Below are 57,671 nucleotides of genomic sequence, written 5' to 3' on the forward strand. Positions count from 1 at the left end.
CTTCAGCGCGCGGTCGTTGTTCAGCGGCAGCACGGTCTGCACCGAGCCCTTGCCGAAACTGGTGGTGCCCATGACCACGGCACGTTTCTGGTCCTGCAGGGCGCCGGCGACGATCTCCGAAGCCGAGGCACTGCCACCGTTGATCAGCACGACCATCGGTACCGCTTCGCTCTCGTCCTTGCCGGTGGCGGAGAAGCGCAACTCGGAGTTGGCAATGCGGCCCTTGGTGTAGACGATCAGGCCCTTGGTGATGAAATGGTCGACCACTTCAACCGCCGATTGCAGCACGCCGCCCGGGTTGTTGCGCAGGTCGAGGATGATGCCGTTGAGCTTCTTGCCGTTGTCCTTGCGCAGTTTGGCCAGAGCCTTGGAGACTTCTTCGCCGGTCTTGACCTGGAACTGGGTGATGCGGATGTAGCCGTAGCCCGATTCCAGCAGCTGCGCCTTGACGCTCTTGACCTGAATCACTGCACGGGCCAGTGTCACGTCGAACGGCGTGCCGCCATCGCGAACCAGGGTCAGGGTGATTTTCTGGCCGATCTTGCCGCGCATCTTGTCGACGGCTTCGGTCATGGTCTGGCCACGGGTTGGCTGGCCGTTGATCTTGACGATGAAGTCACCCGCCTGGATGCCCGCCTTCGACGCTGGCGTGTCATCAATCGGCGAGACAACCTTGATGAAGCCGTCTTCGGCGCCGACTTCGATGCCCAGGCCGCCGAACTCACCGCTGGTGCTTTCCTGCAGCTCGGTGAAATCTTCAGGGCCAAGGTACGCCGAGTGCGGATCAAGGTTGCTGAGCATGCCCTTGATCGCGTTTTCCAGCAGGGTCTTGTCGTCCACAGGCTCGACGTACGCGGCTTTGATCCGGTCCATGACCTCGGCGAAGGTGCGCAGCTCTTCCAGTGGCAACGGCGCCTTGGCGGTCGCGGCAGTGCCTGCCGGAGCGACGGTCGGGGCCGGTTGCGCGGCGAACGCCAGAGGCGCGCCGATCACCAGGGCGATCGTCAGGGCCAGCGAGGTAAGGCGGGACAAATGCAGCATGTCGAACGAACTCCTGAATTAGGTGGTGCGCTTATCCTTGCGCACGGCACCATTGCGCCGGATCACTCGGGTGACCCTGCTGACGAATTGCGAAATACAGCGCTGGCGTGTCCTGACCGCCACTGTTACCGACAGTGGAGATCGACTCGCCCGCCTTGACCACATCACCCGCCGACTTGAGCAGCGTCTGGTTGTGGCCGTAAAGACTCAGAAAACCGTTGCCGTGATCAAGAATCACCAGCAAACCGGCACCGCGCAGCCAATCGGCGAACACCACGCGCCCGCCGTGTACGGCGTGCACCTGGCTGCCGGCGGAGGCGCTGATCATCACGCCATCCCACTTGGTGCGGGCGTCGTCGCCACGGCTTTCACCGAAGCGTGCGAGTAATCGACCATCAACCGGCCACGGAAGTTTTCCCCGGGTTGCAGCAAATGGCCCGCCAAACGTTTCGCCGCTGCTCGATACCAGCGCGCCGGGGCTTGATCTGGCGGGTTTTCGTGGGGCGTCGCTGTTTTCAGCCTGCGCCTCACGCAAACGCTTTTTTTCCGCTTCCTGCTGGGCGATCAGCGCTTTCTGCCGCGCCTCTTCCGCCTCACGAGCCTGTCGGGCCAGGGTTTCTTCAATGGTTTTAAGGACTTTAGACAGGTCTGCCTGATCCTGCTCGCGGGCGGCGAGTTTCTGATCGCGGGCCTTGACGTCGTCATTGAGTCTGGCGAGAACCTGCTGGCGCTCCTTGCGGACTTTCTCGAGTGCTTCGCGCTGCGTGTCGAGGTCGCTTTTCTGCACCAGCAACTGCGCTTGCTGCAGACCGATGTCTTTTTCGACATTGGCCAGTTGGCGCAGGGTTTCGTTGAAGTTCTTCAACTGCTCCAGGCGTGCCTGGCTCAGGTAGTCGTAATAGGTGAGGGTGCGGGCGAATTTCTCGGGATTCTGCTGGTTGAGCAGCAGCTTGAGATATTCCTGGCGGCCGTTCTGGTAAGCCGCACGGGCCTGAATGGCGATCAGTCGCTGCTGTTCAGTGCGCGCGCTCTGAAGTTTTTTTTTCTCTGCATCGAGCCGCTGCAGCTCGGATTCGCTCTTCTGCAGTTCTTTCTGCAGCGCGTCGACCTGCTTCTGCAGCTTGCCCATCTCGGTTTCAGTGCCCTTGAGCTCTTTCTGCACGCCGGACTTTTCTTCCTGCAGCTTGCCCAGAAGCTTTTTCAGCTCGGCGATATCCTGACGCGTGGCCTCCAACTGCTGTTGGGTTTGCGCGCGCTCGTCGGCGAAGGCCGGCTGGAGCAGACAGGTCAGAGCAAGGGCGATCAGGACGCGAAGCATAGGGGCGGGCGGCACCAGGGTAAGGGACGGCCTAGTATGCCCGCCCGAGGCTGCAAAAAAAACGCCCAATTGGGGCTGTGTGATAACTGGCTGGAGATACAGCTGAAAATAATCTTCGAAACCAGCACAAACCACTGTGGGAGCTGGCTTGCCAGCGATGGCGGCTGCACATTCAACACAAATGCTGGCTGTCAGCTTGCTATCGCTGGCAAGCCAGCTCCCACAGGGTTTTTGCGGTGTTTTCCGGATTCGGCTCAGACCAGAATCGAAGTCCCGGTCATCTCCGCCGGTTTTTCCAGACCCAGCAACATCAGCATGGTCGGTGCCACGTCAGCCAGTACACCACCTTCGCGCACTTTCAGGTCACGCTTGCCGACATAAATGAACGGCACCGGCTCGGTGGTGTGCGCGGTATGCGCCTGACCGGTGGATTCATCAGCCATTTGCTCGACGTTGCCGTGGTCGGCGGTGATCAGCGCTTCGCCGCCGACTTTTTCCAGCGCTTCAACGATGCGACCGACGCAGGTGTCGAGGCACTCGACCGCTTTGACCGCTGCATCGAACACACCGCTGTGGCCGACCATGTCGCCGTTGGCGTAGTTGACCACGATCACGTCGTAGCGCTGGTTTTCGATGGCGTCGACGATACGGTCGGTGACTTCCGGCGCGCTCATTTCCGGCTGCAAGTCATAAGTAGCGACTTTCGGCGACGGGATCAGGATGCGCTCTTCGCCCGGGAACGGTTCTTCACGACCGCCGGAGAAGAAGAAGGTCACGTGAGCGTACTTCTCGGTTTCAGCGATGCGCAGCTGGGTCTTGCCGTTTTTTGCCAGGTAATCACCAAGAACGTTTTCCAGGCTGCCGGCGGCGAAGGCCGACGGTGCCGGAATGCTTGCGGCGTACTGGGTAAGCATGACGAAACCGGCCAGTTTCGGCTGACGGGCGCGCGCGAATTCCTTGAAATCGTCTTCGACGAACACACGGGTCAGCTCGCGTGCGCGGTCGGCACGGAAGTTCATGAACACCACGGCATCGCCGTCTTCGACTTTGACCGGCTCACCGATGGAAGTGGCTTTGACGAATTCGTCGCTTTCGCCACGGGCGTAGGCGGCTTCGAGACCTTCCTGAGCGGTGGCGGCGTTGAATTCGCCGTTGCCGTCGACGATCAGGTTGTAGGCCTGGGCGACGCGATCCCAACGGTTGTCACGGTCCATGGCGTAATAGCGGCCGATGATGCTGGCGATCCGGCCTTTGCCCAATGCCTGGAACGTCGCGTCGAGCAGTTCGATCGACGAGGCAGCGCTTTTCGGCGGCGTGTCGCGGCCATCGAGGAAGGCGTGCAGATAGATTTTTTCGGCGCCGCGCTTGAAGGCCAGCTCGGCCATGGCGATCAGGTGATCCTGATGGCTGTGCACGCCGCCATCGGACAGCAGGCCCATGAAGTGCACGGCTTTGCCGGCGGCCACGGCTTTATCCACAGCGGCGCAGATGGTCGGATTGTCGAAGAATTCGCCGTCGCGGATCGCTTTGGTCACACGGGTGAAGTCCTGATACACCACGCGCCCTGCGCCGAGGTTCATGTGGCCGACTTCGGAGTTGCCCATCTGGCCGTCCGGCAGACCGACGTCCATGCCGCTGCCCGAGATCAAGCCGTTCGGCACGGTGGCCCACAGACGATCCAGCACGGGTTTCTTCGCCGCGAACACGGCATTGGATTCGGGGCTGTCGCTGTGACCGAAGCCGTCGAGAATTATCAGGACCAAAGGTTTGGGCGTAGTCGTCATGGAATCCACTCGTGGCTGATAAAGAAGAGGGCGATGGAAAACGGAGTTGGAGTTTAAAGCGAAGTTCCGACCGCGTCACCGCCGGACGGGGTTTGGCCGACCATAGTGGCTGTGTATACTGGCCGACATTTTAACGCCCTGGAACCTCCTTCGATGGTTGCTCACCTGATTGAATTTGCCACTAACCACTACATTCTTGTCGGTATCTTCGTCGTACTTCTGGCTCTGTTGCTGGCGCACACGATGCAGGGCGGCGGCAAGAGCCTGAGCACCGGCGAGCTGACCGCACTGGTCAATAAAGACGCAGGCGTGGTGGTGGACATCCGTCCGGCCAAGGATTATGCCGCTGGCCACATCGTCGGCGCGGTGAACATCCCGCAAGACAAACTGGCCGCCCGCGTCGGGGAGCTGGAAAAACACAAGGCCAAGACCATCATTCTGGTCGACGCCCTCGGTCAAACCGCCGGCACCCACGCCCGCGAGCTGATGAAGTCCGGCTTCACCGCCGCCAAGCTGTCCGGCGGGATTTCCAGCTGGAAAGGCGACAACCTGCCGCTGGTGAAATGACATGAGCGAAGTCATCGTCTATTCCAGCGATTACTGCCCTTACTGCTCGCGCGCCAAGCATCTGCTCGCCAGCAAAGGCGTGGCCTTCGAAGAGATCAAGGTCGATGGCAAGCCGCAGCTGCGTGCCGAAATGACCAAAAAGGCCGGGCGCACGTCCGTGCCGCAAATCTGGATCGGCGCAAAGCACATCGGCGGTTGTGATGATTTATACGCCCTGGAGCGCGCCGGCAAACTCGACGCGCTGCTCAAGGGCTGAACGGCTGCACCCACGTACAGCACTCCCTAAAAGACCCAAGATCGATAAGGATCTGAGATGACTGACCAACAGAACACTGCAGCCAGCGAAGAAGAAACCGCACCGCAATTCTCCTTGCAGCGCATCTACGTACGCGACCTGTCCTTCGAAGCCCCGAAAAGCCCGGCGATCTTCCGCCAGCAGTGGGATCCGGCGGTCGGTCTGGATCTGAACACCCGCCAGAAAGCGCTGGAAGGCGATTTCTACGAAGTGGTGCTGACCCTTTCCGTCACCGTGAAAAACGGTGAAGAAGTGGCCTTCATCGCTGAAGTGCAACAGGCCGGTATCTTCCTGATCAAGAATCTGGACGCGGCTTCGATGAGCCACACCCTCGGTGCATTCTGCCCGAACATCCTGTTCCCGTACGCCCGCGAAACCCTGGACAGCCTGGTCACCCGCGGTTCGTTCCCGGCGCTGATGCTGGCCCCGGTGAACTTCGACGCCCTGTACGCGCAAGAGCTGCAGCGCATGCAGGAAAGCGGCGAGACCCCGACCGTTCAGTAAGACGGTTCAGTAATACCCATGTGGGAGCGAGCCTGCTCGCGAAAGCGGTCTGTCAGACACATCAATGTTGACTGACACTCCGTAATCGCGAGCAGGCTCGCTCCCACATTTGCTTGCGGCGTTACTTGAAGTCGTTCTGCCGCCACGCTTCGTACACGGCGACCGCCACGGTGTTGGACAGGTTCAGGCTGCGGCAGCCTTCGCGCATCGGCAGGCGCAGGCGCTGTTCGGCGGGCAGGGCGTCGAGCACGTCCGCCGGCAGGCCACGGCTTTCCGGGCCGAACAGAAACGCGTCGCCGGGCACGAACGCGGCATCATGGAACGGCCGCGAGCCCTTGGTGGTGAAGGCGAACACGCGCGGGTTACCCAGACTTTCCAGACAGCTGGCGAGGTCAGCGTGACGCTGCAACGTGGCATATTCGTGGTAGTCGAGACCGGCACGGCGCAGGCGCTTGTCGTCCATCTCGAAACCCAGTGGTTCGATCAAATGCAGGTGGCAGCCACTGTTGGCGCACAGCCTGATAACGTTGCCGGTGTTCGGCGGAATTTCTGGTTGAAAAAGGATGACGTGAAACATGCACGGCTCCGAAGGTAAAGATGAGCGGCATTCTACGCCGCCTGTGGACAACCGTTCGAAACTATTCCCGCGAGTCATCGGCTCGCTGGCGATTGTCGGCTTGATGATCGGCTTGATGATCGGCCGTCTGACCACGCCCGATCCAAGCGTGCTGGAGCGTGTCGAGGTCACCGATGGTGGCCTGGTGGTGTGGTTCAACAACGAGCCGAAACTGCACGGCGAGATCATCGATGGCACCGTCGCGCTGCTGTTTCAGGCCGAAGGTCGGGCGCAGAAGGGCCAGCTCAGGCTCAACGGCAAGGACGTCAACTGGCGCACGCGCAAAAGCGATGGAGGGTTATTGCTGACGGTGCTGGCAGCGCGCCCGTTGCAGGGCGACTGGGTTGGCAGCGAGGTCGATGATCGTTGGCGGCTGGAGATCCGCTTGAGCGAGCCCTAGGGGCAAGTCCTCATCACTGGGCGCGCTCCGACACTGTTTGAGGTCGTTTCCCACTGCGGCCGTCTCCCTTTCCCATCTCCGTCCGATGCTCGTCCACGCTATCGTTTGCCCCTTCAAACGGCAGGATGCCGAAACCCGTTGTCCCCTTGCTCGACAGCATGGGGCGTCTTTTTCAAGGATGAAAACATGCCAGTAAAACCCCCTCGCGGTGGCGGTACCCACGTGGACGTTCCGGGCAGCCCGCATCGGTCTGCGGACGCCGACACTTCGCTTTACGGCCACTCGGGTCGCACAGGCGTCGATGTGAATTTTGCTCAGCACCATTTGCTGCCGCGCGCCGAATCATCCAGTGACGCGACCCTGGATGCCATACCCCCTGCCGCGGCCGTTGTGGTGCGCGCACTCGCAGAAGGTATTCGCCCTCCCACCACCCAGCCTTCGCTGGACAATTACGTCACCAACGCCCGAGCGATACTTCCACAGGTCAACAGTGAGGGTTTGCGGGTGATCAGTCGGCGAACCTACGCAGACCTGGTCAACGGCGACCTGGTGCCTGTCGCAGTGGATCCTGCGACGGGTCTGTATCGAGCCCGGCGGCCAAGCGAGTTGCTCCCATCCGGCCCGGTGATGCTGCGCGATGTGGACAGCGGACTTTGGTATGCGCGTGAAGTCGCGGAACCAACTACCCTGGAGCAGATCCGCAAGTACCTGCCCGACACGACCGACGAGGACGCGGATGCCTTCATCGCCCGGTTCGATGACAAGGACGTGGCAGAGCTTGAGCTCAAGCATATTCAGCTTGGGCTGGCGCAATTGGACTCGACGCGTTTTGACCTGCCGATCAGTCGAGGTCGCATTTCATCGGACAAGGAGTTACATGAGGCGCGGAATATATGGGCGACGTTTCGCCAGTTGTACCGATGGCAAGGTCAGCCCGAACAGCGCGTCTACCGTGACGGGCGGCATGTGGGCTTCAAGCTGGAAATCGATCTGACGATATGGCCAGTTCAAAAACCGCTTTCCTTGAAATTCAGCTCAGTGATTTCTCTGACTTTAAGAGGCCGTGGCCGGCTGGACCCGGACGTGTTTTGCGAACAGTTTCCCAATCTTGAAAGTCTGACCATTACCAGTCAGGCAATCGAAGTGGAAGGGCGGTTTCAAGGATGGAACGTGATCGAACGGGCTTATTCGAAATTCAGGCTGGATTCGCGCTTTGCCGAGCAATTGAAAAGATTCCCGCGTTTGCAAAGGCTGCACCTGCAGGACTGTGAACTAACGTCTGACTTTTCCGTACGAGGCCTTGCCAGGCTAAACGAGCTATGGCTTTGCAACACCTTCGAGGCCCCGGTGAACAGCCTGGACATGCAGATGCGGCATCAGGAGCAAGTCACCTTTTTGCACGTGGCAGCTGATATCAGAGGGATGACTGAACTGCGGGTGCTGGATCTGAGCCGCACCGGAATACACCTGCTGCCTTCCGGACTTGATGCCATCGACGTGGCGTCGACGCTGGAAGTGTTGAGACTGGGGGGCAATCCGCTTTCGACCAGCCCCTCACTCGAACACATGACCGCACTGCAGGAGCTGGATCTTTCCAATACACGATTGCAAAGATTTCCCGAGGGCATTACCGACAGGATTCCCGCAAGAGAACTTAATCTTGCGGACAATCACATCAGGTCGATCCCCGAGTCCGTGGAGCTCAGAGCGGGCTTCAATCTCATCGGCAATCCGATAATGGACCCGGCCTCTTTACGGCGGTTGATACGAGCACGGGTAGAGACAGGCACCGATATCTGGCTTGGGCAGGAAAGCAGCGATGTAACTGCCGATCTCTGGCTACGCAATGTGCCACAGGAACAGATAGCGGAAAAACAAGCGCTGTGGGACAGGCTTAACGCCGCAATGCCACTGGCAGTGACCGGCATTCTTCGTCGACTGAGTCGAACGCCCGAGTTTCACGTTGAACGCACGCTTCTGCAGCGGCGCGTGTGGTGGTTTCTGGAAATGTATGACAGCGCCGAAGTCAACGAGCGGGCCAGGCTCGACGCCATTCTTTATACGGAAACGAGTCCCGGGAGAATGCTGGACAGGCTGGAGAATGAAATCCGCAACTATGACGGAGGGCGACAGAGTCAGCCGCTGCACCCTTTGCCCAAGCGTCCCAGGTTCGAGTAACTCGCAGGAGTACGCAGTGCCGATGCAAAAGCGGCAAGCCTCGGCCCGTCTGTAACAGCAATGCCACCCCCCCATCGTCTCTGGGATAAATGCCAGGGACGACTTTCAAGGATGAAAACATGCCAGTAAAACCACCCCGCAGTGGCAGCACCCGCGTGGACACGGATGTTCACCCGGCCATGACCCGAAGTCTGGACAAGGATTTCGCACTGGTGCGCACTCCCGATCTCAATGGCACCGCCCCCTGGGTTCGTGGCGATGATCCGAAGCTGCGGGGCAGCTTGCCGGGCGATGTTGTCGGCGCGGACAGGACCTTGCCGACGCCGATGGTCGAGGTTCGCCCTGCGCCGCACACCAATCCAAGTCCTCCCGTCATCGCCAGGTCGCTGGACAGTTACGCAATGCGATCACCGGCCGGACTGCCGGCAGCTGACGGTGACGGCTTCAGGCTGTACAAAAAACGTCAGTATGTGGATGTGTCTGGCGGCGGCATCGTTCTGGTAGGGGTGGATCCGGACAGCGGATTTTATCGCGCTCGACTCCCCAGCGAGTTGCTGCCCACCGGTCCATGGATGTTGCGGGATAGCCGCAGCGGCCTCTGGCATCCGCACAACGACTTCAACGCACGCACCGATCCTCTGACCGTTGCGGGTTTGCAGGGATTTCGCAGCGGGCTGGATCTCAGCGGCGTCGCCCCCGGCAGCGACGGCGTGGTACGTCACGCTGGCAAGCTCTACGTGGTCATTGATCAACAGGCGTATCAGGTTTTGCAGGATCTTGCTGCGTCTCGCCCGGAATACAAGGTCTGGCGTCTGGTTGATCCCAGTCATCCCGGCGCCACCGACAGCGCAAACATTTATCGCGCCAGCCTCGGCGGTGAGACGCTGGCCATTACCCGGAACGAGCGCAATACCTGGGTTTCCATCCTTCCTGGTTTACGCGGGGGCATGCAGCGCAATGAGGCTGCAGGTGCCAATCCGTTCAACTTTCATCGCCCCTGGCTCACTGACTCCGGCCCTTCACGGGGGCAAGCTGCGGTCGCAGACGCGACCACGCGGGCGCAGGTAAAACGCTATTTCGCCGACTCCACCGATCAGCATGCCGATGATTTCATTGCCCGATTTACTGAGGCAGGTGCGGCTGAGGTGGAGCTCAAACGGCTACAGCTTGAGTTTCCTCAACTCAACCGTGAGGTCACTGCGTGGGAGACTGCCTACAGGAGTGACAGCAGTGCCGAGCGCATTCGGCGACTGGCAATAGGTGCCAGCGTGCGTCGATTGTTCAAGTGGCAGGGCGACAGTTCGGAAAAAGTCTACCGGGATGGCCGGCTGATCGGCTTCAGGTTGAAACTGGATTTGGGCGCGCGGGGGAATTTCGCCCTTCCGGTTTTTTCGACTCGACTCGGATCTGTTGTGTCTCTTGGCCTGGAGGGACGCACCTCTAGGAATCTGGGAGATCTGTTGTCGATGTTCCCGCGCATGGACACCTTGCAAACACGCAGAATCGACGGCCAGAAATTGCTTGCCCAACTCGACAAGCTCCCACAGTTGAGAGTCCTGGAAATTCGTGAAAGCAGTCTGTTGCTGTCGTCGACAGGCCTCGACCACTTCGCCACATTGACCGGGCTGGAAGAGTTGAGCCTGATCAATTGTGGTATCTGGCCCGATCTTTCAGTGCGAGGGATGACCGGGTTACGGGTATTGCGCGCACGTTCCTGTGGCTTGCTCCGTCTGCCTTTCGGATTGGATGAGGTGGCCGTGGCGTCACGGTTGCAGGTGCTTGATCTGTACCACAATCCCGAACTGCGACATCCGCCTGATGTGACCCTGATGTCCGAATTGCGAGTATTGGATCTGTCCCATACCCGCATATCCGCGCCGCCACCCGGGCTTGGCATGCAGAGCGGTCCTTCGCAACTCCAGGTCTTGAATTTATCCAGCACCCCACTCGCCGCGGTGCCGTCGCTCAGCGCAATGTCGGCATTGCTGGAAGTTGACCTGAGCCATACCGCGATAAAAACTTTCCCGGACGGCGTGAACTCCGAGGTTCCCCGAGCACGTCTGGATCTGAGTTATACCCGGATCGAATCAATCCCCGAAGCTGTTGAACTCAGGGAGGGTTTCAACCTTACCGGCACGTTGATTTCCGATCCTGTCTACTTTCGGCGATTGATTGCTGCACGTCGGCAAACAGGTACGGACATCTGGTTGGGACGAGCTTCGAGCCATCTGGTCATGGACCACTGGATGCACAATGTTCCACAGGCGCAACGCGCCGCCCGGATTTCCCTCTGGGACTCGTTAATCGATCAGACGAATGTTGCCATGATGGGCAAAATCAGAGAGCTGGTCCGCACGCCTGAGTTTCAGGTTGAGCGGCCGCTTCTGCAGCGTCGGGTCTGGGCGTTTCTGGAACATTTCCAAAAGGCGAGTCTTGGTGAGCAAGACGCTTTGCGGGACATCGCGATAACGGAGTCCAGTCCCGGAAAAATGCTGGAAAGGCTCGAAGAGGAAATGACGAAGTTCGACTCAACCTGGCAGCACCAGCCCCCGCATCATTTGCCCAAGCGGCCGCGGCTTGCATAGGGGGGTGCAAACCGCAGGCGGCACGATGCCGGCATCATCACCCCTGCACAAAAGCGCAGGCTGATGACGTTCGGCCTGCCCTGCCATTCCCACATTTGCTAGCGTCATTTCCCACCGGAGCCGTCTGTTTTTCCGCTGCGCGTCAACGTTTACGCAGGCTATCGTTGGTCTTCCCAGCTAACCGGCAGGATGCCGCCCCCCCCGCCTGAGCATGAATGGCGGGGCGACTTTTCAAGGATGAAAAAACATGCCACTAAAACCACCTCGCGGGGGCAGCACCCACGTTGATACGGATGTCCACACGTTCCCGAAGCGAAGCTCGGACAAGGATTTCACAGCGGCGGATATGCCCGTCCGCGATGGCACGGTCCCCTGGGCTGGTGTCGATGATCTGAAGTCGCTTAGCACCAAACCTGGCGACGACGCAGGCCCGAATACGATCCTGCCGGCGCCGGTGGTCGAGGTTCGCCCGGCACCGGAGGTTGCTGCCATCTCTCCTGTGATACACCGGTCGCTGGAGACTTACCGGATAACATCAACCACCGAATTGCCTGACGCTGATGGCGAAGGCTTCAGGCTGTACAAAAATCGCCGTTATGTTGACGTCCCTGGCAGTGGCCTCGTTCTCGTCGCAGCTGATCCGGATACGGGATGGTATCGCGCTCGACATCCCGGCGAGTTGTATCCTTCCGGCCCATGGATGTTGCGCGATAGCGAAAGCGGCATCTGGCATCCGCACAGCGACTTCAGCACCCGCACCAACCCCCTGACCGCCCAAAGCCTGGATGGCTTTCATGCCGGGCTGGATGTCAGTGGCGCACAATCGGGCAGCGACGGCGTGATACGTCACGATGGCAAACTCTATGTGGTCATCCATGAGCAGGCGTATCAGGTGATGCAGGATCTGGATGCCTCCCGCCCGGAATACAGGGTTTGGCGCCTGGTCAAACCCAACGATCCCGTCGCTGCCGACAGCGTGAACATTTACCGCGCCAGCCTGGGCGGTGAAACCCTGGCGATCACCCGCAGCGAGCAGAACACCTGGGTTTGCATCCTCACAGGTTTGCGCGGTGGGATGGACGGCGCTGCTCAAGTACCTGCCAACCCGTTCAACTTTCACCGCCCCTGGCTCACCGGCGCAGGCCCCTCTGGGGGACAGCCGCCGGTTCTGGTTGCGACCACACGGACACTGGTCAGACGCTATTTTGCTGATGCGACGGATCAACATGCCGATGATTTCATTGCGCGTTATGGGGAAGCGGGTGTCGCAGAAGTCGAACTCAAGCGGCTTGAGCTGGAGTTTCCTCGATTGAACCGTGAGATCACTGCCTGGGAGACGGGTTACAAAGGCCAGGACATTGCCGAACGCAGGCGCCGGCTGGCAATAGGGGCCAACGTGCGTCGGTTGTTCAAATGGCAGGGAGAGCATTCGGAAAAAGTCTACCGCGACGGGCGGCTGGTCGGTTTCAAGCTGGAGCTCGACCTGGGAAGTCGGCGCAATCTGGCGCTACCGGGTTGTTCCGTTCCGCTCAGATCCGTCGTATCTCTAGGCCTGGAAGGAAGTCCTTCGAAAAGTCTGGGAAAATTGTTCTCGATGCTTTCCCACATTGAAACCCTCGAAATCCGCAGATTCAATGGCAAGTGTCATGAACTGTTGGCCGAAATCGATAAACTCCCGACGTTGAAAGTCCTGACGATGCAGGAAGCCAGACTATGGCTCCCGTCGGACGGCCTTGAGCATTTCACGCGATTGACCCGTTTGCGGGAGTTGAGCCTGACGCACTGCAGTATCTGGCCGCTTTTTTCAGTGCGTGGCATGAGCGAGTTGCGGGTCTTGCGCGCACGTTCCTGTGGTTTGAGTCGTCCCCCTGTCGGGCTGGATCAATGGCCCGTGGCGTCACGGTTGGAGGTGCTTGACCTGTACCATAATCCCGATTTGACAGAAGCACCTGATGTGACTCGCATGTCCGGATTGCGAGAGTTGAATCTGGCCAATACGTTCATAACCTCGCCGCCGCCCGGGCTTGGTTTGCAGAACGGTCCGTCGCGGCTGGAGATATTGAATTTGTCGGAAAGTCGGCTGGCTGTGGCGCCCTCACTGCGGGGAATGACGGCGTTGCGGGAAGTCGATCTCCACCGAACTCGTATAAGAGAATTCCCGGACGGCGTGACATCCGATATTCCCAGGACACGTTTGAATCTGGCCTATACCGCGATCAGAGCCATTCCCGAAACCATTGAGCTGAGAAAAGGGTTTGACCTGACTGGCAGTCCGATTGCCGACCCCGCTTCTCTTCGACGATTGATAGCTGCACGTCGGCAGACGGGTACCGATCTGTGGCTTGGGAGAATCGAGGCTGATTTGGCGGACAGTCCATGGCTGCACCATGTCCCCCAAACGCAACGCGCTGAAAAGTCTGCCCTGTGGGATTCATTTGTCCTTCAAGCGAACCCCGCAATGATCAAACAACTCAGAAATCTGGTGCGTACGCCGGAATTTCAGGTTGAGCGTCTGCTTTTGCAGCGCCGGTTCTGGTCGTTTATTGAAAGCTTCCAAAAGGCCAGCGTAGGTGAGCAAGAAAGTTTGCTGAACATTGCGTCTACTGAACCCAGCCCGGGGAAAATGCTGGACAGGCTGGAGGAGGAAGTAAGGAGGTTTGACCCGACATGGCAAAACCAGCCCCCACATCATGTGCCCGAGCGCCCCAGGTTCGAATAGGGGCGGGACGCATTGCGGTGTAAAAGCGGGAATCCCTGACCTGCCTGTATCAGGGTTCCCAAAAGCATGGGCTTCGCTTGCAGCGTCAGCCCGGTGTAAAGAGGGAACCCCCGGCCTGCCTGTACCAAGGATCCCAAAACGGTGGGCTCGCTGCTTTGCGCTGTGAGCCCGGTGTAAAGAGGGGAATCCCCGGCCTGCCTGTACCAAGGTCCCCGAAACGGGTGGTGAATCGAATCACCTGAGATAGATATTGCAGGCGGCGTGCCAGGTTTTGATTTGCTGTAACAAAAAATGCTTCGAAAACGCGAAAGCCCCGGAATACGGGGCTTTCGCTTATTTCAAGTCTGGGTTTTTCGGCACTTCGGAACTGGGCGATGAGAATCGGGCTCTGCGCGATCACGGGTCATCGTGCATTGATGCGGTGCACGGTGGCCCTCACCCTGACCCTCTCCCAAGGGAGAGGGGACTGACCGAGTTGCCCGGTCAAGTTACGCCGACCTGAGATACCGAGCCGAACCCAGGCCTCGAAACCACCCGAGATTGCTCCCTTCCCCCGGGAGAGGGCTGGGGTGAGGGGGATCGATCCTGAGTGCACGGCAACCCTTAAGCGTTAACCCTCTTCCCCCTCGTCATCATCCCCACCATCAACCTTCATCCCCAGTTCCTTGATCTTGCGCGTCAGGGTATTGCGCCCCCAACCCAGCAGCACCGCCGCATCACGCCGACGTCCTGCGGTGTGCTTCAAAGCAGTCTCGATCATGATCCGCTCGAACGCCGGCACTGCGCTGTCGAGCAGGCTCGACTGGCCGCGGGCCAAGGCCTGATCCGCCCACTGGCGCAGGGCCTGTTCCCAGTTGGTCACTGGCGCCGAATCCTGCGGCAGGTTGAGCAGTTCCGGCGGCAAATCGCTGATGTGCACTTCACGGCCGGAGGCCATGACGGTGATCCAGCGACAGGTGTTCTCCAACTGGCGCACGTTACCTGGCCACGGCAGGTTTTTCAGGTATTCCTCGGTCTCGCTTTTCAGCAGCTTCGGCTCGACCGCCAGTTCCTGCGCGGCGCGGCTGAGGAAGTGCCGGGCCAGGGTTGGAATGTCTTCACGACGATCCGACAGGCGCGGGATGTGGATGCGGATCACGTTCAGGCGGTGGAACAAGTCCTCACGGAATTTGCCGGCGTGGACAAGTGTTTCGAGATTCTGGTGGGTCGCGGCGATGATGCGTACATCCACCTTGACCGGTACATGGCCGCCGACGCGGTAGAACTCGCCATCGGCCAGCACGCGCAACAGACGCGTCTGGGTGTCCGCCGGCATGTCGCCGATTTCATCGAGAAACAGCGTGCCGCCGTCCGCCTGTTCAAAACGACCGCGACGCAGGTTTGCCGCGCCGGTGAACGCGCCTTTCTCGTGGCCGAACAATTCCGATTCCATCAGATCCTTGGGGATCGCCGCCATGTTCAGTGCAATGAACGGCGAGGCCGCGCGTGGGCTGTGGCGGTGCAGGGCGTGGGCCACCAGTTCTTTACCGGTACCGGATTCGCCGTTGATCAGCACGGTGATGTTGGAGTGGCTCAGGCGCCCGATGGCGCGAAACACCTCCTGCATCGCCGGCGCTTCGCCGATGATTTCCGGGGTGCGGGTCAGCGCCGGCACCACTTCCAGACCTTGCTGTTCCTGGGCATGTTGATTGGCGCGTTTGACCAGCGATACCGCTTCATCGACGTCGAACGGCTTGGGCAGGTACTCGAAAGCACCGCCCTGATAGGAGGCGACAGCGCTGTCCAGATCGGAGTGAGCGGTCATGATGATGACCGGCAGCCGTGGGTGCTGTTCGCGAATCCGCGCCAGCAGATCCAGGCCACTGGCGCCTGGCATGCGGATATCGGAAATGATCACGTCCGGCTGCTGCCGGGCCAGACGACTCATCACGCCATCGGCGCTGTCGAAGCTCTGGGTGGTCATGCCTTCCTGCTGCAAGGCTTTTTCCAGGACCCAACGGATAGAACGGTCGTCATCGACGATCCACACGGTTTCACTACGGCTCATGTCGATGTGGCTCCTTGTTCCAGTGGCAGGAAGATCGAGAAGGTGGTGTGGCCTGGATGGCTCTCACACTCGATCAGGCCCTGGTGCTGACTGATGATGTTCTGGGTAATGGCCAGGCCCAGCCCGGTACCATCCGGGCGGCCGCTGACCATGGGAAAGAAAATGGTTTCCTGCAGTTCCGCCGGAATGCCGGGACCGTTGTCGATGATCTCGATCTTGGTCACCAGACGATGGCGGATGTGGCCGATGGTGAACTGGCGCATGGCGCGGGTGCGCAGGCTGATGCGGCCCAGGCGCAGCTCGTTCTGGCTGCTGATGGCCTGCATCGCATTGCGCACGATGTTCAGCACCGCCTGAATCATTTGCTCGCGGTCGATCAATACGTCGGGAATGCTCGGGTCGTAATCACGCACCAGGGTGATGCAGCCCTGGCTTTCGGCTTCGACCAGATGGCAGACGCGTTCGAGCACTTCGTGGACGTTGCACATGGCCAGCGACGGCAGTTTGTTCGAGCCGAGCATGCGATCGACCAGATTGCGCAGGCGGTCGGCCTCTTCGATGATCACATTGGTGTAATCGCGCAGGCTTTCCTCCGGCAGTTCGCGGGCGAGCAATTGCGCTGCGCCACGGATGCCGCCCAGGGGGTTCTTGATCTCATGGGCGAGGCCGCGCACCAGCATCTTGCTGGTTTCCTGCTTGGACAGCTGCGCCTCTTCCTTGGTGATCCGCAGCAGGCGATCACGCGGGTGCACTTCAAGCAAAAGCAAAGTCTCGCCGTTGCTGAGGATTGGCGTCACCGCGTAATCCACGGTCAGCGTCTGGCCGGTGAGGGCGGTGAGCATCGCTTCACGCTTGGTGAAAGGGTGCGCCTGCTCCACGGCCTGACGCAGGGAATTGAGCGCCTCGGGGGATTCGGTGAACAGCTCGCTGATGAACTGGCCGTGGCTGCGCTGACCGCTGACGGCCAACAGCATCTCCGCCGCCGGGTTCATGTACTCCAGGCGCAGTTCGGCGTCGAGCAGGATGGTCGCCGTGGTCAGGTTGTCGAGCAGCAAACGGTGAATAGCGTCGCTTATGGTCATCTGGACCCCTTTTGGAGCAAGGCGTGCGCGAGAACAAAGCGCTGATGTCGGGAAAATGCAAAAACCAAACCAAGGCTCCGAAAAGAAGCGTTTAAGCCCTGAAACAGGCGTTTGACGCGCGTTTGTATGGCACGAAGCCAGCTCAAACGGGAAGTTTCGAACCAAAATGGGTTGGGTTGTGGGCGAGATGCAGTTTAGTGCACCAATAGAGTGCGCGCGGCTGGCGGAGGTTAAAAGAAGCGCAGGAATGGATTTTTCGGCTCTTCAGGTTTGTCCTTGAGCGGGCACTCCGGGCGCACGCCATAGTCGTCGGCAACGCAGGGTTTGACCTGACGTTTCTGCGCCAGGGAAATGCGCAGCATGTGGAACGGCTGATTGGCGGTGCGTTCCACGGTACGCCCGGCGGCGTCGAGGATTTCGATCGAAAGGCTGTGGCTGCCGCGATCGATATTGCTCAGCGCAAATACCGGGCTGACGCCGGGCTCGCCAGTGGCCTTGCCATCCAGCAGCAGGCGATAACGATGGCCGCTTTGTAGGCCGGGCTCGCTGGTGACGCTGACGATCAGCTCGCCGGCGCTGCTGCGCAGAGTGGCATCAGGCTCCGGGATCAGAATGCGCAGCATGTCGTAGTGAAAGGGCGCTGGTTCGGCGGATTTTTTCGCTGTGGTGATCGGCGCTGCGGTGTTGGCAGGGACAGCCATGCGATTGCTCGTCGCGATCGGCACTCGCTTGGCGTTGGCGCGTGGCTGGTCGGTATAGACGCGGTTGCCCTGCGCGTCGACATAGGTAAAGACCTCCGCCAAGGTGTACGTCGACATCAGCGCCAGAATGAGTGCCAGCCCCGCGCGGATCATGGTCTATGCACCCGTTGCACGGTGAAGACGGCTGGCGGGCTCTGCTGAATGACGGTCTGGCCGTCGATCACCTGCACGGCCAGGCGATGCTCGCCGCGATCAATGTTCACCAACTGCAAAACCGGTACGTTGCTCGGCTGGCCATAGGGCTCGTCGTCCAGCACCAGTCTCAGTTGATGCGGCGATTGCAGACGCGGCTTGATCAGAACATTGACCGTGAAGGTGCCGTTGTTGGCGCGTAGCGCCTCGTCAGTGGGCAGGCCGGCGAGTTCGAGGATTTCATAGGCGTTGCGCGCTGGTTGCGGTTGTTCTGCGGTGGGTGCTTGCGGCGCACTCGGTGCTTGCGGCTCGACCCGATTGAGCGGCGGCAACTCGACCGGTTGCGCCTGCACGCCGTCCGGCGGCTGATTGCTGTACGCCGTGTTGCCGTTGGCGTCGGTGTACTTGTAGATCTGCGCGGCGGCGGGCAGGGCGATCAGCAGCAGAATGTAGAGAAGCGTGCGACCCATGAAATCGACCGGGGTTGGAAACTGTGGGTAGCAGCATAGGACAGGTGGGGCGGTTGGCCCAACTGGCGACACATTCAAAGATCATTCAGACACCACAGATCGCCTGTGGGAGCGAGCCTGCTCGCGAAGGCGTCGCATCAGTCACCATCATCTTCAATGCCTCACCGCTTTCGCGAGCAGGCTCGCTCCCACAGGGTAAATGAACTGCGCCGGGCAATAAAAAAGGCCTCCCGAAGGAGGCCTCTTGTGTCACGCCACTTTACGCAGCGCTACCGGATCAGCAGCTGTAGTACAGCTCATATTCCAGTGGGTGCACGAAGGTGCGAACCTTGATTTCTTCTTCCGATTTCAGCGCGATGTAAGCGTCGATGAAGTCGTCGGAGAACACGCCGCCCTTGGTCAGGAACGCGCGGCCCTTGTCCAGCTCTTCCAGGGCTTCTTTGAGGCTGCCGCAAACCTGTGGAATCTCTTTCGCCTCTTCAGGCGGCAGGTCGTACAGGTTCTTGTCGGCGGCATCGCCTGGGTGGATCTTGTTCTGGATACCGTCCAGACCGGCCATCAGCAGTGCTGCGAAGGCCAGGTACGGGTTGGCAGCCGGATCCGGGAAGCGTGCTTCGATACGGCGGGCTTTCGGGCTCGACACGTAAGGAATACGGATCGAAGCGGAACGGTTGCGAGCCGAGTAGGCCAGCATTACCGGAGCTTCGAAGCCTGGCACCAGACGCTTGTAGGAGTTGGTCGCCGGGTTGGTGAAGCCGTTCAGGGCCTTACCGTGCTTGATGATGCCGCCGATGAAGTACAGAGCGGTATCGGACAGGCCGGCATAGCCTTCACCTGCGAAGGTGTTCTTGCCGTCTTTCCAGATCGACATGTGTACGTGCATGCCCGAACCGTTGTCGCCGTACAGTGGCTTCGGCATGAAGGTCGCGGTGCGGCCGTAAGCGTCGGCAACGTTGTGCACAACGTATTTCAGGGTCTGAACTTCGTCGGCCTTCTTCACCAGGGTGTTGAACTTGACGCCGATTTCGTTCTGGCCGGCAGTTGCCACTTCGTGGTGGTGAACTTCAACCGACTGACCCATTTCTTCCAGTGCGTTGCACATGGCGGTACGGATTTCGTGGTCGTGGTCGAATGGTGGAACCGGGAAGTAGCCACCTTTCACGCCTGGACGGTGACCCTTGTTGCCGCCTTCGATGTCCTGGTCGGACATCCACGAACCTTGCTCGGAGTAGATCTTGAACATCGAGCCGGAGATGTCCGACTTGAATTTCACCGAGTCAAAGATGAAGAACTCAGGCTCCGGACCGGCGAATACGGTGTCACCGATACCGGTGGCTTTCAGGTGCTCTTCGGCGCGCTTGGCGATCGCACGTGGGTCGCGATCGTAGCCCTGCATGCTCGAAGGCTCGATGATGTCGCACACCAGAATCAGGGTTGGGTCTTCGGTGAACGGATCGAGCACGGCAGTTTCGTCGACCGGCATCAGGATCATGTCGGAGGCTTCGATGCCTTTCCAGCCGGAGATGGAGGAACCGTCGAACATCTTGCCGACTTCGAAGAAGTCGTCATCCAGCGCATCGCGAGCCGGCATGGTCACGTGGTGCTGAGTGCCTTTGGTGTCCGTGAAGCGCAGATCAATCCACTTGACGTCATGATCTTTGATGAGTTGAACCGACTTCGACATAGTGTCCTCCGGGTGAATTAGGGCGGGTAGTGGATGCCCTTAATAATGGTGATGCCGGCGCGAATACTCTGCCAAGGCAACCTGCCTCACAAGGGAGCAAATTGCATGCCAGTGCCCCAGCATGGGTTTTTTGCCCCAAATTCACGCTTATTAAGGCGTGCGAGGTTCTGAATCGACAAATCCCGCCCCTTAATGTTGCGTTTAAATTCATAAATGACCTGTTTTGGTGCAAGCAAAACCTTCTGCACATTAACTGGTTAAACCTTGAGCAATTTCCGCTATAATCCGCGCCCCCCTTTTTCGGCTGGCCGTTCGCGCGCTGTTTTCATGAAACTTATCGTAAAAGTCTTCCCCGAGATCACCATCAAAAGCCGACCTGTCCGGACGAAATTCATCCGCCAGTTGGCCAAGAACATCCGCACCGTGCTCCGTGACCTGGACCCGGCCGTGGTGGTGAACGGCGTGTGGGACAATCTCGAGCTGGAAACCCGCGTTACCGACCCCAAAGCCTTGAAAGAGATGGGCGAACGCCTGACCTGCATGCCGGGTATCGCGCATTTTCTGCAGATCGACGAGTACCCGCTGGGCGACTTCGACGACATCACCGAAAAGTGCAAACAGCACTACGGCGATGCACTGGCCGGGAAGATTTTCTCGGTGCGCTGCAAGCGCGCAGGCAAGCATGCCTTCAGCTCGATGGACGTGGAAAAATACGTCGGCAGCAAGCTGCGTCGCGAGTGCGGTGCGGCCGGAATCGACCTTAAAGCACCGCAAATCGAAGTCCGTATCGAAGTTCGCGACAAACGGTTGTTCGTGATTCACAGCCAGCACAACGGCATCGGCGGCTACCCGCTCGGCGCGTTGGAGCAGACGCTGGTATTGATGTCCGGCGGCTTTGATTCGACCGTGGCGGCTTACCAGATCATGCGTCGCGGCCTGATGGCGCACTTCTGCTTCTTCAATCTCGGCGGGCGTGCCCACGAATTGGGCGTGATGGAAGTCGCGCACTTCATCTGGAAGAAGTACGGCAGCTCGCAACGCGTGCTATTTGTCAGTGTGCCGTTCGAGGAAGTGCTGGGCGAAATTCTCGGCAAAGTCGATAACAGTCATATGGGCGTGGTTTTGAAGCGTATGATGTTGCGCGCCTCGTCCGAGATCGCCGAACGCCTGCACATCGATGCACTGGTGACCGGTGAAGCGATCTCCCAGGTGTCGAGCCAGACGCTGCCGAACCTGTCGGTGATCGACTGCGTGACCGACAAGCTGGTGCTGCGGCCGCTGATCGTCGCGCACAAGCAGGACATCATCGACACCGCCAACGAGATCGGCACCGCCGATTTCGCCCGGCACATGCCGGAATACTGCGGCGTGATTTCGGTCAACCCCAAGACCGCCGCCAAGCGTGGCCGGGTTGAGCACGAAGAGAAAGAATTCGACATGGCGGTACTCGAGCGCGCGCTCGCCAACGCCAAACTGGTGCCGATCGATCGGGTAATCGACGAGTTGGGCCAGGATTTGCAGATTGAAGAAGTCAGCGAAGCGCTGGCCGGTCAGATCGTGATCGACATCCGCCACCCGGATGCCGCCGAGGATGACCCGCTGGAGCTCGCCGGCATAGAGGTACAGACGATGCCGTTCTATGCAGTGAACGCACGTTTCAAGGAACTGGACCCTACTCGCCAGTACCTGCTGTATTGCGACAAAGGCGTGATGAGTCGCCTGCATGCCCACCATTTGCTCAGTGAGGGGCATGCCAATGTGCGCGTTTATCGACCGAGCTAAGTGCCCGGGGCTGTTTGCCTGTGGCCTGCGTCACCGGCCCCCCGACACCGCCGTCAAGCTGTAACGGCCATGCCGGACACTACTGCTAATCGCTGCCATGACTTGTCAGCAAACCGAATCCTCTGATCGAGATACACAAGTGATCGAAAATCTACGCAACATCGCCATCATTGCCCACGTTGACCACGGTAAAACCACCCTGGTAGACAAACTCCTGCGTCAATCCGGCACCCTGGAGCGCAACGAGCTCAACGACGAGCGCGTGATGGACTCCAACGACCAGGAAAAAGAGCGCGGTATTACCATTCTGGCGAAGAACACCGCCATCAACTGGAACGGCTACCACATCAACATCGTGGACACCCCGGGCCACGCCGACTTCGGCGGCGAAGTTGAACGCGTAATGTCGATGGTCGACTCCGTTCTGCTGCTGGTTGACGCTCAAGACGGCCCTATGCCGCAAACCCGTTTCGTGACCAAGAAGGCTTTCGAAGCCGGCCTGCGTCCAATCGTGGTGATCAACAAGGTTGACCGTCCAGGCGCGCGTCCGGACTGGGTTCTGGACCAGATCTTCGACCTGTTCGACAACCTCGGTGCTACCGAAGAACAACTGGACTTCCAGGTTGTTTACGCTTCGGCCCTGAACGGTATTGCCGGTCTGGACCACACCGCCATGGCGGAAGACATGACTCCGCTGTACCAGGCAGTAGTCGACCACGTTCCGCCTCCGGCCGTTGACCGTGACGGTCCGTTCCAGATGCAGATCTCCGCTCTGGACTACAACAGCTTCCTGGGTGTTATCGGTGTTGGCCGTATCGCTCGCGGTCGCGTCAAGCCGAACACCCCGGTTGTCGCTATCAGCGCCGACGGCAAGCGCCGCAACGGTCGTATCCTGAAGCTGATGGGTCACCACGGTCTGCACCGCATCGACGTTGACGAAGCAGCAGCTGGCGACATCGTCTGCATCAGCGGCTTCGACGAGCTGTTCATCTCGGACACTCTGTGCGATATCAACACCGTCGAGGCGATGAAGCCGCTGACCGTTGACGAGCCAACCGTTTCCATGACCTTCCAGGTAAACGACTCGCCATTCTGCGGTAAAGAAGGCAAGTTCGTGACCTCCCGTAACATCAAGGATCGTCTGGACAAAGAGCTGCTGTACAACGTTGCACTGCGCGTTGAAGAAGGCGACTCGGCTGACAAGTTCAAGGTGTCCGGCCGTGGTGAGCTGCACCTCTCGGTACTGATCGAAACCATGCGTCGCGAAGGCTTCGAGCTGGCCCTGGGCCGTCCTGAAGTGATCATCCGTGAAGTCGACGGCGTGAAGCAGGAACCGTTCGAAAACGTCACCATCGACATCCCTGAAGAATCCCAGGGCAAGGTCATGGAAGAGATGGGTCTGCGTAAGGGCGACCTGAGCAACATGGTGCCGGATGGCAAGGGCCGTGTTCGTCTGGAATACAACATCCCTGCTCGCGGTCTGATCGGTTTCCGTAACCAGTTCCTGACCCTGACCAACGGTGCTGGCATCCTGACCTCGATCTTCGACCGTTACGCTCCAGTGAAGTCGGGCCACATGTCCGGCCGTCAGAACGGCGTTCTGGTTTCGGTTGAAACCGGCAAGGCTCTGACCTACTCGCTGGAAACCCTGCAGGCTCGTGGCAAGCTGTTCGTAGAACACGGCCAAGAGATCTACAACGGTCAGATCGTTGGTCAGAACAGCCGCGACAACGACCTGGGTGTCAACCCAACCAAAGGCAAGAAGCTCGACAACATGCGTGCTTCGGGTAAAGACGAAACCATCGCTCTGGTTCCACCTGTTCGCTTCACCCTGGAACAGGCTCTGGAATACATCCAGGAAGACGAGCTCTGCGAAGTCACTCCTAAGTCGATCCGTCTTCGCAAGAAGATCCTCGACGAAAGCGAGCGTACCCGCGCTGCCAAGAAAGCCAAGGCGTAATCTAGCCCTGGAATAGAAAACGCCCCCGGTCGCGAGACCGGGGGCGTTTTTGTTTGTCTGGCGTTTATGCAGTGTTTGCACTGGCCCTTTCGCGAGCAGGCTCGCTCCCACAGTGGGATTTCGGGTGCACACAAAATCCGTGTTCACTGATCTCTATTGTGGGAGCGAGCCTGCTCGCGAAAGCGGCCGATCAGCCGCCGAAAACTTCCCCAGCGATCAAAATTTGTCGATGGCCCGGAAATTCTGCACTCGCTCGACTTCTTTCGGCTTATAAGCGCAATACCCCGGCCGCGGTCCGATCTTCGGGTGGTTGCGGCAGGTGTCCGGGCGCTTGTCATAAATGGTGCACAGGCGCGTTTTACGATCCAGGTAATAGCAATCGTTGTTGCTCATGCGCTGGAGGGTGAAGATTCCCGACTTCTGATTGAAGCGCTCGACCAGACCTTCCTTTTGCAGGCGCTTGGCGATGTTCTTTGGCGGATCGCCCAGTTCGAACTCGTCGACGACGCCGATGCGCACCAGATCCTTGATCTTCACTTCGACCGGCAGCGTGCAGCAGCTGGACATGCACGAGCCGCACATCGGCGCCGAGTATTTGGCCCACGTATCGAGACGATCAATCTCGGCGGCGGCGATCAGGTTGGGCTTCATCATCGGGAGTTACCAGGCGTGTATGCATCAGGGCGCGCGATCATACCGGGAGCGGTGGAATTTTGAACAACCTTTCGCCGGATATTTTCGCAACGACTGCAAATTGCCCGACAGGACGGCACGGCCCCTGCATTCATTGGCTCATCCGCCAGGGTTATGTCGGACTGGTGCACAGTCCGGGCAAATACTGCCGAACCAGAGCCGTTACCGCCGGTCAGACCGTCTAGGCTCAGAAAATTCCCGCTCGCTCGAGGTCCTGTTGATGACTCAAGAACCACTAGTTCGCGAAGCAGAGGTGGCCGCGTTCCGCGACGCCGTCCTGACCAAACTCACCTACGCCGTGGGCAAAGACCCCGATCACGCCTTCGACCATGACTGGTTCGAAGCCATTGCCCTGGCTGCGCGTGATCACATGGTCGAACACTGGATGGACCACACCCGGCAGATCTACCGCAAAGGCCAGAAGCGGGTTTATTACCTCTCGCTGGAATTTCTCATCGGCCGCCTTCTCTACGACAGCCTGAGCAACCTTGGGCTGCTCGACGTCGCCCGTGAAGCGTTGACCGAACTGGGCGTCGATCTGGAGCGCATTCGTCTGCTGGAGCCCGATGCAGCGCTGGGCAATGGCGGCCTCGGTCGGCTCGCGGCGTGTTTCATGGAAAGCATGTCGACCCTCGGCATCGCCGGCCATGGCTATGGCATTCGTTATGAGCATGGCTTGTTCCGTCAGGCGATTGTCGATGGCTGGCAACAGGAACAGACCGAACACTGGCTGGATTTCGGCAACCCGTGGGAATTCGAACGGCCGGAAGTGGCCTACCCGATCGGCTTCGGCGGCAGCGTCGAAACCGTCACCGATGCCTCCGGCAAGACTCGTCAGGTCTGGTCGCCGGCGGAAACCGTGCGCGCAATTGCTTATGACACGCCGGTGGTCGGCTGGCGCGGGGCGAGCGTCAACACCCTGCGTCTGTGGCGTGCCCGCGCCATGGAAGATCTGCACCTTGAGCGCTTCAACGCCGGTGACCACCTGGGCGCCGTGGCGGAAGTGGCCCGCGCCGAGAGTATCTCCCGCGTCCTTTATCCGGCCGACAGCACCGAAGCCGGGCAAGAGCTGCGCCTGCGTCAGGAATACTTCTTCGTCGCCGCTTCGCTGCAGGATCTACTGCGCCGTCACCGCAACATGCACACCTCGGTGCTGACCCTCGGTGATCACGCGGCGATCCAGCTCAACGACACTCACCCGTCAATCGCCGTGGCAGAACTGATGCGCCAACTGGTCGACGTCTACGACGTCGCGTGGGACGCAGCATGGCAAGTCACCGTCGACACGCTGTCGTACACCAACCACACGCTGCTGCCGGAAGCACTGGAAACCTGGCCGGTCGGGCTGATGGAACGCATGCTGCCACGGCACATGCAGATCATCTACCTGATCAACGCACAGCACATCGATTCGTTGCGGGCCAAGGGCATTCATGACTTCGACGTGTTGCGTGCGGTGTCGCTGATCGAAGAAGACAACGGCCGCCGGGTGCGCATGGGCAACCTCGCGTTCCTCGGTTCGCATAGCGTCAACGGCGTGTCCGGTCTGCATACGCAGCTGATGCGCAAAACCGTATTTGCCGAACTGCACAAGCTCTATCCGGAGCGGATCAACAACAAAACCAACGGCATCACCTTCCGCCGCTGGCTGTATCAGGCCAACCCGGAACTGACCTCGATGCTGATCGACGCCCTCGGCCCGGATGTGCTCGACCATCCCGAAGAGCGCCTGCTCGAACTTGAACCGTTCGCCGAGAAAACCGCGTTCCGCAAAGCCTTCGCCGAGCAGCGTTTGCACAGCAAGAAGGCGCTGGCCTATCTGATTCACGAGCGCCTCGGGATCGCGGTCAACCCGGCGGCGATGTTCGACGTGCAGGTCAAACGTATCCACGAATACAAGCGTCAGTTGCTCAACCTGATGCACACCGTGGCGTTGTACCAGGCGATTCGTGCCGAGCCGGAAGTCGACTGGGTGCCACGGGTCAAGATCTTCGCCGGTAAAGCGGCGGCGAGTTATCACCAGGCCAAGCTGATCATCAAGCTGACCAATGACATTGCTCGGGTGGTGAACAACGACCCGACCGTGCGTGGTCTGCTGAAAGTGGTGTTCCTGCCCAACTACAACGTCAGCCTGGCCGAAAGCATCATCCCGGCGGCGGACTTGTCCGAGCAGATTTCCACCGCCGGTTTCGAGGCGTCGGGCACCAGTAACATGAAGTTCGGCCTCAACGGCGCGCTGACCATCGGCACCCTCGACGGTGCCAACGTGGAAATGTGCGAGCGCATCGGTGCCGAGCACATGTTCATCTTCGGCCTCAGTGCGCAACAGGTTGAAGCGCGCAAGCAGAACCACGAGTTCAGCGCTGTACCCGACATCGCCGCCTCCCATCGTTTGAACGATGTGCTGCAAGCGATTCGCAGCGGTGTGTTTTCGCCGGACGATACCTCGCGTTATACCGGCCTGATCGACTCGTTGATCGACTATGACCGCTTCCTGGTCTGCGCCGACTTCGACTCCTACTGGGAAGCGCAGAAGCGTGTCGATGCGCACTGGCACGACTCGCAGAACTGGTGGCGTTCGGCGGTGCTCAACACCTCGCGGATGGGCTGGTTCTCTTCCGACCGGACGATTCGCGAGTACGCCACGGATATCTGGAAAGCGCTGGAGTAACTTTCCCCGACAAATCTGCGCAAGGCCCAACGTTTGTTGGGCCGGATCGATATACTGAGCGCCGGTTAAAAGGCATCAATCACCGCCGTACCCTGTGGGAGCGAGCCTGCTCGCGAAGCGATCGTCGACTTAAACAGAAATGTTGGCTGACAATCCGCCTTCGCGAGCAGGCTCGCTCCCACACGGTTTGTGCCTAGACTGAAGCCATCGCCGGACTCGCCCCGCCCCGGGGCTGCTTAGGGATATCGACCATGCAATGGATGTTCATGTTGATCGGGCTGGTGCTCGGTGGACTGCTCGACGAGTCGTTCAGTGGCGCGCTGTTGGGTGCGCTGCTGGGGCTGGTCATCGGCCAGGCGCTGCGCATTGCGCGCCTTGGCTCGCAGGCGGCGGAGCAACAGCGTCAACTCGAGCAGGTGCGCGAAGCCTTGCAAGGCGTGGCTCAGCGGCTGTTTGTGCTGGAGGGTTCGCCCTCGCATGCGCCCGCGCCGCCACCTGAAGCCGAGCCAGTCGCCGCACCCGTCGACGTGGCTGAGCAGGCTGCCCCGACCCCTGAACTGATCTGGGAACTGCCTCCCGAACTCGAACCGATTTCCGCCGTTGCCCGCGAAACCAGCCAGCCGCTGCCGGCCGATGTCTGGCGCGCCGAACCGGCTCCTGCGGCACCGCCACAAAAGCCCGCCGAACCCCGTGGCCCGAACCTGATCGAGCGCGGCATCAGCGCTGCGCGCAACTGGCTGTTTGGCGGCAATACAGTGCTGCGCGTCGGTGTGGTGCTGCTGTTTTTCGGTCTGGCATTTTTACTGCGTTACGCCACCGAAGGCATGGTGGTGCCGATCGAGTTGCGTTACGCCGGTGTTGCGGCAGCGGCGTTCGCCTTGCTTGCGCTGGGCTGGTGGCTGCGCCGACGCAATAGCAACTATGCGTTGATGCTGCAAGGCACCGGGATCGCGGTGTTGTACCTGACGGTGTTTGCGGCGATGCGTCTGCATCCGTTGCTTGATCCGTCCGCTGCACTCGGTTTGCTGGTCGCGGTGACGGTGTTCTCGGCCATTCTGGCGATCACTCAGGATGCACTGGGGTTGGCCGCAGCGGCAGCGTTGGGCGGTTTCGCCGCGCCGATTTTGACTTCTACCGGCGAAGGCAATCACGTCGCACTGTTCAGTTATTTCGCCTTGCTCAACGCCGGCATTCTCTCCATCGCCTGGTTCAAGGCCTGGCGCCTGCTCAACCTTATCGGCTTCGTCGGCACCTTCGGTATCGGTTTCGCCTGGGGTCTGCGTTCCTACACGCCGGAACTGCTGTGGAGCACCGAGCCGTTTCTGATTGTGTTTTTCCTTATGTACCTCGCCATCGGCCTGCTGTTCGCCCGGCGCAAATTGCGCGAGATGGCGGATGCCCCGCCGGACGCTGACCGCGAGGCGTTGCTGCAATGGTCGGCCCGCAAGGGCGATTACGTCGACGGCACCATGCTGTTCGGCCCGCCGATCATTGGCTTCGGTCTGCAGTTTGCGCTGGTGCAGCATCTCGAATTCGCGGCGGCGTTCAGTGCTCTGGCGCTGGGCATGATCTATATGGCACTGGCCAAAGTTTTGATGGGCGGGCGCGCGATGCTGCTGGGCGAAACCTGCCTGGCGCTGGGGGTGATTTTTGCCAGCCTGGCGATTCCGCTGGGGCTCGATGCGCGCTGGACGTCTGCGGCGTGGGCTGTGGAAGGCGCGGGGATTTTCTGGCTCGGGTTGCGTCAGCATCGACCGTTTGCCCGGGCCTTTGCCTTACTGCTGCAACTGGGTTCGGCACTGGCGTTTCTCAGCCAGTTGCAGCCCGGCGAGAGCAGCCTGCTCGACGGCGCACCGCTGGGCGCGCTGATGCTTGGCGCCGCGCTGCTGTTCAGTTTCCTTCAACTGCGCAAGGCTACGCCCGAGCAGACATCGCCGTGGGAAAGGCAAGGCCTGCCGCTGCTGGCGTGTCTGGGCCTGACGTTCCTTTATCTGCTGGCACCGTTGTTCCTGTTCATCCAGGGCACGGCAATCAGTTGGGCCTTGGCCGGGTTGGCGACTTTGTTCGTGGGGCTGCGGATTCAATCACGCACATTCCTGTTCACCGCGTTCGCCGTGCAGTTGCTGGGCGGCGCGTTGTTCCTGCTGCGCCTGCAAACTGCCGGTGAAGATTCGGCGGCGGTATTCAGCGCTGGCTGGAGCGGTTTGCTCAGTGCGTCCTTGATCGGACTGGCCTTGATTGGCGGCATGCTGCTCGCGGCTCGCGATGAGATGGTGCGCGCTGATGTGCGTCTGCTGCGCGGCTTGTCGGTGGTGTTGCTGGCGGGGTTGGTGCTGATCAATCTGGCGGTACTGTTCGTGCTGCCGTGGCAAACCGCGAGCGCGGTGTGGGCGGCCAGCGGTTTGCTGATCATCTGGCTGAGCCTGTACCTGCAACAGCGTCTGAGTTTCGTTTTCGGCCTGCTGTTGCAGGTGATCGGCGGCGCAGCGTTTCTGCTCGCCGGCCCCGAATGGCTCGGGCCGCTGTCCAGCGAAGGGCTGAAACCGTTGGCCCATGGCGGCTTCTGGACACCGCTGGTGCTGGGGCTGGCCGCGCTGATCGGCGCGTGGCGCTTGCAATTGGGCAACCATGTCACGGCTTTTGATGCCTTGAGTTTGCAGCGCTTGTCGCAAGTGCTGCTGGTCTGGGGCGCCGGTTGGTGGACGCTGGCGTGGGTCGGCGAGATCCTGCGTTTCGCTTCGCCGAACCTGCAAGGCACATTGTTGCTGCTGGTCGCTGCGATCAGTGTGGCGCTGTGGACGATTTTGTCACTGCGCTTGAAATGGCCGGCGCTGGGGTTGCTCTGCACCTTACTGATTCCGGCGACGGCGCTGATTTTGCTCGGCGCTTGGCATTCGCGCTACCACCCGGCCGCCGACTTCGGCTGGCTGGCGTGGCCGGCGCTGTTCGCTGTGCACTTCTTCAGCCTGCGCCGCCTGGCTTCGATGTTGCCGGCGCGCGCATTGAGCGCGGCCCATGTGTTCGGTTGCTGGCTGTTGATTGGCGTGCTGGCGCTGGAGTTGCGTTACGGCCTGCTGTTGTTGTCCGAGCAGTACAACGCGTGGCGCTGGCTGGGCTGGGCGATTCTGCCGAGCCTCTATCTGTTGCTGATGGCTGCACCGCGCAACTGGCCGTGGCCGGTGTCCGCATTTGTCCGCGAGTACCGCTTGTACGCAGCGGCACCGCTGGCGGTGCTGATGCTGGCGTGGTTCTGGCTGGCCAATGGCGTCAGCGATGGCAATGCCGAGCCGTTGCCTTACGTGCCGCTACTTAACCCATTGGAGTTGGGTCTGCTGTTTGCGCTGTTCGGCGTTTATGCCTGGTCGCGCAGCGCCGTCGCGCAGCTGTCGATCCGTCAGGATCATGCCGACAAGGCTACGCAACTGATCGCCGGGGTTTCGCTGTTCGCCTTCTGCACCGCGCTGGTCACCCGCGCGGCGCATCACTGGGCCGGCATCCCGTTCGAGCTTGATCAACTGCTCGCGTCGATGCTGGTGCAGGCCGGCCTGTCGATCGTCTGGACGTTGATGGCGCTGGGGCTGATGATCGGCGGCCATCTGCGCCATCGCCGCGAAGTCTGGCTGATCGGCGCGGCGCTGATCGCGCTGGTGGTGGCCAAGCTGATTTTTGTCGAACTGAGCAACCGTGGCGGCCTCGCCCGGATCGTCTCGTTTATCGGCGTTGGCATGTTGCTGCTGGTGGTCGGCTACTTTGCGCCGCTGCCACCCAAACGCGTCGAGGCTGAACCGGCGGCGGACAAACCCGCGCCGGAAACCGAAGGAGTTGCATCTTGAGTCGCATGCTGAATCTGGGTTGGTTGGCGCTGGGCGTGGTGATGGTCGCTGGCGCTCAGGAAAAACCGGCGGACTTCGCCACGCAGTTGCCGTTGACGGTGAGCGGCAATGGCCCGTGGTATCGCCTCGACCTGCCGCTGAGCGCGCAATTGCAGGCGCGCCAGACCGATCTCAGCGACCTGCGTGTGTTCAACGCCGCCGGCGAAGCGCAGGCCTACGCCTTGGCTCGCGAATCGGCGCAGACCCGCGACGACGGCAAGCTGCACGAGGTCAAATGGTTCCCGCTGTACAACGCCGCCGACGCCAGCGAGCGCGCGCCGAATGTGCGCGTGCAGTCGACCACCAACGGCACCCTGGTCGAAGTGCAACCGTCCTCGCAACTGGAGGCGGGCGAAGAAGTGCTGCGCGGCTGGCTGCTCGATGCCAGTGCGATCAAGGCACCGTTGCAGCAGTTGATCCTCGACTGGACCAGCGAACGCGACGGTTTCCAGCGTTTCAGCATCGAGGCCAGCGACGATCTGCAGCACTGGCAGTCATGGGGCGAGGGCCAGGTGGCACGGCTGACCTTTTCCGATGAGCGCATCGAACAGCACGAAGTGACCCTGCCGGGGCAGACCGCGCGCTATGTTCGTCTGCTGTGGGAGTCGCCGGGTTCGGCGCCCGTCCTGACGTCGGCGCAATTGAAAAGCAGCGACCCGCGCAACCTGCCGCTGCCTTTGGTCTGGTCGCCCAGCGTGGCCGGCAGCAGCACCAAGTCCGGGGAATACATCTGGCAGTTGCCGATGGGGCTGAATGTCGAGCGGGTGCAGATCGAGCTGAAACAGCCGAACAGTCTGGCGCCGGTCACGTTGGCCGGCCGGCGCGAGAGCAACTTGCCGTGGCAGCCACTGAGCAGCGGTTTGCTGTATCGCCTGAGCCAGAACAATCAGGACGTGGTCCAGAACGAAATCCCGCTGTCCGGGCAGACCGTGCAGCAACTCAAGCTGACCGTGGATGAGCGCGGCGGCGGGTTGGGTGAGCAGGCGCCGGACCTGAAATACGCGGTGCGCGCCACGCAGGTGATCTTCCTCGCCCGGGGCGAAGGGCCGTACAGCCTGGCCTTGGGCAATGCCACGGTGAAAACGGCGAACCTGCCGCTGGCAACGTTGATTCCGGATTTCAAGCCAGAAAAGCTGGCGAGCCTGGGCAAGGCGACGGTGCAGGACGAAGCGAAGGCCACGCAAACTTCGGCGGCGACGACGGCTGCGGTGGCCGGGACCAACTGGAAGAAGTTCGGGCTGTGGGCGGTGTTGCTGCTCAGTGTGGTGTTTCTCGGGGCGATGGCGTTCAGCCTGTTGCGCAAACCGCCAGCCAATACCTGAGCATGGCGGCGCTTTGCGCCATTCGCGAGCAGGCTCGCTCCCACAGTGATCTCGGTCGTTCACATATTTTGTGTACACCACACATCCTGTGGGAGCTGGCTCGCCAGCGATGGCGGCCGGTCAAACAACAAAAATTCATCAGACTGCCGCTATCGCTCAACCACCACCCGCCCCATTTCCAACTACGCTAAACCCGACACCTGAACTCTCCACCAACAATCACGTCTCATACAGGCAAATACACCCAGGCGCAGGTTAGCCGGCGTCTTCGCTCGCTAGGTTTTCAGACTCCCTGTAAACTGCGCGGGTTTTCCGCCCCCCATTCCACCGGAGCCGTCCATGTCCCGCGTTACCTTGAGTCGCTATTTGATTGAGCAGACCCGCAGCAACAACACTCCTGCCGATCTGCGCTTTTTGATCGAAGTGGTAGCGCGTGCCTGCAAGGAGATCAGCCACGCCGTGTCCAAAGGCGCCCTGGGTGGTGTTCTGGGCAGCATGGGCACCGAGAACGTGCAAGGCGAAGTGCAGAAGAAGCTCGACGTGATCTCTAACGAGATCCTGCTCGAAGCCAACGAATGGGGCGGTCACCTGGCCGGCATGGCGTCCGAAGAAATGGACAACGCCTACCAGATCCCGGGCAAATACCCGAAAGGCGCATACCTGCTGGTCTTCGACCCACTGGACGGCTCGTCGAACATCGACATCAACGCCCCGGTCGGCACGATCTTCTCGGTATTGCGTTGCCCGAACGAATACCTGAGCCAGAACGAGCCGCTGAACGAAAAAGCCTTCCTGCAGCCAGGCACCCAGCAAGTGGCCGCCGGTTACGCCATCTACGGCCCGCAGACCATGCTGGTGCTGACCCTGGGCGACGGCGTCAAAGGCTTCACCCTGGACCGCGAAATGGGCAGCTTCGTACTGACTCACGAAGACATCACCATCCCGGAAACCACCCAGGAATTCGCCATCAACATGTCCAACCAGCGCCACTGGGAAGCCCCGGTACAGCGCTATGTCGGCGAGCTGCTGGCCGGTGAAGAAGGTCCGTTGAAGAAGAATTACAACATGCGCTGGGTCGCGGCGATGGTTGCCGACGTACACCGCATCCTGACCCGTGGCGGTCTGTTCATGTACCCGCGCGACAGCCGCGAGCCGTCGAAACCGGGCAAGCTGCGCCTGATGTATGAAGCCAACCCGATGTCGTTCCTCGTCGAACAAGCCGGCGGCGCGTCCACTGACGGTCACCAGCGTATTCTCGACATCCAGCCGGAAGGCCTGCACCAGCGCGTTGCCGTGTTCCTCGGTTCGAAAGAAGAAGTCGCCCGCGCCACGGCCTACCACAAGGAATAAACCATGCACGCGCCCTGGCAGCCGTTGCTCGACTGGTGGTTCGGACACGCCGAATCAGCCAGCGAAGTAGCGGCCGAAAAGGGCAAGTTGTGGTTCGGCAAGCGAAACAGCCAGGACCTCGAAGCGCAGACGCGTTTCGGGGTCTTTGTCGATCAGGCCCTGGCCGGCGAATTGACTGAGTGGACGCAATGTCCCGAAGGCTGGCTGGCGGTGGTGCTGTTGCTTGATCAACTGCCACGCATGATCTATCGCGACACCCCCAAAGCATTTTCCGGTGATCTGCGCGCACAGAAGCTTGTCGCCCAAGGCATTGCAGCGGATTTTGATCGGCAGTTGAAACCGATTCAGCGTGTGTTCATTTATCTGGTGTTCGAACACTGCGAAAACCTCGCGGTGCAGAATGAAGCCGTTTCCAGATTTATTGAATTGGTGGCTGAACAGCCAGAGTCGGAGCGGGCGGTGTTTGCCGATAACCTGGACTATGCCGAGCGGCATCAGAAGGTGATTGCCCGGTTTGGCCGGTTTCCGCATCGCAATGCGGTGTTGGGGCGGGAGTCTACGGCTGAGGAATTGGAGTTTCTGTCCAGGCCCGGCTCAAGATTCTGAATCTTCAGTGCGGCTTATGCCGCTTTCGCGAGCAGGCTCGCTCCCACAATTGAAATGCATTCCACTGTGGGAGCGAGCCTGCTCGCGAAGAGGCCTGAGGCTGCAGCTTAGATCCTGAAGCTGCCGACCAGATGCTTCAACCGCGCCGCCTGCTGCTCAAGGTCCGAACACGCGCGCAACGTCGCCTGCAAGTTCTCCACGCCTTCCTGATTCAGCGTGTTGATCTCGTTGATATCAACGTTGATCGACTCGACCACGGCTGTCTGTTCTTCGGTCGCGGTGGCCACCGACTGGTTCATGCCATCGATTTCGCCGATGCGCTGGGTCACGCTGCCCAGGCGCTCGCCGGCCTGGTTGGCGATGCCGACGCTGTTTTCGCTCTCGCGCTGGCTCTCGGTCATGATGGTTACCGCCTGGCGAGCGCCGACCTGCAGCTCTTCGATCATCTTCTGCACTTGCTGCGCCGAATCCTGGGTGCGGTGCGCGAGGTTGCGCACCTCGTCGGCGACCACGGCGAAACCGCGTCCGGCCTCACCGGCACGCGCGGCTTCAATGGCGGCGTTGAGTGCGAGCAGGTTGGTCTGCTGGGAAATGCTGGTGATCACTTCGAGAATCTGGCCGATGTTCACCGTGTTGCTGTTCAGCGTTTCGATGTTGCCGCAGGAGTCGCTGATCTTCGCCGACAGTTGTTGCATGGCGTAAATGGTTTTATCCACCACCTGCTGGCCGTCGACCGCGAGGCTGCGCGCATCGCTGGAGTGCTGCGAGGCGAGGGCGGCGTTCTGGGCGATTTCCTGAGCGGCGGCGCCGAGCTGATTGATCGCGGCGGCGACGCTGTTGGTGCGGCTGGCCTGCTGGTCGGAGTTGTACATCGACGAGTTCGAGGCAGCGACCACACGCAGGGCGACTTCGTTGACCTGGCCGGTGGCCGAGGACACTTCGCGGATCGACGTATGAATGCGTTCGACGAAGCGGTTGAACGACGTACCCAGCGCGCCGAATTCATCATTGCCGTGAATCACCAGACGTTTGGTCAGATCGCCTTCGCCTTCAGCGATGTCATGCATCGCACGGCCCATGGTCAGCAGCGGTTGCATCAGCACGCGAATCAGCATGCCGAGCAGGCCGATGATGATCAGCACGGCGATGACCATGGCGATCAGTGCCGAGGTGCGGAATTCGCTGAGCATCGAGAACGCGGTGTCTTTGTCGAGCACCAGCGCCACGTACCAGTCAGCCGACGGCACGCCGTTGACGTGGGTGAAGGAAATCAACTGGGTCTTGCCGTCGAACTCGACTTCTTTCAGGCCCGGGCTGACTTTGGGCGCACCGTTCGGATAAGCCTCGGCCAGTGTTTTGAGCACCAGCTTGCTGTCCGGGTGAATCAGGATTTTCCCTTCGGCGCTGACAATGAATGCATGACCGTGGCCGCCGAAGTTCAGCGAGTTGATGATCGCGCTGACGCTGGTCAGATCGATGTCGGCACCGGCGACGCCGAGCATTTGGCCCTGACGCTGCACCGGGGTGGCGACGGTGATCACCAGTTTGCCCGACGAAGCGGCGATGTACGGTTCTGTGACGATGGTCTGCTGCGCGCTGTTGGCCGCTTTGTACCAACCACGCGCCCGTGGGTCGTAGTCCGGCGCACGGTTGCCGGCCGGCACCGAGAACATCACGCCGTCAGCGCCACCGAAATAGCTGAGCTGGAAATTGCCGGTGTAGGCGGGCAGGTCAATGATGCGCTTGAGGCTGGCGGGCGCGTTGCCGTCGACGGCGACTTGCTGCGACAACGATTGCAGCAGTTGAATGCGGCTTTCCAGCCACGTCTGAATGTTGCTGGTGGTCAGGCTTCCCAGCTCCTGCATGGTCGCTTCGGTGCTGCTGCTCAAGGCCTGACGCTGGCGATAGTCGTTGAAGAAGATGAAACAGGCGAACGCAACGGCCACCACAAGGGCAGCAGCCAGCAGAATCTTGTGGCTGAATTTCATGTTTCTGGTCATCGAATGAACTACCGCGAAGGGGCTGGTCAGGAAAGGGCGGCAATTTGCCATATTCGGCAGCGTTGCGCTGCTCTTATTTCGACCGCGCCGCGCCAAAGATTAGGCGCTTGCAGGGAAAGTCGACGAAATGCTCGACGGCTTCACAAAGTTTTTGATTTACCGACAAAAGCCGGACAGGCGGGCTGATAAATAGGCGTTCGGTCACGGAACCAGATGACACTTTTCTCTTCTAAGCTTCTGGTTGGCACCATGCCATCCCCCCTCGTTCCAGGAGTTTCACCATGTCGCTGCGATCTATCGCCCTGCTGTCGTTTTGCGTGCTGTTGGCCGCATGCAGTAAGGTCAATCAGGAAAACTACTCCAAGCTCTCGGCCGGCATGGCCAAGTCCGAAGTGGAAACCCTCCTCGGCAAGCCCACCGATTGCTCGGGCGCGCTCGGTATGTCCAGCTGCACCTGGGGCGACAAGAACAGCTTTATCAGCGTGCAATACGCCGGTGACAAAGTGCTGATGTTTTCCGGCCAAGGCCTGAAGTAAACCGGGGCTTCGCGCCCACGGAGAAAAAAATGAAGCGGTTATTGCTGATCCTTTTTGCTGGCCTGGTACTGGCTGGCTGCGCCACTTCCGGCGTCGACCCGTTGGCGCCCAAGACCGTCAACAGCGTCAATCTCAAGCGTTATCAGGGCACCTGGTATGAACTGGCACGCTTGCCGATGTACTTCCAGCGCCACTGCGCGCAATCCGAAGCCCATTACACCCTCAAGCCTGACGGTAATGTCGGCGTGCTCAACCGTTGCCTGACTCCGGAGTGGCAGTGGGAAGAAGCCAAGGGCACGGCTTATCCACAAGTGCCGGGCAAGACCGATAAGCTCTGGGTCGAATTCGATAACTGGTTCTCGCGCCTGGTGCCGGGTGTGGCGAAGGGCGAGTACTGGGTGTTGTACGTCAGCGACGATTACAAGACCGCCATCGTCGGCGATCCGAGTCGCAAGTACCTGTGGCTGCTGTCACGCACACCGACCGTCAACGGTGTAGTGCGTGAAGAATTGCTGAGCAAGGCGCGTCAGCAGGGTTACGACACCACGCGCCTGATCTGGCGGGCGTCGGATCGGCAGATGGCCAAGACATCCAATTAAGCCGCTATACAAATCAAATGTGGGGGCGAGCCTGCTCGCGAAGAGGGTGTATCAGTCGATATGAATGTTGACTGATACAGCGCTTTCGCGAGCAGGCTCGCTCCCACAGTTTGGTTTTGGGTCAGCCCAAGAGATCACGCAGGACCTGGGTGAAAGCTCGGGCGCTTTGCTCTTCGCCGGCATGCCGTCCATCGCGCACCACCCACTGACCATTGACCAGCACATCGCGCACTTGGCGATCGCCGCCGGCGAACAACCAGCGATTGAGAATCCCGTCTCCCGCAGCCGTCGCCAGATACGGATCGCTGCCATCCAGGACAATCCAGTCCGCGCGCTTGCCCACTTCCAGCGCGCCGATCGGCTGCCCCAGTGCCTGTGCACCGCCGTCCAGCGCCGCGTCATACAGGGTGCGACCGACCATCGGCTGCTGCGCGCCATACAAGCGATTGCGCCGCTGATCACGCAGGCGCTGGCCATATTCCAGCCAGCGCAACTCTTCCACCACGCTCAACGACACATGGCTGTCGGAGCCAATGCCCATGCGCCCGCCCTGGGCAAGAAAGTCCACCGCCGGAAAAATTCCGTCGCCCAGATTCGCTTCAGTGGTCAGGCACAGCCCGGCGATCGCGCGACTGTTGGCCATTAGCGTGATTTCTTGCGGATTGGCGTGGGTGGCGTGGACCAGACACCAGCGCTGATCGACTTCAGTGTTCTCGTAAAGCCATTGCAACGGACGACGACCGCTCCAGCTCAGGCAGTCGTCGACTTCCTTTTGCTGTTCGGCGATGTGTATGTGCACCGGGCATTGTTTGTCACTGGCCGCCAACACTTCGCTGATTTGTTGTGGCGTCACCGCCCGCAGCGAGTGGAAACACAGGCCCAGCGATTGCGCCTTTTGCTGCGCCAGTAATGGCTGCAACCGCGCTTGCAGATTCAGATAGTTTTCAGTGCTGTTGATAAAGCGACGCTGGCCATCGTTTGGCGTCTGCCCGCCGAATCCGGAATGACTGTAGAGCACTGGCAGCAGGGTCAGACCGATGCCGCTTTCGCTGGCGGCCTGGCTGATACGCAAAGCCAGTTCGGCAGGATCGGCATACGGCTGGCCGTTGCTGTCGTGGTGCACGTAGTGAAATTCGGCGACCGAGGTGTAACCGGCCTTGAGCATTTCGATGTACAGCTGACGGGCGATGATGCCGAGCTGATCCGGGCTGATTTTTCCGACGAGGCGGTACATCAGATCGCGCCAGGTCCAGAAACTGTCGTTGGGGTTGCCGGCCACTTCGGCCAATCCAGCCATGGCACGCTGGAAGGCGTGGGAGTGCAGATTGGGCATCCCCGGCAGCAACGGCCCGCGCAGCCGCTCGGCTTCGTCTGCGCTGGAATCGGCCTGGATTCGGGTCAGCAGGCCATCGGCGCTGACCTCGAGACGTACATTTTTGGCCCATCCGTTAGGCAGCAGTGCGCGTTCGGCAAAGAAGGCGGACATCGTTCGGCACCCCATCGTGTGTTATTTGTATATACATATACAGACGTTTGCCTGCCCGGTAAACTCCGGCAAGCTAGTCACTTTCATCCAATGAACAGGGATCAACCGTGCCGACTCCGCCTCCAGTTTCTCCGTTGGCCGCGAACATGGGCGACAGTCCGGCGCCTTTGTACGCCCGCGTCAAACAGATGATCACCCAGCAGATCGACAGCGGTAACTGGCCGCCGCACTACCGCGTACCGTCGGAAAGCGAATTGGTCAGCCAGCTCGGCTTCAGCCGCATGACCATCAACCGCGCCCTGCGCGAGATGACCGCCGACGGCCTGCTGGTGCGCATGCAAGGTGTGGGCACGTTTGTCGCCGAGCCGAAGAGCCAGTCCGCGCTGTTCGAAGTGCACAACATTGCCGACGAAATCGCCTCGCGCGGCCATCGCCACACTTGCCAGGTCATCACCCTCGAAGAAGAGGCCGCCGGTTCCGAACGCGCGCTGGCGCTGGATATGCGCGAAGGCCAGAAGGTCTTCCACTCGCTGATCGTGCACTACGAAAACGACATTCCGGTGCAAATCGAAGACCGTTTCGTCAACGCTTTGGTCGCCCCGGAATACCTCAAGCAGGATTTCACTCTGCAAACGCCCTACGCCTATCTCAACCAGGTCGCGCCGCTGACCGAGGGCGAACACGTGGTCGAAGCCATCCTTGCCGAGCCGTCGGAGTGCAAGTTGCTGCAGATCGAAAAGGGCGAGCCGTGCCTGCTGATTCGTCGGCGTACGTGGTCGGGGCGTCAACCGGTGACGGCGGCGCGTTTGATCCACCCGGGTTCGCGTCATCGTCTGGAAGGGCGCTTTCACAAATGAATGAGATAAAGGTTTTACGCGCCGAAGGCTACCCGCGCATGCCCTGGAAAAACGGCGGCGGCAGCACCGAGGAAATCACCCGTGATGCCGGCGCTGGCCTGGACGGTTTCGGCTGGCGCCTGTCAATTGCCGACATCACCGAATCGGGCGGTTTCTCGACATTCGCCGGTTACCAGCGAGTGATCACCGTGTTGCAGGGCGACGGCATGACCCTGTGCGTCGACGGTGACGCTACCCGCCCACTGTTACCGCTGGACCCGTTCGCCTTCAGCGGCGAAAGTCGGGTGTCCTGCACCTTGCTCGGCGGTGCGATTCGCGACTTCAATCTGATCTACGCGCCGCAACGTTACAGCGCGCGGTTGCAGTGGTTGGCCGGCGAGCAGCGGTTCTTCAGTTCGGCATCGACAGTGCTGGTGTTCAGTGTCAGTGAGCTGATGGACGTGCGTGTAGGCGACGGCGTTTCACAGCTCGGTCGGCATGATTGCCTGCAGCTGGACGGCAACAGCGGGCTGGTCGAAGTCTCCACCAACGCCGCATGCTGCGTGATCGAACTCCTCCAGAACTGAACACACCCCTGTGGCGAGGGGATTTATCCCCGCTGGGTCGCGAAGCGGCCCCATTCTTGATAAAAAAAAGCGGTCTGCTGCGCAGCCCAGCGGGGATAAATCCCCTCGCCACAAAAGCCATCCCACTCTTGTTTCCCTTCCGCGCACCAACTTGTTACCGAACGCCCCAGCGTGGCGCAAAACCACGCTGTCGTAGCCAATCCCAACCTCCCCAAAATAACTGCGAAGAAAATTTCATTCACGCCAGAACCCTTGATTCAGGCGCTCTCCAGCCCTACCCCTGATTTTTCCTGAACACTCCTCCAGCAAGTTGGCCGCTTGATTGCATATGCTTGTATGTACAAGTAAAGACGTATGCGTATGAGTCGGTCGAGACTCTCCGCAGCGTCCACTGATTCGCTTGTCGCGCAGCACAGCGCGCAGGCTGCTGCCCACTGCCAGGGTTGGTTTGAATTGATCGCTGAGGAGTCTTTTTCGTGACTGACAATACCCAGAACAGCAACAAGTTTCGTGACGTGCAGATCCGCGCCGCACGCGGTAACACGCTGACCGCCAAGAGCTGGCTGACTGAAGCGCCGCTGCGCATGTTGATGAACAACCTCGACCCGGAAGTCGCCGAGAACCCGAAAGAACTGGTGGTCTATGGTGGCATCGGTCGCGCCGCACGCAACTGGGAGTGCTACGACAAGATCGTCGAGAGCCTGACCAACCTGAATGACGACGAAACCCTGCTGGTGCAGTCGGGCAAGCCGGTCGGCGTATTCAAGACTCACAGCAACGCGCCGCGCGTGCTGATCGCCAACTCCAACCTGGTACCGCACTGGGCGAGCTGGGAACACTTCAACGAACTCGACGCCAAAGGCCTGGCCATGTACGGCCAGATGACCGCCGGCAGCTGGATCTACATCGGCAGCCAGGGCATCGTTCAGGGCACCTACGAAACCTTCGTCGAAGCCGGACGCCAGCATTACAACGCTGACCTCAAGGGCCGCTGGGTGCTCACCGCCGGCCTCGGTGGCATGGGCGGCGCACAACCGCTGGCCGCCACCCTGGCCGGTGCCTGCTCGCTGAACATCGAATGCCAGCAGGTCAGCATCGATTTCCGCCTGAAGAGCCGTTACGTCGATGAGCAAGCCAAAGACCTCGACGACGCACTGGCGCGTATCGACAAATACACCAAAGAAGGCAAAGCGATTTCCATCGCGCTGCTCGGTAATGCGGCGGAAATCCTCCCGGAACTGGTCAAGCGCGGCGTGCGCCCGGACATGGTCACCGACCAGACCAGCGCCCACGATCCCCTCAACGGTTACCTGCCGGCCGGCTGGAGCTGGGACGAATACCGCGCTCGCGCCAAGACCGAACCGGCCGCTGTGATCAAAGCCGCCAAGCAGTCGATGGCGGTGCACGTCAAAGCCATGCTGGAGTTCCAGAAGCAAGGCATTCCGACCTTCGACTACGGCAACAACATCCGTCAGATGGCTCAGGAAGAAGGCGTCGAAAACGCTTTCGATTTCCCGGGTTTCGTGCCGGCCTACATCCGTCCGCTGTTCTGCCGTGGCATCGGCCCGTTCCGTTGGGCGGCGCTGTCGGGTGATCCACAGGACATCTACAAAACCGACGCCAAGGTCAAAGAGCTGATCCCGGACGACGCGCATTTGCACAACTGGCTGGACATGGCCCGCGAGCGCATCAGCTTCCAGGGTCTGCCGGCACGTATCTGCTGGGTCGGTCTGGGCCAGCGCGCCAAGCTCGGTCTGGCCTTCAACGAAATGGTTCGTAGCGGTGAGCTGTCGGCCCCCGTGGTGATCGGTCGCGATCACCTCGACTCCGGCTCGGTGGCCAGCCCCAACCGCGAAACCGAATCGATGCAGGACGGTTCCGACGCCGTCTCCGATTGGCCGCTGCTCAACGCACTGCTGAACACCGCCAGCGGCGCGACCTGGGTCTCATTGCATCACGGCGGCGGTGTCGGCATGGGCTTCTCGCAACATTCGGGGATGGTGATCGTCTGCGACGGTACCGATGAAGCCGCCGAGCGCATCGCTCGCGTGCTGCACAACGACCCGGCTACCGGCGTCATGCGCCATGCCGATGCCGGTTACCAGATCGCCATCGACTGCGCGAAAGAGCAGGGGCTGAATCTGCCGATGATCACTGGCGGGTAACACGCTCTGGTTTTATGTGGGAGCGAGCCTGCTCGCGAAGGCGTCGTGTCAGTCGCTACTGCTGTGCCTGATACACCGATTCGCGAGCAGGCTCGCTCCCACAGAGGAATTTCAGTGAACCCGAATAGCAATCCACAGAGGTTGAATCATGGCGGTTAACAACGAACGTGCAGGCAGTACTCCGTTGATCGAAAGGCGTTCGATCGACTACATCCCGGAAGCGGAAAGACACGGTCGTCTGTTCAGTCAGTTCACCCTGTGGATGGGCGCCAACCTGCAGATCACTGCGATCGTCACCGGGGCCTTGGCCGTGGTGCTCGGCGGTGATGTGTTCTGGTCGCTGATCGGTCTGTTGATCGGTCAGTTGCTCGGCGGTGGTGTGATGGCGCTGCATGCCGCGCAGGGACCGAAACTGGGCTTGCCGCAGATGATCTCCAGCCGTGTGCAATTCGGCGTTTATGGCGCAGCGATTCCGATCGTGCTGGTGTGCCTGATGTACCTCGGCTTCACCGCCACCGGAACGGTGCTGTCCGGGCAAGCGCTGGGGCAGTTGTTCGGTGTCAGCGACAGTGTAGGCATCCTGATTTTCGCCAGCGTCATCGTGCTGGTCACAGTGCTTGGCTACCGGGTAATCCACTGGATCGGCCGCGTCGCCAGCGTGATTGGCGTGATCGCTTTTGTGTTCCTGTTCTGGCGGCTGATGAGCCAGACCGACGTCGGTGCGCTCCTGCAGATTCGTCATTTCAGCTGGAGCAGTTTCCTCCTGGCGGTGTCGCTGGCGGCGTCCTGGCAGATCGCTTTCGGCCCGTATGTGGCGGACTATTCACGCTACCTGCCGAGCGCCACTTCATCGGTGAAAACCTTTTTCGCCGCTGGCGCAGGTTCGGTGATCGGCGCGCAAGTCGCGATGATTCTCGGTGTATTTGCCGCCGCTTCGGCCAATGGTCAATTCGCCGGTCACGAAGTCGCTTACATCGTTGGTTTAGGCGGCACCGGCGCCACTGCCGCGCTGCTGTATTTCAGCATCGCGTTCGGCAAGGTGACCATCTCGACGCTGAACTCCTACGGCAGCTTCATGTGCATCGCCACCATCATCAGTGGCTTCAAAGGGCACCTGACGGTTACCCGCATGCAGCGCTTGGTGTTCGTACTGTTCATTGTCGGCGCGGCGACGCTGATTGCCCTGCTCGGGCAGCACTCGTTCCTCGGTGCGTTCAAGTCGTTCATCCTGTTTCTGCTCGCCTTCTTCACCCCGTGGAGCGCGATCAATCTGGTCGACTACTACTGCATCACCCGCGAGCGTTACGACGTGCCGGCGCTGGCCGATCCGAACGGTCGCTACGGCCGCTGGAACCTGCTCGGTATCAGCGTCTATGTGTTCGGCGTGCTGGTGCAGTTGCCATTCATCTCGACCAAGTTCTACACCGGCCCACTGGTAGCCGCCCTCGGTGATGTCGACATTTCCTGGATCATCGGCCTGGTGCTGCCGGCCGCCGTCTATTACTTCTGCGCAAAGAAATGGCACAGCGCAGTGCCCGATCGCCTGATTCTGCCGGTCGAGCAGAACAGCACCCTACAAGCAAAAACGAGCGGGGCCGGTCGCGCTGCGGCGCAGGCCTGATCTGGACGTGGACCAGGCTGGATGCCTCTTGAACTGCCGTAAGCCCATTCATGATTAGGAGCGTCACGACAATGAAATCGAACAAGACCCTGCTGACCACATTGCTGTCCATGGGCCTGTTGGCCAGTGCCGGCGCGACGCAAGCCGCCGGCTGGTGCGAATCGGGCAAACCGGTGAAATTTGCCGGGCTGAACTGGGAAAGCGGCATGCTCCTGACCGACGTGCTGCAAGTGGTGCTGGAGAAAGGTTACGGCTGCAAGACCGACAGCCTGCCGGGCAATTCCATCACCATGGAAAACGCCCTGAGCAGCAACGATATTCAAGTGTTCGCCGAAGAGTGGGTCGGCCGTAGCGAGGTCTGGAACAAGGCCGAGAAGGCCGGCAAGGTCGTTGGCGTCGGTGCACCGGTGGTGGGCGCGGTCGAAGGCTGGTACGTGCCGCGTTACGTGATCGAAGGCGACGCCAAGCGCAAGCTCGAGGCGAAGGCCCCGGACCTGAAAAACATCGCTGATCTGGGCAAGTATTCCGCCGTGTTCAAGGACGCTGAAGAGCCGTCCAAGGGCCGCTTCTATAACTGCCCGGCCGGCTGGACCTGCGAGCTCGACAACAGCGAAATGCTCAAGAGTTATGGCCTGGAAAACAGTTACACCAACTTCCGTCCGGGCACCGGACCTGCGCTGGATGCAGCGGTGCTGTCGAGCTACAAGCGTGGCGAGCCGATCCTCTTCTACTACTGGTCGCCGACTCCGCTGATGGGCCAGATCGATGCAGTCAAACTGGAAGAGAAACCCGGCGTCGACAAGACCGTCAGCATCAAGGTCGGCCTGTCGAAAACCTTCCACGACGAAGCCCCGGAACTGGTCGCCGTGCTGGAAAAGGTCAACCTGCCGATCGACCTGCTCAATCAGAACCTCGGGCGCATGGCCAAGGAACGCATCGAGTCGGCAAAACTGGCGAAAATCTTCCTCAAGGAACATCCTGAAGTCTGGCACGCATGGGTGAGCGACGACGCAGCCAAGAAAATCGACGCGGCCTTGTAGGTCAGGTTTCCCCGGCTGCCAGCCACGGCAGCCGGACGCTTGATCGCAACCCCTTGATTGAGAGTCCCTTATGTTTCCCGAAAGCTTTACCTTTTCCATCGCCGACTGGGTCAACGGTTGGGTCGATTCGCTGGTGACCAACTACGGCGACGTGTTCCGGCATATCTCCGACACGCTGTTGTGGGCCATCGTCAGTCTCGAAGGTTTGCTGCGTGCGGCGCCGTGGTGGTTGATGCTGGCAATCGTCGGTGTCATCGCCTGGCACGCCACGCGCAAAGTCGTGACCACCGCCGTGATTGTCGGTCTGTTGTTTCTGGTGGGCGCGGTCGGCCTCTGGGACAAACTCATGCAGACCCTGGCGCTGATGATGGTCGCGACGATCATTTCGGTGCTGATCGGCATCCCGCTGGGGATTCTCTCGGCGCGTAGCAATCGCCTGCGTTCGGTGCTGATGCCGCTGCTCGACATCATGCAGACCATGCCGAGTTTCGTTTACCTGATTCCGGTGCTGATGCTGTTCGGCCTGGGCAAGGTGCCGGCGATTTTCGCCACGGTGATCTACGCCGCGCCCCCGCTGATTCGCCTGACCGACCTTGGTATTCGCCAGGTCGACGGCGAAGTCATGGAAGCGATCAATGCCTTCGGCGCCAACCGCTGGCAGCAACTGTTCGGCGTGCAACTGCCGCTGGCGCTGCCGAGCATCATGGCCGGGATCAACCAGACCACGATGATGGCCCTGTCGATGGTGGTGATCGCCTCAATGATCGGCGCCCGCGGCCTCGGTGAAGACGTGCTGGTGGGGATTCAGACCCTCAACGTCGGCCGTGGTCTCGAAGCCGGGCTGGCGATCGTGATTCTCGCGGTGGTCATCGATCGCATTACTCAAGCGTACGGTCGGCCACGCCACGAGGTGAGCAAATGAGCAACGCAAGCGTGAGCAAGATCGAAGTGCGCAACGTCTTCAAGATTTTCGGCAACCGCGCCAAGGATGCGCTGGCCATGGTCGGCCAGGGCAAGAGCAAGGATCAGGTGCTCAACGAAACCGGTTGCGTGGTCGGCGTTAATGACTTGTCGCTAAGTATCGGCACTGGCGAAATCTTCGTGATCATGGGCCTGTCCGGCTCGGGCAAATCCACCCTGGTGCGCCACTTCAATCGCCTGATCGATCCTACCAGCGGGGCGATTCTGGTCGATGGCGAGGACATCCTGCAGTACGACATGGACGCCCTGCGCGAATTTCGCCGACACAAGATCAGCATGGTGTTCCAGAGCTTCGGCCTGCTGCCGCACAAAACCGTGCTCGATAACGTCGCCTACGGCCTGAAAGTGCGCGGCGAGAGCAAGCAGGTCTGCGCCGAACGCGCGCTGCACTGGATCAACACCGTCGGTCTAAAAGGCTACGAAAACAAATACCCGCACCAGCTCTCCGGCGGCATGCGTCAGCGCGTCGGCCTCGCCCGTGCATTGGCGGCGGACACCGACATCATCCTCATGGATGAAGCATTCAGTGCGCTGGATCCGTTGATCCGCGCCGAGATGCAGGACCAGTTGCTGGAACTGCAAAAGACCCTGCACAAAACCATCGTCTTCATCACCCACGACCTCGACGAAGCCGTGCGCATCGGCAATCGCATCGCGATTCTCAAGGATGGCCGGTTGATCCAGGTGGGTACGCCAAGAGAGATCCTGCACTCGCCGGCGGATGAGTATGTCGACCGGTTCGTGCAGCGGCGCGCGGCGGTGGTCTGAGACTGAGTGGCCGTTGTGGCGAGGGGATTTATCCCCGTTCGGCTGCGAAGCAGTCGTAAAACCGGCCAATGCGGTCTGTCTGACGGATTTGCGGGCATGGTTTGGGGCGGCTTCGCCACCCAACGGGGATAAATCCCCTCACCACTGGGTTACCGGCATCAACAGAATTGGTATGAGGTTTTAGATGTCCCAAGCTGAAAAAATCGTTATCACAGGCAGCCCTCTGCGTTGGCAGGACGTGGTCGCCGTTGCCCGGCACGGTGCGCTGCTGGAACTGTCCAGCGAAACCTGGGCGCGCATCGATAATGCTCAGGCCATCGTCCAGCGCATCGTCGCCAGCGGCGAGCGCGCCTATGGCGTCAACACCGGTCTGGGCGGTCTGTCCAACGTCTCGCTGCAGGACGAACAGCTCAGCCAACTCTCGCGCAACACCTTGCTCAGCCATGCCTGCGGTGTCGGCCCGGTGCTCAGCGACGAGCAGACCCGCGCAATCATCTGCGCTGCTGTTCACAACTACAGCCACGGCAAGTCCGGCCTGCATCGGCGTGTGGTCGAAGGGCTGCTGGCGCTGCTCAATCGCGGCATCACCCCGCAGGTGCCGTCGCAGGGTTCGGTGGGTTACCTGACGCACATGGCGCACATCGGCATCGCGCTGCTCGGCGTTGGCAATGTCAGTTATCGCGGGCAGATCATTTCGGCGCAACAGGCGCTGGCCGAAGAGGGCCTGCAACCTGTGCAGCTCGGCGCGAAGGATGGCTTGTGTCTGGTCAACGGCACGCCTTGCATGACCGGCCTCAGTTGCCTGGCGATAGCTGATGCTACGCGGCTGTTGCAATGGGCCGATGTCATTGGTGCGATGAGTTTCGAAGCCCAGCGCGGCCAGATCGATGCGTTCGATGCCGAGATCATTGCGCTCAAGCCGCATCCGGGCATGCAGCAGGTCGGCGAAAATCTGCGTGCATTACTCGATGGCAGCCAAGTGATCGCCGCAAGCAAAGGCATTCGCACTCAGGACGCGCTGAGCATCCGCTCGATCCCGCAGGTGCATGGCGCCGCGCGTGATCAATTGGAGCACGCAATCAAACAGGTGGAAGCCGAACTCAACGGCTGCACCGACAACCCGTTACTGCTGGGCACACCGGACAATTTCCGGGTGATGTCGCAGGCCAACCCGCACGGTCAATCCGTGGCGATGGCGGCGGATCTGCTGGCGATTGCCATGGCCGAAATCGGCTCGATTGCCGAGCGCCGTCTGGACCGTTTGGTCAATCCGCACGTCAGCGGTCTGCCGGCGTTTCTGGTGGCCAATCCCGGGGTCAACTCGGGGATGATGATCGTGCAATACGTCGCCGCCTCGCTGTGTGCGGAAAACCGTCAATTGGCGCAACCGGCGGTACTCGACAACTACATCACCTCGGGCCTGCAGGAAGATCACCTGAGCATGGGCACCAACGCCGCGCTGAAGCTGCATCGCGCGCTGGAAAACTGCACGCAGATCCTCGCGATTGAATACCTGCTGGCGGCGCAGGCGTTTGAATTCCTCAAGGAACAGCGCTTTGGCGTGGGCACTGACTGCGCGTGGAAACTGCTGCGCGAAACGGTCCCCGCCTACGATCAGGATCGCTGGCTGGCGCCGGATATCGCTGCCGCTGCGACCGTGCTGAAAGACCCGAATCTGCCGCACAACGTTCTACCGAATTTGCACTGACAACTACCCATACCAGCGTGCCAAGGCGTGGATCGTTCACAAGACGAGAAACGACGGATAACGGAATGCTCCGGAGCGACTGGTAGTTAATAACAATGCCTGACAGGAGCATTTTAATGACTGCGCTGAATCTGATCCCCGGCCAACTGAGCCTGGCCCAACTGCGTGACGTCTATCAGAACCCGGTCACACTGACCCTCGACAACAGCGCCAGCGCGCAGATCGAGGCCAGCGTCGCCTGCGTCGAACAGATCCTCGCCGAGAACCGCACCGCCTACGGCATCAACACCGGTTTCGGCCTGCTGGCCTCGACGCGCATCGCCAGCGAAGACTTGGAAAACCTGCAGCGTTCGCTGGTGCTCTCGCACGCTGCCGGCGTCGGCCAGCCGATCAGCGATGACCTTGTGCGACTGATCATGGTGCTCAAGGTCAACAGTCTCAGCCGTGGTTTTTCCGGCATCCGTCGGCAGGTGATCGATGCGCTGATCGCGCTGATCAATGCCGAGGTCTATCCGCACATTCCGCTGAAAGGTTCGGTCGGTGCGTCGGGGGATCTGGCGCCGTTGGCGCACATGTCGCTGGTGCTGCTGGGCGAGGGCAAGGCGCGCTACAAGGGCGAATGGCTTGAAGCCACCGAAGCACTGAAAGTCGCAGGCCTGGCGCCGCTGACTTTAGCGGCTAAAGAAGGTCTGGCGCTGCTCAACGGTACCCAGGTTTCCACAGCGTTTGCCCTGCGCGGCCTGTTCGAAGGCGAAGATCTGTTTGCCGGTGCAGTGGCGCTGGGCAGTCTCACCGTAGAAGCCGTGCTCGGTTCGCGCTCGCCGTTCGACGCGCGCATTCATGCCGCGCGTGGGCAGAGAGGGCAGATCGATGCTGCTGCCGCGTACCGCGATCTGCTCGGTGAGCGCAGCGAAGTCTCCGCCTCGCACCAGAACTGCGACAAGGTCCAGGACCCGTATTCGCTGCGCTGCCAGCCGCAAGTCATGGGCGCCTGCCTGACCCAGTTCCGCCAGGCCGCTGAAGTGCTGGCGGTCGAAGCCAACGCGGTTTCCGACAACCCCTTGGTCTTCGCCGCTGAAGGCGACGTGATTTCCGGCGGCAACTTCCACGCCGAACCGGTAGCCATGGCCGCTGACAACATGGCCCTGGCCATCGCTGAAATCGGCTCGCTGAGCGAACGCCGCATCTCGCTGATGATGGACAAGCACATGTCGCAACTGCCGCCGTTCCTGGTGGCCAATGGCGGGGTGAACTCCGGTTTCATGATCGCCCAGGTCACCGCTGCGGCGCTGGCCAGCGAAAACAAGGCGTTGTCGCATCCGCATTCGGTGGACAGCCTGCCGACCTCGGCCAACCAGGAAGATCACGTATCGATGGCCCCGGCGGCGGGCAAGCGTCTGTGGGAAATGGCCGAGAACACTCGCGGCATTCTCGCCGTGGAATGGCTGGCGGCGGTGCAGGGCCTGGATCTGCGTAACGGCCTGAAGACTTCGCCGAAGCTGGAACAGGCGCGGGCGATCTTGCGCAAGGAAGTGCCGTTCTATGAGAAGGACCGCTTCTTTGCGCCGGACATCAATGCGGCGACTGAATTGCTGGCGTCGCGGTGTCTGACCGAGCTTGTTGCTGGGCAGTTGTTGCCTAGTTTGTAAGCGCTTTACGGGGAGATTTGTATTGTTAGTGAAATCGCTCCCCCTCACCCCAGCCCTCTCCCCCAAGGGGGAGAGGGGGAAGGGAGCCGATCTTCATTGTTTTCGCAACGTGAGTTCGGCTGAGAAATTTCAGGTCGGCATATCTCGACAGAACAACACGGTCAGTCCCCTCTCCCTCTGGGAGAGGGCTAGGGTGAGGGGCTTTTGAGGCTGCTCACCATACAAACCCAAACGGAGGCCAACAGTGAAAACCCTCTGGCAACACTGCCACGTCGCAACCATGGCCAACGGCGCCTATTCGATCATCGAGGATGCCGCGATCGTGACGTCCGGCACGCTGATCGAGTGGATCGGCCCGCGCACTCAATTGCCGTCCGGCGAATACCCGGCGGTCAATGATTTGCAGGGTGCGTGGGTCACCCCCGGTCTGATCGACTGCCACACCCACACCGTGTTCGGCGGCAACCGCAGCGGTGAGTTCGAGCAGCGTCTGCAAGGCGTCAGCTACGCCGAGATCGCCGCGCAGGGCGGCGGCATCGCCAGCACCGTGCGCGCCACCCGCGAAGCGAGCGAAGACGAGTTGTTCGCCAGCGCCGCCAAACGCCTGAAAAGCCTGATGCGCGACGGCGTGACCACGGTGGAAATGAAATCCGGCTACGGTCTCGATCTGGCCAATGAGCGCAAGCTGCTGCGGGTCATCCGGCGCCTGGCCGAAGAGCTGCCGATCAGCGTCCGCAGCACTTGCCTGGCGGCGCACGCGTTGCCGCCGGAGTACAAGGATCGCGCCGACGAATACATCGATCTGGTCTGCGAGCAGATGCTTCCGGCCCTCGCCGCCGAAGGTTTGGTCGATGCCGTGGATGCGTTCTGCGAATACCTGGCGTTTTCGCCGGAGCAGGTCGAGCGGGTCTTCGTCGCCGCGCAACAACTCGGACTGCCGGTGAAGCTGCACGCCGAGCAATTGTCCTCGCTGCATGGTTCCAGCCTCGCCGCACGCTACAAAGCCTTGTCCGCCGATCACCTGGAGTTCATGGACGAGGACGACGCGATCGCCATGGCCGCTGCCGACACCGTCGCCGTGCTGCTACCGGGCGCGTTCTACTTTTTGCGCGAAACCCAGTTGCCGCCGATGGAAGCGCTGCGCAAGCACAAGGTGAAGATCGCCATCGCCAGCGACCTCAACCCCGGCACCTCGCCGGCGCTGTCGTTGCGTCTGATGCTGAACATGGCCTGCACCTGTTTCCGCATGACCCCGGAAGAAGCTCTGGCCGGGGCGACCATCCATGCCGCGCAGGCGATGGGCATGGCGCAGACCCATGGCTCGCTGGAGGTCGGCAAGGTCGCTGATTTCGTGGCGTGGGACATCGAGCGTCCAGCGGATCTGGCCTATTGGCTCGGTGGCGATCTGGACAAGCGCGTCGTGCGTCACGGCGTCGAATCGAATCTGTAGGAGGGCGGTTGTGGACAAGGTTCTGAGTTTCAAACAAGGCCGCGTGCCGCTGCTGATCAGCATGCCCCATGCGGGTGTGCGTCTGACCCCAACGGTCGAGGCCGGGCTGATCCCCGCTGCGAGAAGCCTGCCGGACACCGACTGGCATATTCCGCTGCTCTACGATTTTGCCGAGGAACTGGGCGCCAGCACCCTGGCTGCCGAGTATTCGCGTTTCGTCATCGACCTCAACCGGCCGTCCGACGACAAGCCGTTGTATGCCGGGGCGACCACCGGGTTGTATCCGGCGACGTTGTTCGACGGCATTCCGTTGTTTCAGGAAGGTCTGGAACCGTCGAAAGAGGAGCGCGCAACATACCTGGAGCAGATCTGGACGCCGTACCACCGCACCTTGCAGGAGGAACTGGCGCGACTGAAAGCCGAATTCGGTTACGCGCTGTTGTTCGATGCGCACTCGATCCGCTCGATCATCCCGCACCTGTTCGAGGGCAAACTGCCGGACTTCAACCTTGGCACGTTCAATGGCGCCAGTTGTGATCCGCAACTGGCTGCTGAACTGGAAGTGATCTGCGCGCGGCACGAGCAGTTTACTCATGTGCTCAACGGTCGCTTCAAAGGCGGGCACATCACCCGCCAGTACGGCGATCCGGCGGAGAACATCCACGCCGTGCAGCTGGAACTGTGCCAGTCCACCTACATGGAAGAGTTCGAACCGTTCCGCTACCGCGCCGATCTGGCCGAACCGACGCGGGTGGTGCTCAGGGAATTGCTGCAGGGCTATCTGGCCTGGGCAAAATCTCACTACAGCGCCTAACCCCTGTGGGAGCGAGCCTGCTCGCGAAGGCGTCCGTTTGATCGTTCCCACGCTCTGCGTGGGAATGCAGCCCGTGACGCTCCGCGTCACTGGACGCGGAGCGTCCCAAGAGGCGTTCCCACGCAGAGCGTGGGAACGATCAGGCCCCGGAGCATGCTCATTGACGCAAATCGGGTTTATGATGCCCAACGGCAGAATAATACGAGTCCCCCCAGGGATGACCTCGACCCCTTACGGAGCGCGCAATGCAGACTTTGTTTCCGCAGATCAAACCCCACGCCCGGCACGATCTGGCTGTCGATGACACCCATACGCTGTACGTCGATGAAAGCGGCTCGCCGGAAGGATTGCCGGTTGTATTCATCCACGGTGGCCCCGGCGCCGGCTGCGACGCCCAGAGCCGACGCTATTTCGATCCGAATCTGTATCGCATCGTCACCTTCGACCAGCGCGGCTGCGGTCGCTCCACCCCGCACGCCAGCCTGGAAAACAACACCACCTGGGATCTGGTCGAAGACCTTGAGCGCATCCGCAAACACCTGGGCATTGAAAAATGGGTGCTGTTCGGCGGCTCCTGGGGTTCGACCCTGGCGTTGGCCTACGCGCAAACCCACCCGGAGCGCGTGCACGGTCTGATTCTGCGCGGGATTTTCCTCTGCCGTCCGCAGGAAATCGAATGGTTCTATCAGGCCGGCGCCAGCCGTCTATTCCCGGATTACTGGCAGGACTACATCGCGCCGATCCCGCTGGACGAGCGCGACGACCTGCTCAGTGCTTTCCACAAACGCCTGACCGGCAACGATCAGATCGCCCAGATGCATGCAGCGAAGGCGTGGTCGACCTGGGAAGGGCGCACCGCGACCCTGCGCCCGAACCCGCTGGTGGTCGATCGTTTCTCCGAGCCGCAGCGCGCGCTGTCGATTGCGCGGATCGAATGCCACTACTTCACCAACAACGCCTTCCTTGAGCCGAACCAGCTGATCCGCGACATGGGCAAGATCGCTCATCTGCCCGGCGTGATCATTCACGGTCGCTACGACGTGATCTGCCCGCTCGACAATGCCTGGGAATTGCACCAGGCCTGGCCGAACAGCGAATTGCAGGTGATCCGCGACGCCGGCCACGCCGCGTCCGAGCCAGGCATCACCGATGCGCTGGTGCGCGCGGCGAGCAAAATGGCCCAGCGCCTGCTCGACTTGCCACTCGAAGAAGCATGAAGGCGCTGTTACAGCGCGTACGCGGCGCGCGGGTTGAAGTCACTGGGGAGATTGTCGGCGCAATCGATCAGGGTTTGCTCGTGCTGGTCGCGGTAGAACCCGACGATACGCGTACCAGCGCCGACAAACTTCTGCATAAGCTGCTTAACTATCGAGTATTCAGTGACGCCGAGGGCAAGATGAATCTGTCCCTGGCGGATGTGGGTGGCGGGTTGCTGCTGGTCTCTCAGTTCACACTTGCCGCCGACACCAAAAGCGGCCTGCGCCCGAGCTTTTCCACGGCCGCACCGCCGGCACTGGGTGAGGAATTGTTCGACTATTTATTGAGCCAGGCGAAACAGGTGCATGGCACTGTGGCATCAGGTAGATTCGGCGCCGATATGCAGGTGCACCTGGTCAACGATGGCCCGGTTACCTTTTTGTTACAGACCTGACAGTGCCTGAAACACCTTTTTCGGAAATTTCGACTGTTTTTAGGCTGTTTTCGCGATAAATACTTTGTTACCCCTGATGCGTTGTCATCCGGGCTACTAGATAATCGCGCGCTGCGGGGATCGACATTCGTTGATCCGTTTTGACTTAGGTAGAGACTTGTCTGGATCCGATTGGGGAATCATTTTGCCCCGGCGGAGTCGGAACAATGCTCGCCAACCTGGCATAAAGATAGCTGGCCGTTGGTTTATTGATCTGTTTTCGGCGAGGGTTGCTCGTGATTGTTAGTCCCTGTAATGCAGCAAAAATGTCTGCCAAACGCATGCGAAGTGCTCTGGTAGCGGGTTCGGCGCTCCTGTGCCTGCTCAGCGCCGGTCAGCTTTGGGCGTTCAATCTTGACGACGTATCGGCCAAGGCCAAAGAGCTGGCCGGGCAGAAGTTCGAAGCCCCGCGCAGCAACCTGCCGAACGAATTCCGCGAAATGAAGTTCGCGGATTACCAGAAGATCCGCTTCCTCACCGAAAAGGCTGAGTGGGCCGATCAGAAGACGCCGTTCAAGCTCTCCTTCTATCACCAGGGTATGCACTTCGATACACCGGTGAAAATCAACGAAATCACCACCAATACCGTCTCGGAGATCAAATACGATCCGAGCCGCTTCGATTTCGGCGATCTGAAATTCGATCCGAAAGCCACCGAGCAACTGGGTTATGCCGGTTTCCGTGTGCTGTACCCGATCAACAAGGCCGACAAGCAAGACGAGATCATGACCATGCTCGGCGCGAGTTACTTCCGCGTCGTTGGCAAAGGCCACACCTACGGTCTGTCGGCCCGTGGTCTGGCGATCGATACCGCGCTGCCGTCGGGTGAAGAGTTCCCGCGTTTCCGCGAGTTCTGGATTCAGCAGCCCAAGCCGGGCGACAAGCACCTGGTGATCTTTGCGCTGCTGGATTCGCCGCGTGCCACCGGTGCCTACCGTCTGATCCTGCGTCCGGGCAGCGACACCATCGTCGACGTCAAGGCGCAGATGTTCCTGCGTGACAAGGTCGGCAAACTGGGTATCGCGCCGCTGACCAGCATGTTCCTGTTCGGCGCCAACCAGCCGTCGAAAGTCCTCAACTACCGTCGTGAACTGCACGATTCCAGCGGACTGTCGATCCATGCCGGCAACGGCGAGTGGATCTGGCGTCCATTGAACAACCCGAAACACCTGGCCGTGAGCAACTTCAGCGTCGAGAACCCGCGTGGTTTCGGTCTGCTGCAGCGTGGCCGCGATTTCAGCCACTACGAAGACCTCGACGACCGCTACGACAAGCGCCCAAGCGCCTGGATCGAGCCGAAGGGCGAGTGGGGCAAAGGCACTGTCGATCTGGTAGAGATTCCGACCGCTGACGAAACCAACGACAACATCGTTGCGTTCTGGAGCCCGGAAAAAATGCCGGAGCCAGGCCAGCCGCTGGACTTCGCCTACCGCATGCACTGGACCATGGACGAAGCAGCGATCCACGCACCCGACAGCGCCTGGGTGGCGCAGACCCTGCGTTCGACCGGTGACGTCAAGCAATCGAACCTGATCCGTCAGCCCGATGGCAGCGTGGCTTATCTGGTCGACTTTGAAGGTCCATCGCTGGCGGCACTGACGCCGGATGCCGACGTGCGCAGTCAGGTCAGCGTCGGTGACAACGCCGAACTGGTCGAGAACAGCGTGCGCTACAACCCGGAAACCAAGGGCTGGCGCCTGACCCTGCGGATGAAGATCAAGGATCCGAGCAAAGCGACCGAGATGCGCGCTGCCCTGGTTCAGCCGGTGGTCACCGCAGATCTGGGCAAATCGGTGCCGGCGTCCAATTCGTCGGTCGCCAAGGCCGACAAGGTGGCCGCCAAGCAACAGGAAAAACTCGACAAGGAAGCCAAGGCCGCCGAAGCCAAACAGGCTGAAGCCAAGCCTGCAGCCGACGCCAAGGACAAGGCCAACAAAGACGCCAAGCAGCCAGTCGCTGCCGACGCGGCCCCAGCCACACCGGAATCGGCGCCGACTGAAGAAGTCCTGACCGAGACCTGGAGCTATCAGTTGCCTGCCGATGAGTAATTCACCAGTACAGCCAGAGACTCTGTCCGAGTATCTGGCGCATCTGCCGATGACCGACGAGCAACGCGCGGAACTCGCGGGTTGCCAGTCGTTCAGCGAGCTGCATGAACGCCTGTCGTCCTCGACATTCGACGCCCCTGCCGAAGCCGCCCAGGCTTCGGTGGGCAAGCGTCTGACCCTGAGCACTGCCGAAGAACTGGCTGAAGCGGAAATGCTGATGCTCGACGCCAGTGGTCGGGTCAGCCTCAAGGCGACCCCGCCGATCCGCCGCACCAAGGTCGTGCCGGAGCCATGGCGCACCAATATCCTGGTGCGTGGCTGGCGCCGTCTGACCGGGCGCACCAACCCGCCGCAGCCGCCGAAGGACGCCAATGTCCTGCCGGCCGCGCGCTGGCGCACCGTCGGTTCGATCCGCCGCTACATTCTGTTGCTGCTGATGCTCGGCCAGACCATCGTTGCCGGTTGGTACATGAAAGGCATCATGCCGTACCAGGGCTGGTCGTTCGTCGATCTGGAAGAAGTCCTGCATCAGCCGCTGCTGCAAACCGCCACGCAAGTGCTGCCGTATGCGCTGCAAACCAGCATCCTGATTCTGTTCGGGATTCTGTTCTGCTGGGTATCGGCGGGTTTCTGGACCGCGCTGATGGGCTTCCTCGAGTTGCTAACCGGCCACGATAAATACCGTATCTCCGGGAAAAGCGCCGGTAACGAGCCGATTCCCAAAGACGCGCGTACTGCGCTGGTAATGCCGATCTGCAACGAAGACGTGCCGCGTGTATTCGCCGGTCTGCGTGCGACGTTCGAATCAGTCGCGGCCACCGGTGATCTGGATCGCTTCGACTTTTTCGTCCTCAGCGACAGTAACGACACCGATATCTGCGTCGCCGAGCAACAGGCCTGGCTGGATGTCTGCCGCGAGGCCAAGGGCTTCGGCAAGATCTTCTATCGCCGTCGTCGCCGTCGTGTGAAACGCAAGAGCGGCAACCTCGACGACTTCTGCCGTCGTTGGGGCGGTGACTACAAGTACATGGTCGTGCTCGACGCCGACTCGGTGATGAGCGGCGAGTGCCTGACCAGTCTGGTGCGCCTGATGGAAGCCACGCCGGACGCCGGGATCATCCAGACCGCGCCACGTGCGTCGGGCATGGACACCCTGTATGCGCGGATGCAGCAGTTTGCGACCCGCGTGTACGGCCCGCTGTTTACTGCCGGCCTGCACTTCTGGCAGTTGGGTGAATCCCACTACTGGGGTCA

Annotated in this window: 43 protein-coding genes (2 of these 43 cut by a window edge); 31 read left to right on the forward strand and 12 right to left on the reverse strand. The window is 60.5% G+C overall.

Annotated elements, in window-relative coordinates; translation table 11 throughout:
- The 3 genes from AB9L16_RS01290 to gpmI form a co-directional block, all read right to left on the reverse strand.
- Window positions 1-1,041, reverse strand: the 5' portion of a protein-coding gene (locus AB9L16_RS01290) for a S41 family peptidase (RefSeq protein ID WP_039756590.1). 279 nt of this gene lie to the left of the window's left edge; the window shows 1,041 of its 1,320 coding nt (coding positions 1-1,041); its start codon is at window positions 1,039-1,041; its stop codon lies off the left edge, out of view.
- Between the two features lie 31 nt (window positions 1,042-1,072).
- The gene (locus AB9L16_RS01295; protein WP_150637972.1) at window positions 1,073-2,359 is read right to left on the reverse strand and encodes a murein hydrolase activator EnvC; all 1,287 of its coding nucleotides are present in this window, start codon (window positions 2,357-2,359) and stop codon (window positions 1,073-1,075) included.
- Between the two features lie 254 nt (window positions 2,360-2,613).
- Window positions 2,614-4,143 carry a 2,3-bisphosphoglycerate-independent phosphoglycerate mutase gene (gpmI, locus tag AB9L16_RS01300; protein ID WP_375122994.1) on the reverse strand — a complete coding sequence of 510 codons (1,530 nt, stop codon included), beginning with the start codon at window positions 4,141-4,143 and terminating at the stop codon, window positions 2,614-2,616.
- Window positions 4,144-4,296: 153 nt separating this feature from the next.
- On the opposite strand from gpmI, the gene AB9L16_RS01305 reads away from it, so the two are divergent.
- The 3 genes from AB9L16_RS01305 to secB are packed head-to-tail and all read left to right on the forward strand — an operon-like array spanning window position 4,297 to window position 5,509.
- Window positions 4,297-4,710, forward strand: a complete 414-nt coding sequence (locus AB9L16_RS01305) for a rhodanese-like domain-containing protein (RefSeq protein WP_016772116.1) — start codon at window positions 4,297-4,299, stop codon at window positions 4,708-4,710.
- A gap of 1 nt (window position 4,711) precedes the next feature.
- Window positions 4,712-4,966: a glutaredoxin 3 gene (grxC, locus tag AB9L16_RS01310; RefSeq protein ID WP_016772115.1), complete on the forward strand. Its 255-nt coding sequence runs from the start codon at window positions 4,712-4,714 to the stop codon at window positions 4,964-4,966.
- A 57-nt stretch (window positions 4,967-5,023) separates the two neighbouring features.
- Entirely contained in the window at window positions 5,024-5,509 is a 486-nt protein-coding gene (gene secB, locus AB9L16_RS01315) for a protein-export chaperone SecB (protein ID WP_016772114.1), read from the forward strand.
- Window positions 5,510-5,630: 121 nt separating this feature from the next.
- On the opposite strand, the gene AB9L16_RS01320 is transcribed toward secB, so the two are convergent.
- Window positions 5,631-6,086 (reverse strand): tRNA (cytidine(34)-2'-O)-methyltransferase, encoded by a 456-nt coding sequence (locus AB9L16_RS01320; RefSeq protein ID WP_016772113.1) that lies wholly within the window; start codon window positions 6,084-6,086, stop codon window positions 5,631-5,633.
- Here AB9L16_RS01320 and AB9L16_RS01325 point away from each other — a divergent pair.
- From AB9L16_RS01325 to AB9L16_RS01340, 4 genes are all read left to right on the forward strand, one after another.
- Window positions 6,085-6,525: a hypothetical protein gene (locus AB9L16_RS01325; RefSeq protein WP_095181059.1), complete on the forward strand. Its 441-nt coding sequence runs from the start codon at window positions 6,085-6,087 to the stop codon at window positions 6,523-6,525. The genes AB9L16_RS01320 and AB9L16_RS01325 overlap by 2 nt on opposite strands.
- A 186-nt stretch (window positions 6,526-6,711) precedes the next feature.
- On the forward strand, window positions 6,712-8,703 hold the full coding sequence (locus tag AB9L16_RS01330; protein WP_375122995.1) for a leucine-rich repeat domain-containing protein: 1,992 nt from the start codon (window positions 6,712-6,714) through the stop codon (window positions 8,701-8,703).
- Window positions 8,704-8,822: 119 nt separating this feature from the next.
- Window positions 8,823-11,288 carry a hypothetical protein gene (locus tag AB9L16_RS01335; protein ID WP_375122996.1) on the forward strand — a complete coding sequence of 822 codons (2,466 nt, stop codon included), beginning with the start codon at window positions 8,823-8,825 and terminating at the stop codon, window positions 11,286-11,288.
- A 247-nt stretch (window positions 11,289-11,535) separates the two neighbouring features.
- A complete protein-coding gene (locus AB9L16_RS01340) occupies window positions 11,536-14,007 on the forward strand; it encodes a hypothetical protein (RefSeq protein WP_375122997.1) in 2,472 nt (823 codons plus the stop codon).
- Between the two features lie 610 nt (window positions 14,008-14,617).
- Here AB9L16_RS01340 and ntrC read toward each other — a convergent pair.
- The 5 genes from ntrC to glnA all read right to left on the reverse strand — a co-directional run bounded on the left by ntrC (window position 14,618) and on the right by glnA (window position 20,183).
- Window positions 14,618-16,054, reverse strand: a complete 1,437-nt coding sequence (gene ntrC / locus AB9L16_RS01345; RefSeq protein WP_016772108.1) for a nitrogen regulation protein NR(I) — start codon at window positions 16,052-16,054, stop codon at window positions 14,618-14,620.
- Complete coding sequence (glnL, locus tag AB9L16_RS01350) at window positions 16,051-17,136, reverse strand: nitrogen regulation protein NR(II) (RefSeq protein WP_024011230.1); 1,086 nt, start codon at window positions 17,134-17,136, stop codon at window positions 16,051-16,053. The genes ntrC and glnL overlap by 4 nt, the downstream gene beginning before the upstream one ends.
- Before the next feature lie 230 nt (window positions 17,137-17,366).
- On the reverse strand, window positions 17,367-17,990 hold the full coding sequence (locus tag AB9L16_RS01355) for a DUF4124 domain-containing protein (protein ID WP_252887176.1): 624 nt from the start codon (window positions 17,988-17,990) through the stop codon (window positions 17,367-17,369).
- Window positions 17,987-18,499: a DUF4124 domain-containing protein gene (locus AB9L16_RS01360; protein ID WP_375122998.1), complete on the reverse strand. Its 513-nt coding sequence runs from the start codon at window positions 18,497-18,499 to the stop codon at window positions 17,987-17,989. Before AB9L16_RS01360 ends, AB9L16_RS01355 begins: the two co-directional genes overlap by 4 nt.
- Before the next feature lie 277 nt (window positions 18,500-18,776).
- Complete coding sequence (glnA, locus tag AB9L16_RS01365) at window positions 18,777-20,183, reverse strand: type I glutamate--ammonia ligase (protein WP_016772104.1); 1,407 nt, start codon at window positions 20,181-20,183, stop codon at window positions 18,777-18,779.
- A gap of 327 nt (window positions 20,184-20,510) precedes the next feature.
- Here glnA and thiI point away from each other — a divergent pair, with 327 nt between their 5' ends.
- Both thiI and typA read left to right on the forward strand, forming a co-directional pair.
- Window positions 20,511-21,965: a tRNA uracil 4-sulfurtransferase ThiI gene (thiI, locus tag AB9L16_RS01370; protein ID WP_024011233.1), complete on the forward strand. Its 1,455-nt coding sequence runs from the start codon at window positions 20,511-20,513 to the stop codon at window positions 21,963-21,965.
- Between the two features lie 139 nt (window positions 21,966-22,104).
- Window positions 22,105-23,925, forward strand: coding sequence for a translational GTPase TypA (typA, locus tag AB9L16_RS01375; protein ID WP_016772102.1), 1,821 nt, complete (start codon window positions 22,105-22,107; stop codon window positions 23,923-23,925).
- Between the two features lie 216 nt (window positions 23,926-24,141).
- Here typA and AB9L16_RS01380 read toward each other — a convergent pair whose 3' ends face one another.
- Window positions 24,142-24,579 (reverse strand): YkgJ family cysteine cluster protein, encoded by a 438-nt coding sequence (locus tag AB9L16_RS01380; protein ID WP_016772101.1) that lies wholly within the window; start codon window positions 24,577-24,579, stop codon window positions 24,142-24,144.
- A 259-nt stretch (window positions 24,580-24,838) separates the two neighbouring features.
- Here AB9L16_RS01380 and AB9L16_RS01385 point away from each other — a divergent pair, with 259 nt between their 5' ends.
- From AB9L16_RS01385 to AB9L16_RS01405, 5 genes are all read left to right on the forward strand, one after another.
- Entirely contained in the window at window positions 24,839-27,289 is a 2,451-nt protein-coding gene (locus AB9L16_RS01385) for a glycogen/starch/alpha-glucan phosphorylase (RefSeq protein WP_041477535.1), read from the forward strand.
- A 251-nt stretch (window positions 27,290-27,540) separates the two neighbouring features.
- Window positions 27,541-31,122: a DUF2339 domain-containing protein gene (locus tag AB9L16_RS01390; protein WP_375122999.1), complete on the forward strand. Its 3,582-nt coding sequence runs from the start codon at window positions 27,541-27,543 to the stop codon at window positions 31,120-31,122.
- Window positions 31,119-32,483 carry a DUF3999 domain-containing protein gene (locus tag AB9L16_RS01395; protein WP_252868640.1) on the forward strand — a complete coding sequence of 455 codons (1,365 nt, stop codon included), beginning with the start codon at window positions 31,119-31,121 and terminating at the stop codon, window positions 32,481-32,483. Before AB9L16_RS01390 ends, AB9L16_RS01395 begins: the two co-directional genes overlap by 4 nt.
- A 339-nt stretch (window positions 32,484-32,822) precedes the next feature.
- Window positions 32,823-33,833: a class 1 fructose-bisphosphatase gene (locus AB9L16_RS01400; RefSeq protein WP_016772098.1), complete on the forward strand. Its 1,011-nt coding sequence runs from the start codon at window positions 32,823-32,825 to the stop codon at window positions 33,831-33,833.
- A 3-nt stretch (window positions 33,834-33,836) separates the two neighbouring features.
- Window positions 33,837-34,439 (forward strand): DUF924 family protein, encoded by a 603-nt coding sequence (locus tag AB9L16_RS01405; protein WP_375123000.1) that lies wholly within the window; start codon window positions 33,837-33,839, stop codon window positions 34,437-34,439.
- Window positions 34,440-34,546: 107 nt separating this feature from the next.
- Here AB9L16_RS01405 and AB9L16_RS01410 read toward each other — a convergent pair whose 3' ends face one another.
- Window positions 34,547-36,439, reverse strand: a complete 1,893-nt coding sequence (locus AB9L16_RS01410; RefSeq protein WP_375123001.1) for a methyl-accepting chemotaxis protein — start codon at window positions 36,437-36,439, stop codon at window positions 34,547-34,549.
- Window positions 36,440-36,720: 281 nt separating this feature from the next.
- Here AB9L16_RS01410 and AB9L16_RS01415 point away from each other — a divergent pair, with 281 nt between their 5' ends.
- Together AB9L16_RS01415 and AB9L16_RS01420 are read left to right on the forward strand one after the other, a co-directional pair.
- Window positions 36,721-36,975 carry a hypothetical protein gene (locus AB9L16_RS01415; protein WP_016772095.1) on the forward strand — a complete coding sequence of 85 codons (255 nt, stop codon included), beginning with the start codon at window positions 36,721-36,723 and terminating at the stop codon, window positions 36,973-36,975.
- 29 nt (window positions 36,976-37,004) lie between these two features.
- Window positions 37,005-37,574: a lipocalin family protein gene (locus AB9L16_RS01420; RefSeq protein WP_016772094.1), complete on the forward strand. Its 570-nt coding sequence runs from the start codon at window positions 37,005-37,007 to the stop codon at window positions 37,572-37,574.
- A gap of 121 nt (window positions 37,575-37,695) precedes the next feature.
- Here AB9L16_RS01420 and AB9L16_RS01425 read toward each other — a convergent pair whose 3' ends face one another.
- Window positions 37,696-39,060: a formimidoylglutamate deiminase gene (locus AB9L16_RS01425; RefSeq protein ID WP_375123002.1), complete on the reverse strand. Its 1,365-nt coding sequence runs from the start codon at window positions 39,058-39,060 to the stop codon at window positions 37,696-37,698.
- A gap of 146 nt (window positions 39,061-39,206) precedes the next feature.
- Between AB9L16_RS01425 and hutC the strand changes: the two genes are divergently transcribed.
- The 15 genes from hutC to mdoH all read left to right on the forward strand — a co-directional run.
- A complete protein-coding gene (gene hutC / locus AB9L16_RS01430; RefSeq protein ID WP_162803449.1) occupies window positions 39,207-39,917 on the forward strand; it encodes a histidine utilization repressor in 711 nt (236 codons plus the stop codon).
- Complete coding sequence (locus AB9L16_RS01435; protein ID WP_252868644.1) at window positions 39,914-40,483, forward strand: HutD family protein; 570 nt, start codon at window positions 39,914-39,916, stop codon at window positions 40,481-40,483. The genes hutC and AB9L16_RS01435 overlap by 4 nt, the downstream gene beginning before the upstream one ends.
- 476 nt (window positions 40,484-40,959) lie before the next feature.
- Complete coding sequence (gene hutU, locus AB9L16_RS01440) at window positions 40,960-42,648, forward strand: urocanate hydratase (protein WP_016772090.1); 1,689 nt, start codon at window positions 40,960-40,962, stop codon at window positions 42,646-42,648.
- A gap of 148 nt (window positions 42,649-42,796) precedes the next feature.
- The gene (locus AB9L16_RS01445; protein ID WP_375123003.1) at window positions 42,797-44,269 is read left to right on the forward strand and encodes a purine-cytosine permease family protein; all 1,473 of its coding nucleotides are present in this window, start codon (window positions 42,797-42,799) and stop codon (window positions 44,267-44,269) included.
- 71 nt (window positions 44,270-44,340) lie between these two features.
- Window positions 44,341-45,309 carry an ABC transporter substrate-binding protein gene (locus AB9L16_RS01450; RefSeq protein ID WP_071174126.1) on the forward strand — a complete coding sequence of 323 codons (969 nt, stop codon included), beginning with the start codon at window positions 44,341-44,343 and terminating at the stop codon, window positions 45,307-45,309.
- Window positions 45,310-45,379: 70 nt separating this feature from the next.
- Window positions 45,380-46,231 (forward strand): proline/glycine betaine ABC transporter permease, encoded by an 852-nt coding sequence (locus tag AB9L16_RS01455; protein ID WP_016772087.1) that lies wholly within the window; start codon window positions 45,380-45,382, stop codon window positions 46,229-46,231.
- Entirely contained in the window at window positions 46,228-47,058 is an 831-nt protein-coding gene (locus AB9L16_RS01460; protein WP_016772086.1) for a glycine betaine/L-proline ABC transporter ATP-binding protein, read from the forward strand. The genes AB9L16_RS01455 and AB9L16_RS01460 overlap by 4 nt, the downstream gene beginning before the upstream one ends.
- Before the next feature lie 184 nt (window positions 47,059-47,242).
- The gene (gene hutH, locus AB9L16_RS01465) at window positions 47,243-48,766 is read left to right on the forward strand and encodes a histidine ammonia-lyase (protein WP_150638004.1); all 1,524 of its coding nucleotides are present in this window, start codon (window positions 47,243-47,245) and stop codon (window positions 48,764-48,766) included.
- Window positions 48,767-48,882: 116 nt separating this feature from the next.
- Window positions 48,883-50,415: a histidine ammonia-lyase gene (gene hutH, locus AB9L16_RS01470; protein WP_056787278.1), complete on the forward strand. Its 1,533-nt coding sequence runs from the start codon at window positions 48,883-48,885 to the stop codon at window positions 50,413-50,415.
- A gap of 244 nt (window positions 50,416-50,659) precedes the next feature.
- Window positions 50,660-51,865, forward strand: a complete 1,206-nt coding sequence (gene hutI, locus AB9L16_RS01475) for an imidazolonepropionase (protein WP_375123004.1) — start codon at window positions 50,660-50,662, stop codon at window positions 51,863-51,865.
- A gap of 10 nt (window positions 51,866-51,875) precedes the next feature.
- Complete coding sequence (hutG, locus tag AB9L16_RS01480) at window positions 51,876-52,679, forward strand: N-formylglutamate deformylase (RefSeq protein ID WP_375123005.1); 804 nt, start codon at window positions 51,876-51,878, stop codon at window positions 52,677-52,679.
- A gap of 245 nt (window positions 52,680-52,924) precedes the next feature.
- Window positions 52,925-53,896: a prolyl aminopeptidase gene (gene pip, locus AB9L16_RS01485; protein WP_056787286.1), complete on the forward strand. Its 972-nt coding sequence runs from the start codon at window positions 52,925-52,927 to the stop codon at window positions 53,894-53,896.
- Window positions 53,893-54,330, forward strand: coding sequence for a D-aminoacyl-tRNA deacylase (gene dtd, locus AB9L16_RS01490; protein ID WP_236168190.1), 438 nt, complete (start codon window positions 53,893-53,895; stop codon window positions 54,328-54,330). The genes pip and dtd overlap by 4 nt, the downstream gene beginning before the upstream one ends.
- A 305-nt stretch (window positions 54,331-54,635) precedes the next feature.
- Window positions 54,636-56,417, forward strand: coding sequence for a glucan biosynthesis protein G (locus AB9L16_RS01495; RefSeq protein ID WP_256808455.1), 1,782 nt, complete (start codon window positions 54,636-54,638; stop codon window positions 56,415-56,417).
- A protein-coding gene (mdoH, locus tag AB9L16_RS01500) for a glucans biosynthesis glucosyltransferase MdoH (protein ID WP_375123006.1) crosses the window boundary here: on the forward strand, window positions 56,410-57,671 show its start. The gene runs 1,309 nt beyond the window's last position; 1,262 of the gene's 2,571 nt are visible here — the first part of the coding sequence; its start codon is at window positions 56,410-56,412; its stop codon lies beyond the right edge, outside the window. The genes AB9L16_RS01495 and mdoH overlap by 8 nt, the downstream gene beginning before the upstream one ends.

Source organism: Pseudomonas sp. LW8 (assembly GCF_041956865.1).
GTDB lineage: Bacteria > Pseudomonadota > Gammaproteobacteria > Pseudomonadales > Pseudomonadaceae > Aquipseudomonas > Aquipseudomonas siliginis.

Coding starts and splice junctions, on each gene's coding strand:
- hutH (WP_150638004.1), top strand. CDS start 47,243: ATGTCCCAAGCTGAAAAAATCGTTATCACAGGCAGCCCTCTGCGTTGG.
- glnA (WP_016772104.1), bottom strand. CDS start 20,183: ATGTCGAAGTCGGTTCAACTCATCAAAGATCATGACGTCAAGTGGATT.
- pip (WP_056787286.1), top strand. CDS start 52,925: ATGCAGACTTTGTTTCCGCAGATCAAACCCCACGCCCGGCACGATCTG.
- secB (WP_016772114.1), top strand. CDS start 5,024: ATGACTGACCAACAGAACACTGCAGCCAGCGAAGAAGAAACCGCACCG.
- AB9L16_RS01425 (WP_375123002.1), bottom strand. CDS start 39,060: ATGTCCGCCTTCTTTGCCGAACGCGCACTGCTGCCTAACGGATGGGCC.
- dtd (WP_236168190.1), top strand. CDS start 53,893: ATGAAGGCGCTGTTACAGCGCGTACGCGGCGCGCGGGTTGAAGTCACT.
- AB9L16_RS01335 (WP_375122996.1), top strand. CDS start 8,823: ATGCCAGTAAAACCACCCCGCAGTGGCAGCACCCGCGTGGACACGGAT.
- AB9L16_RS01450 (WP_071174126.1), top strand. CDS start 44,341: ATGAAATCGAACAAGACCCTGCTGACCACATTGCTGTCCATGGGCCTG.
- AB9L16_RS01405 (WP_375123000.1), top strand. CDS start 33,837: ATGCACGCGCCCTGGCAGCCGTTGCTCGACTGGTGGTTCGGACACGCC.
- AB9L16_RS01495 (WP_256808455.1), top strand. CDS start 54,636: ATGTCTGCCAAACGCATGCGAAGTGCTCTGGTAGCGGGTTCGGCGCTC.
- AB9L16_RS01320 (WP_016772113.1), bottom strand. CDS start 6,086: ATGTTTCACGTCATCCTTTTTCAACCAGAAATTCCGCCGAACACCGGC.
- AB9L16_RS01340 (WP_375122997.1), top strand. CDS start 11,536: ATGCCACTAAAACCACCTCGCGGGGGCAGCACCCACGTTGATACGGAT.
- AB9L16_RS01390 (WP_375122999.1), top strand. CDS start 27,541: ATGCAATGGATGTTCATGTTGATCGGGCTGGTGCTCGGTGGACTGCTC.
- AB9L16_RS01305 (WP_016772116.1), top strand. CDS start 4,297: ATGGTTGCTCACCTGATTGAATTTGCCACTAACCACTACATTCTTGTC.
- AB9L16_RS01325 (WP_095181059.1), top strand. CDS start 6,085: ATGCACGGCTCCGAAGGTAAAGATGAGCGGCATTCTACGCCGCCTGTG.
- AB9L16_RS01355 (WP_252887176.1), bottom strand. CDS start 17,990: ATGATCCGCGCGGGGCTGGCACTCATTCTGGCGCTGATGTCGACGTAC.
- AB9L16_RS01360 (WP_375122998.1), bottom strand. CDS start 18,499: ATGGGTCGCACGCTTCTCTACATTCTGCTGCTGATCGCCCTGCCCGCC.
- glnL (WP_024011230.1), bottom strand. CDS start 17,136: ATGACCATAAGCGACGCTATTCACCGTTTGCTGCTCGACAACCTGACC.
- thiI (WP_024011233.1), top strand. CDS start 20,511: ATGAAACTTATCGTAAAAGTCTTCCCCGAGATCACCATCAAAAGCCGA.
- AB9L16_RS01410 (WP_375123001.1), bottom strand. CDS start 36,439: ATGACCAGAAACATGAAATTCAGCCACAAGATTCTGCTGGCTGCTGCC.
- hutC (WP_162803449.1), top strand. CDS start 39,207: ATGGGCGACAGTCCGGCGCCTTTGTACGCCCGCGTCAAACAGATGATC.
- AB9L16_RS01460 (WP_016772086.1), top strand. CDS start 46,228: ATGAGCAACGCAAGCGTGAGCAAGATCGAAGTGCGCAACGTCTTCAAG.
- grxC (WP_016772115.1), top strand. CDS start 4,712: ATGAGCGAAGTCATCGTCTATTCCAGCGATTACTGCCCTTACTGCTCG.
- AB9L16_RS01455 (WP_016772087.1), top strand. CDS start 45,380: ATGTTTCCCGAAAGCTTTACCTTTTCCATCGCCGACTGGGTCAACGGT.
- AB9L16_RS01330 (WP_375122995.1), top strand. CDS start 6,712: ATGCCAGTAAAACCCCCTCGCGGTGGCGGTACCCACGTGGACGTTCCG.
- AB9L16_RS01445 (WP_375123003.1), top strand. CDS start 42,797: ATGGCGGTTAACAACGAACGTGCAGGCAGTACTCCGTTGATCGAAAGG.
- AB9L16_RS01385 (WP_041477535.1), top strand. CDS start 24,839: ATGACTCAAGAACCACTAGTTCGCGAAGCAGAGGTGGCCGCGTTCCGC.
- AB9L16_RS01400 (WP_016772098.1), top strand. CDS start 32,823: ATGTCCCGCGTTACCTTGAGTCGCTATTTGATTGAGCAGACCCGCAGC.
- hutH (WP_056787278.1), top strand. CDS start 48,883: ATGACTGCGCTGAATCTGATCCCCGGCCAACTGAGCCTGGCCCAACTG.
- AB9L16_RS01380 (WP_016772101.1), bottom strand. CDS start 24,579: ATGATGAAGCCCAACCTGATCGCCGCCGCCGAGATTGATCGTCTCGAT.
- AB9L16_RS01415 (WP_016772095.1), top strand. CDS start 36,721: ATGTCGCTGCGATCTATCGCCCTGCTGTCGTTTTGCGTGCTGTTGGCC.
- AB9L16_RS01420 (WP_016772094.1), top strand. CDS start 37,005: ATGAAGCGGTTATTGCTGATCCTTTTTGCTGGCCTGGTACTGGCTGGC.
- gpmI (WP_375122994.1), bottom strand. CDS start 4,143: ATGACGACTACGCCCAAACCTTTGGTCCTGATAATTCTCGACGGCTTC.
- AB9L16_RS01295 (WP_150637972.1), bottom strand. CDS start 2,359: ATGCTTCGCGTCCTGATCGCCCTTGCTCTGACCTGTCTGCTCCAGCCG.
- AB9L16_RS01435 (WP_252868644.1), top strand. CDS start 39,914: ATGAATGAGATAAAGGTTTTACGCGCCGAAGGCTACCCGCGCATGCCC.
- ntrC (WP_016772108.1), bottom strand. CDS start 16,054: ATGAGCCGTAGTGAAACCGTGTGGATCGTCGATGACGACCGTTCTATC.